Here is a 57,671-nt window from a genome sequence, read left to right as displayed (position 1 = left end):
TTCGGGACAACCAGACTGGCCAGTACGCCAAGAATGACGATGACCACCATGATTTCCAACAGGGTAAAACCTCGCTGACGTTGTTCCATGTTTTCCTTACCTCATTAACGTATCAATTTTCACTACATACTCATCAGGGTATTCAACTGCAGAATCGGCTGGAGGATAGCCAGCACAATAAACAGCACAATGCCAGCCATGCTGACCACCAGCAGTGGCTCGAACAAGCCCAGAGCCAGCGTCATTTGGGCGCTGAATTCGCGGTCCTGGTTATCCGCCGCGCGGGTCAACATGCCATCCAGCTCACCGCTGCGTTCACCGCTGGCGATCATATGGCGCATCATCGGCGGGAACAGCGATGTCTGCTCCAGCGCCTTGTGCAGGCTCACCCCTTCACGCACCGCATCGGTCGCCTGCCCCAGCCGGAAGCGGGCGTAATCGTTGGTCAGCACATCACCGCTGATACGCATCGCCTGCAACAGCGGTACGGCGCTGGAATTAAGAATGCTCAGGGTTCGGGCATAACGGGCGGTATTGAGGCCCCGCGCCACACGCCCGATCACAGGAAGGAACAATAAACGCCGGTGGAAGACAAGACGGTGTTTTTCCTGGCGCAATAACACACGACATCCCATTACCGCCAGCACCAGCGCTAAAACCACCCAGGGTCCGTAGGACCTTACCGCATCGCTGGCGCCCATCAGCAGCCGGGTGGAGAGCGGCAGTGCCTGTTTCATGTGGATAAACTGCTCGACTACTTTGGGGACCACGGCAGACAGCAGGATGGACACCACCGAAATCGCCACCAGCGTCAGCACACAGGGATAAATCATCGCCTGCTGAATACGACTGCGCATCTGCTGGCGCTGTTCGGTGTAATCCGCCAGCCGGTTCAGCACCGCATCCAGATGACCGGATGCTTCGCCCGCCGCCACCATGGCGCAATACAGCCGCTCAAAACTGCCGGGGAAATTGCCCATCGCTTCAGCCAGCGAATGCCCTTCCACCACTTTGGCGCGCACCGCTGCCATCAGCGCGCTCAGCTTCGGCTTTTCGCTCTGCTTAGCCACCGCATCCAGCGCCTCTTCCAGCGGCAATGCCGCCGCCACCAGCGTCGCCAACTGACGGGTCAGCAGCGCCAGATCACTGGCGCTGATACGATGCGAACGGCGTAGCGACAGGGAAAAGCCGCTGCGGGGAGCCGCCTCACCCCGCTGTTCCTCAATTTTGACCGGCACCAGCCCTTTTTCACGCAGCAGTTGACGCGCGTGACGAGCAGAGTCCGCCTCCTGCATTCCCTGACTTTTCTTTCCCTGAGCGTTCAATGCCTGATACTGGAACAGCGCCATGTCATTCCTCTTTCGTTACACGTACCACCTCTTCCCAGGTGGTAACGCCCGCCAGTACCTTGTCCAGCCCATCCTGACGAATCGAGACTCGCGTGTCGCCGAGCATCCGAGCGATAGCCAGTTCACTTTCACCACGATGAATAGCGGTACGCACCGTATCGTCGATCAACAACAGCTCATGAATGCCGGTACGGCCACGATAACCGCTATAACCGCATTGTTCGCAACCGCCGGGATGGTAGAGCGTGGTTCCCACCGCCAGACCGGTCTGTTGCGCCTGTTCGTCGTTGACGCTATAAGGCTGGCGACATGACGGGCACAGTGTGCGCACCAACCGCTGTGCCAGCACCCCCAGCAGTGACGTGGACAGCAGAAACGGCTCAACGCCCATATCCTGCAAGCGGGACAACGCGCCCAGCGCGCTATTGGTATGCAATGTGGATAACACCAAATGGCCGGTCAACGACGCCTGCACCGCGATTTGTGCCGTTTCGCCGTCACGGATTTCCCCTACCAGCACCACGTCCGGGTCCTGACGCAAAATAGCGCGCAAACCACGAGCGAACGTCATGTCTACCTTGGGGTTGACCTGAGTCTGCCCGATACCGTCCAGTTCATATTCAATAGGATCTTCCACCGTCATGATATTGCGTTCGGCGGAATTGAGGCGGCTCAGTGCCGCATACAGGGTGGTGCTTTTCCCCGAACCGGTAGGACCGGTCACCAGAATAATGCCGTGTGGACGGTGGATGAGCGTATCCAACTGGCGGCGATTGTGTTCAGCCATCCCCAGCGTCTCCAAATCCAGCCGGACGCTGTTTTTATCAAGCAGACGCAGCACTACACGCTCGCCATAGTTGGACGGCAGGGTCGAGACACGCACATCAATGGCTCGGCCACCGATGCGCAGCGCCATACGTCCATCCTGCGGAACGCGCTTTTCGGCAATATCCAGCTTCGCCATCACTTTGATACGGGATACCAGCAGCGACGCCAGTTGGCGCTGTGGCCGCAAAATTTCCCGTAGCACGCCATCAATACGAAACCGAATCAACAGGTGGCGCTCAAAGGTTTCGATATGGATATCGGATGCTTTGTGCTTGATAGCTTCGGTGAGCATGGCGTTGATAAGCCGAATTATCGGCGCATCATCGTCGGCATCCAGCAAATCGTCGCTGTCCGGCAGTTCTTCGGCCAGCGTGTAGAAATCGATATCGTTGCCGATGTCTTCCATCAGGCGGCGTGCTTCTTCTGAATCGCGCTGATAACGCATCACCAGTTGCCGCTCAAACTCTTCCGGGCTGACCTGACTGACCACCAACGCTACCCCGGCAACCCGGCGAGCCTCTAGTAACGCCAGTGCCGAGGTGCCGGGTACACAAACCGCCTCTGCAACTGTCGCCGACTCATCTTGCAGCAACAGAATTTGCTGTGCACGGGCAAACGCAAACGGCAATACAGGTCGCAAGTCAGGCGTGTGGGCGGGCTGAGCGCTCATCGCCCCTCCGGTTGATAAAACGCGGCGATGGATGACTGCACCTGTCGGAAGGTGTAGGTGTTGCCACCGGGTAAGCGCACCGTGTTGCTATCCAGCACGCCGCTGCCTTCACCGCGCTGCTGTTGCTGTTCGTTGTTAAAACTGCGGTATTTACTGATCGATGCATCCTGGAATTGTTTCGGGTCGCGGATGATGGTCGGTCGTAAAAACAGCATCAGATTGCGTTTTTTCACACTCTGGCTCTTCGAACGGAACAAATTGCCCAGCACCGGAATATCGCCCAATAAAGGCACTTTGCTGTTATTTTCATCGGTGGTTTTATCAAGCAACCCGCCCACCACGACCGTCTCGCCATTGCTCACCATAACTGCGTTATTCACCGTTCGGGTATTAAAAGTCACACCCAGTGAACTGTTGGCGCTGCTATTGCTGTCTGCCACGCTGGACACTTCCTGCTCAATTTGCAGCAACACCGAATCGCCTTCGTTAATCTGCGGTTTGACGCGCAGTTTGATGCCGACGGTCTTACGTTCGACAGTATTAAAAATGTTGTTTCCTGAACCAACCGTGGTTTGCGAGCCGGTCAAGACTGGCACTTCCTGGCCCACATTGAAGGTCGCTTCCATGTTATCCAGCGTCACAATACTTGGCGTCGCCAGCACATCATTTTTACTGTTGCTGGATAACGCCGTCATCAACATGGCCCAATTGCCACGATAAAATCCGGCTGTAATACCATTGAAATTACTGATCGCATTGGCATAGTCTGTTGTCAGCGAGCCATCTCTGCGGAACTGATCGGTTCCGATCACTGCCGTTGAAACCGGGATACCGGTATTGGTGAATTGGGTCATCCCGGCGCGATTATTGGCCCACTGAATCCCCAGATTCAGGCCATCCGCATCCTGAATTTCAGCAATGATTGCCTCCACCAGCACCTGCGGACGACGAATGTCCAGTTGATTGATCACTTGTTCCAGGTCGCGCATGATATCGGGCGGCGCAGTGATAATCAGCGAATTGGTTTGATCATGGGCGCGAACCGTCACTTCTTTACCCTGAATCATAATCGTGCGGCCACCTGAGCTGCTGGTTGAGCCAAACGCAGACCCAAATCCCATACTGGAACTGGACGACGAGGACGAGCTGCCATAAGCACTGTTAGACGAACTCACGTTACCACTGCTGTTTGAATTGTTGCCCGAACGCGAAGCAGAAGAGGAAGGGGAATGTGATGAATTCGTCGATGATGAATTACGGCTGCCGCTGGTTCCATTACCGGCCAGTACGTCTATCAGATCCAACGCCTTGGCATATTTGAGATAGATAACTTTGGTGCCGCCCTGCACCACTTGCTTGCGATCTAACTGGCGGATCATTTCTACTGCGCGCTGGCGGGCATTTTCTTCACCGCTCACCACCACCGAGTTGGTACGGCTATCCGCCACCACGTTGGCCAGCATAGTGCTGGGCAACGCGTTTTTCTCATCGCTCTTGCTGAGATCGTTCACCAGCTTGGCAACATCTTCTGCCGACGCATAGGTTAACGGGACGGTAATCATTTCACGATCACCGGTTTTATCCACGGTATTGACAATATCCACCAGCCGTTTGATCACTGCAGCACGCCCGGTCATCAACAACACGTTGGACGGTTCATAATGCACGACAGTACCGGCGCCGGCGTTATCGTTGAGTTGCCGCAGCAATGGCGCCAGATCACGTGCCGCCACATTATTGAGCGGCACGACTCTGGTGACCAATTCATCGCCGATGCCAGGCCGTTCGTTATTGGCCAGCGGAATGGAAGACGATTTAGCATCTTTGGAACGGATGACTTTCAATACGCCGTTATCCATCGGCACCACAGAAAAGCCATAGACATCCAGCACGCTAAGGAAGAACTGGTAGTACTGATCTTCGTTCATCATGTCATAGCTGCGTACGCTGATGGTGCCGCGAACCGTCGGATCAATAATCACCGTTTTGTTCAGGTTTTTGCTGACTGTATTGATGAATTCCTGAATATCGGTTCCTTTAAAACTGGCTGAAAACTCAGCGGCCCAGCCACACGGCGAACCAAGCAGGAGAACGGTTAACCCCAGCCACCCCCAGCTTTTTTTTATTCCTTTGCTAAACACGTTACTCGTCTCCACCTAATTCCATATAAATATCCTGACGCTGACCATCGCGTTCCACCGTCAGGGTAAAGTTATGCACATCCGCCATACGCTCCATGGCTTTTTTAGCTTGTTCCTCGTCACGCAAATCCAATCCGTTTAGGGCAACAGCCATATCATTATCCTGAAGCCCGACGCGGTAGAACGAATCGCTTTTCGGTCCCGGACTCAACCGATACCCTTGCAACTTGCTGCCGTTCATAGCCGGGGAGAAAGAGACATAATCGCTCATGGCGGTAGAAGCGCGTTGCTGAAGTTGCTCAGTGACCTGAGCACCGACTACGCCGTCCGGATTGGTTTCTTCCTGACCGTATAATCCCAACACTTCATAACGCCCCTGATACTGCAGCACGACTTTATCTGGCTGGATCGACACAATCCGGGCGTTATAACCGGGAACCTCTTCATTCACGCCACGGCTAAACTGCTCACCACCCTGGCTGATGATGGCAATAGAACGCGAAGCATCACTGCCAGCCATGACACCAGTGAGGGAAAGATTCAGCGTAGAAGGTGGCAAATTGCCCATTTGCGACGCATCCAGCGTACCCGCTTTGCTTTTTTCGGGAGAAACGCCGAATAACGTGAAGTCATTCAGGGTGACTGGTTGCTGCTTAGCCTGCGCCGGGATGATCTGCACACTGGCAACCGGTGTACTGTTCGGTAAACCAATACGCCAGAAAATCATGGCCAATTGCTGACAAAAGAGCAGCATCAGCAGATAAAATAAAATCCGTCTGATAACAGACGGTGATAACGGTGGCAGTTTCGAGATACTCATCTGCAAACATTTCCCTTGTGTTCGCCGATTATCCTTGTCACTTCGTAACGTGGAATAAGGGCCATACGGCACGATTTTTGAAGAAACCCTTGTCTAAAAACCGTACCTTCTGCATTTATGCCGTATTGATGTGGTACCAGCTATATAAATCGCCCAGCAATCGAACTCAGGATAACCTGGGTGAATGGCAAGGTAATTATTCCGGTTTGAAATTATTATTTTTTCCTGTTCTCTGGATAACCGCGCCTATGTAACCGATAACGCTCGTCTGTCGCTGAATCAGGAACAGGCTTATACCCATCATACTTCAAGTCGCAGGTGCGTTGGCTTTATTACCCCGTTGCCGCGTGACAAGGCTCTAATCAGCCTTGCCCTAACGGGCCAACGCGTTGCGTTGTTCAACATGCGAGCGTGTTGTCCTGCAACTCGAATTATTTAGGGTATATATTCTACGCCGCATAAAATCGAACATTATTTACACATTCACGCACTCATTCCATTAAGCAGCTAAATATTACCTAATAACGCAGAAAATAAAATAACCTTGCAACACATTGAATACGTAATATTGCCGACACGCGCATCCCAGGGTGGCGTCATCCTTTTATTTTGACACCCGGTTATCGATGCTGAAGATAAGGACGATAGCAATCTGAGCTGTGGACACATTAACCGTTCATAACCACACAGTAATCAGCAAGTGTTATTAGTTACTTCGCCACGGGTTCATTATCTGCATTGTCTGCGCCACATGTCGTCCATCCGGTGAAATCAACAAAACGAAACAGCGATGACACGATAGTAAAACGCCGTTTCATTAACACATATTGCGGGATTTTTTTTTGCGACCAGCCTCAAACTTTTACTGGTATTAGTGATCATCGTAATAGAACATCGCCGAAATGACATTCAGGTCACATAAATGGGATAATACATTGATTATTCCTTTATCATTCCCTGAAGAATAAGGCATTCGCGCCAGGGTGTGTTCACAAAAAGCGTCAGATTGCATAACGTTTGAGGTAAAACGTGAAAAATACACCGCAAGTGTCATCATCGTCTCAGGCAGGTTACCGTATTCCCGGTCATGTGCTGGCTGTCTACGCACTGTTGCTGTTTTCGCTGGGCTGGCTTGCTCATCAACATTGGGCAGATGTCAGTTCTCCTCCCGCTCCTGTCGATGCGATTGCCGCTTCGCCACCCACTCCTATAACGACGACAGCCGCGGCTCACGAAAAACCCATCAACATGACGTCTCCACCGGCAACTAAGACACTCACGGAAAGCCAGGAAACCGCAGCGGCATCATCAGATATCGCCGTCGCAATAGAACAGTCGCAAAAAGCGCCGTCAGGCTGGCAAAAAGCCAAATCCGGCGAACTACCCTATATCGCCTTTAGCGCACATGTTTATACGTCCGCGCCAGACAAACGCAGCGTCACACTGAACGGGGAGCGCTATCAGGAAGGAGATAGCCCGTATCAGGGGCTGGTGATCGAGCAGATTGAACAGGATATGGTGATCTTCAGCTTCAATGGTGAGCCGTTCATTCTTGATTCATTACAGGATTGGCCAGGTGGAAAACCGGGAACCGGTATCGTGGAAGGGAATATGCCACAAACCTCTGCAAAACCAGAAAAAACCGTCAGAACCACGAAAAAGTAATACAGCAACTGCCAGATATGCAGTTGCTTCCATCTCTCAGTGAACGACCATTCAGTGAATGGCCATCTCAGCGAACGGCGCGCATAGTGTCAAGAAACGGCGTCATGGAGCGGTTGAACGAGGAGCATTGTGAATTCCTGGGCGTGCCATCCTTCAACAACCCCTGATACAGATTCTCACTCAATTGCGGTAACGACTGATAACGCGTCGTGTCCCAGCCTTTTTGCGCAGCCACCTTCACCGCCGTTTTCAGCATGACGCTGTCATCCGGCAAATCGCTGCGCTCACACTGCATCCGAAGATATTTGCTGGCCGCAACTAATGATGCCAACTGGTTGATTTGTTCATTGACCGGCACGCTGGTGGTGCTGCGGGAGGAAGTGGTATTTTTCACCGGCGCTGACGTCTGACAGGCCGCCAGACTCAGGCAACAGACACCCAAAAGAACGACGTTTAATGAAGATAAATGCATGAATCGACTCTTCTTATTGATTAAGTTCCATCTATGGAAGGCCCAACCTGGGCACCCTTTTAGCAAAGCATTATCCCTTTGTCGCCACAAGTAGCGACAAAGGGCAGCGTGATCAAACTATCAGAAAAACATGACCCCCCGTCTACCCGGAGGACTTAGAGCCTATTCTATTAGAACCTATTGGCTATTATTTGCCAGATAACACGCCATCAGCCCGGAACATGGCTTTGATACCGCGTACCGCCTGACGAATACGGTCCTGATTTTCGATCAATGCGAAACGCACATGCGTGTCGCCGTAATCGCCAAAGCCAATACCGGGAGAGACACAGACTTTCGCCTCCGCCAACAGACGCTTTGCGAACTCCAGCGACCCCAGGTGTGCATAGGCATCCGGAATTTTCGCCCACACGTACATTGACGCCTTCGGCTCATCCACCATCCAGCCAGCTTCATGCAGCCCTCGCACCAGGACATTACGGCGCTGGCGATACTGCCCGGCAATATCGCGCACACACTGCTGATCACCTTCCAGTGCCGCAATCGCCGCTACCTGCAACGGCGTGAACGTACCATAGTCGTGATAACTTTTGATGCGCGCCAGTGCGCTCACCAATTCCGGGTTACCCACCATAAAGCCAATACGCCAGCCCGCCATGTTGTAGCTCTTGGACAGCGTAAAGAACTCTACTGCGATCTCTTTAGCACCGGGAACCTGCATGATCGACGGTGCTTTCCAGCCATCGTAGACGATATCGGCATATGCCAGATCATGGACCACCAACACGCCATACTGCTTAGCCAGCGCTACGACGCGCTCGAAAAAATCCAGCTCGACACACTGTGCAGTCGGGTTTGATGGAAAACCCAGAATCATCATCTTCGGTTTTGGAATGCTCTCGCGGATCGCCCGCTCCAGCTCATTGAAGAAATCAACGCCTTCGATCAACGGCACCGAACGCACCTGCGCGCCGGCAATCACCGCACCATAGATGTGGATAGGATAACTGGGATTAGGCACTAACACCGTGTCGCCGTGATCAAGTGTCGCCAGCATCAAATGCGCCAGCCCCTCTTTCGAACCAATGGTGACAATCGCTTCGTTTTCCGGGTCAATCTCTACCTGATATCTATCGGCATACCAACGGGAAATCGCCCGGCGCAATCGGGGAATACCGCGCGATGTGGAATAACCGTGGGTGTCTTCACGCTGGGCTACCGTACACAACTTCTCGACAATGTGCGGCGGTGTGGGACCATCTGGATTGCCCATGCTGAAATCAATAATGTCCTCGCCCCGACGACGGGCAGCCATTTTTAATTCAGCGGTAATATTAAAAACATAAGGAGGGAGACGATCAATGCGCGCAAAACGGCGCGGGGAATTAGAATCAGCCATAATATCCTCAGAATAACGTGAGCGCCCGGACCGTCCGAGCGACGCCTGACCCGCGCAACGGGCCGTTATTCACCCTATCGGAGTTAGCTGGTGCTGTCGATAGTGCACTGATTATTTTTTACCAATCGTTTTGCGCCTTGCCAGTCGGTTTTCAAGGGTAATGACTGTCGGTATCTTCACAGATCGTTTTCCTATGAAAGACCGTAGCAACACGCTTTCACCCACACGGGGAAATCAGTATCTTTATGCGCGATTACGACGTGCGATACGCTTTGCCCCTAATGCCTTTGACTGCTGCCGGCAGAACTGCCCGTCTGATTCCTGAATTTTTTCTCCGCATGTCTGAAGCCGTCGCATCTCATCAATACGGCGCTGTGACATGGTTTTTATGTCCGACATCATTAAGGAGTGTTGTCATGCAGCGAATAGTTTATGTTGATGGCCATTATCTGCCGGAATCCCAGGCCACCATTTCAGTGTTCGACCGCGGGTTTCTGTTTGCCGATGCCGTATATGAAGTGACGTCTGTTATTAACGGCGGCCTGATCGATCTGGATGCCCATCTGGCGCGACTACAGCGCTCCTGCCGCGAACTCTCTTTGTCGCTACCGGTGTCGAACGATGACCTCAAAGCCATCCACCGGCAACTGATTGAACAAAACACCCTGCAGGAAGGCTCGATTTACCTTCAGCTCAGCCGTGGCAACGGTGGTGATCGCGATTTCTACTTTCCATCAGCCGATATCAAACCTACGCTGGTCCTGTTCACTCAGGCTCGCCCGATTATTGCTCATCCCAAAGCAGAAACCGGGTTGTCAGTGGTCACCTGTCCAGATATCCGCTGGCACCGCCGCGATATCAAAACCGTCAGTTTATTGGCAGCCTGTATGGCTAAAGAATACGCACATGCCCATCACGCAGACGATGCCCTGTTAGTCGAAAACGGTTTCATCACCGAAGGCACCTCCTGCAATGGTTACATCGTGCTGGAAAACAATACCGTAGTTACCCGCCCGCTGAGCCACGATATCCTGCACGGCATCACTCGTCAGTCGCTGCTGGCGTTGGCGGAACAACAACAGATTTCAGTAGAAGAGCGCCCCTTCACGCCAGAAGAAGCCTGGCAGGCACGGGAAATATTTATCACTTCAGCCACGTCATTGGTGTTGCCGGTTGTGAAAATCGATGGTCGTCAGGTGGGTGACGGCAAACCAGGACCTATCACTCGCCGTCTGCGTGACATCTACATCGACATGGCTCACGCTCAGACACGCACGCCATTACGATAACGGCCTCACCACGTTGCAGACCGGCTCCCCGATGAACGATAAAAGCCGGTCTGTTTTCTGCATCGCAGCACTTGTTCCACGACAATCGCCACGTATTACTACTATTTGGGTAACGTATCTATTGGTTGGGTAACGCATCTATTGGTTGTAGCGCGGAAATATCGATGTTGCTTTCCAGCACCATTTTTTGCGGCACTGCCAGCGGAATATTTTCTGCTCTCAAGCGCTTGATGATATCGAACAACAGATCGCTCTTAGCCGACGCCACCGCTCGCGGGCTGCTTACATAACCGGTCACGCTAAGCACCATGCCGTTTGGCGTTAGTTGGCTGAACATCACCGACGGTGCTGGCGCTTCCAGAATTTTTTCATGCTCATCGTAGGCATTCAGCAGAATGTTTCTGACCATTTCTGGATCAATATCCAGCGGGAAGGTCAATGCCAGTGTTGCCACCCCTTGTGGGTTACCCATCGTAATATTGCGCACATTCTGTGAAATGAACTGGGAATTAGGCACAATCACAGTAGAGCGGTCTCCTAACTGAATTTCTGTAGCACGCACATTGATACGGCGAATGTCCCCTTCCACCCCACTGATGTTGACCAAGTCGCCCACTTTGACGGGTCTCTCCGTCAGCAAAATCAACCCGGAAATGAAGTTCTTCACGATTTCCTGCAAGCCAAACCCGATCCCAACCGACAGGGCACTGACAATCCACGCCAGTTTGCTCCACTCGATCCCCAACGTCGCCAACGTCAGTAAAATAATCAGGATGTAGCCGATATTGGAATACAAGGTCACCAAAGAGGCTTTAATACCGGCGTCCAGCATCGTTTTCGGGAAGAATTCGTTTTCCAGCCAACGGCGGGAAACGCGCAAACTATAAATACCTACCACCAGCAAGATGACGGCATTGACCAGATGAGCAGGCACAATGCTGATGGATTCCAGACCTTTCCCGCCCCAGATTTCTGCTACTTTCTGCACCAATTCAACCGGCGTGGTGGAACCGAATGTACCATTCAGCAATGCTACAACAGCCATGAAAATCAGCAGGACTTTCAACGCAGCGGACAAAACCGTCGCCACCTGATCCAGATGACGGTCATCTAGATTCAGCGTGTGCTTTATCTGTCGGCCACAGGCGAATTCAGGTGAAAACAGGCTTTCGCACACATCCTCCACAAAGGTGGTCGATAGATACAGCAGGGATAACACCATGCCAACCCACACCAGTTCGTACGTCAGAAAGCTCGCCAGCGAGATATAGCCAATCAGCAGCGCCACCAGTACCGCAAGCGTAGTCAACAGAACGGCCAGATGAATCAACCCCGCCAGTGTTGAACGGGCTTCAGGCGTTTCACCCGCCTCCACCATACGCCGACGAACCTGATCGCTGCGCAGGGCTATTGCCCCGGATGTCAGAGCCAAAAACAGTGACGATAATCCGCTACCTACTATTGTCACCCCCACAGAAATACCGCTGACGGTATTAATCTGTTCAATGACGCCAAAAATGACAATAAAGCTGGTAATCGCTACCGAGAAAGGCTTCATCGCTTTCGCCACCGGGTTCGCAATCGCCGGTAACCGCCACGATGGGCGTTCGTTAGAAAGAAAGGCTCGTCCGACTCCAGAAATCATGGAGCAGAACACAACCAGCCGCACCAGCCCATCCATAAAACCTTCGGCGCGGTCAGTCACATCGCCATGACGGGTGAAGACATAATCCACTAACAGGATCGCACACCCCATCATCAGCACAGTAGAAAACACCACGGCGATAGCCAGGAAGCTGCGTCGCAGACGCCCCTTTGGCAGCAGGTGAATGCCTGCAAGCGCCAGATATTTCTCCAGCAGCTTCCGCCCTGCCGTACCCAGTGCCACTGCCAGCAACAGGAAAAACGCCGAACCATAACGCCATTCAGGTTGCCAGGCTTCAATAAACAACGCCGTAAGGTCGTCTTTCAAATCCGATAACCGCTCAATATCTTCCTGTACCGGCTTGATAATAGGTGACCAAAAATGGCTGCCAAGAATACTGCCGGAGTTAAGCGCCAACTGGTTCTTCAGTAGATTACGACGCAATGCCAGAATCTGCGTAGACAGGTTCTCAGCGCCGGTTTTTATCGCCTGCACCTGGTTGAACTGCGAATCCAGTTTCTGCTTTTGTTGATTGAGCGTGGCACGTTTACGTGTAACTTCTGCGGTTTCGCTTACAGCAGCCTGGGGCTGTGGCGCGGGTCCCAGTACGTCCAGTTGAGCTTGCAACTGCGCACGCATCGGCGTCAGAACACCGACAAGCTTATCCGCACTGGCAACCAGTTCCCGCGTGGTATCATTTAGTGCGTTGAGTTTGGCGTCGGCATTAGCGCCGGAAACCTGCTGTTTGATACCGTCCAGCTGTTTTTGCAGCTTCACCAGTTCGGTATCCACATTCACCTTTTCCGTGGTTTCGCCCTGCCCATCAGGCGCAGGGTCCGTCGCCGCAACACTTACCGAGCTGAAGGCAAACAGCGCCATCAGCAATATACACCCGTACACTCCAACCAGACCTTTACGCATCACTCAATGTGCCCTTGCCCTTGATACGGTAGTCAGCCAACACAGCAATCTCTCTGCGCAGGTTGCCTATTAATAAGCCTACAGGGCTACCTGCAGGCGAGATGGTTAATAACTTACTCAGCAATGGAAGTAAAACTCAAACAGATATCGCCGAAACTGCTCAGATTGCGAATCCGCATCCAATATGCCGGTGTTATTTGCCGTCATAGCAAGGGACAATACGATGGTTGTTCAGGGATTCGCCGACCGGTCCGAATCACGCGCCAATTCATTGACTCATCAGTGATGCCGGGTATAATCCAGCCCACATCGCCAAGCGTTACCCTATTCAAGGCGCCCTTAGCTCAGCTGGATAGAGCAACGGCCTTCTAAGCCGTAGGTCACAGGTTCGAATCCTGTAGGGCGTACCATTTTCAAATAAACAGACATCAACCTATCCCTGCTTCGCGGCAAACATCCTTGACGATATGGCCGGTTTCAACGAACTTGAGAACGGCAATAATCTGATGCTCAGTAAATCGAGCTTTGCGCATAGCGAGCTCCTCAAACGGGCATAATCAGCATGTCGGAATATCTCTAAAAGTGAATGCCTCGGCTCACAGGGATATTTACAATTATAAATAATAAATTACAACTGCGAGCCTTAATTAATTGTTAAAATCGCCTTACTGATTAAATGGACTATCAGTAGTAATTATACGTTCAGACCGTTAGGTTTATGAATTATTATTACATTATTGTTACATGAAAGGAATCTATCATCATGATTATTGTAAGTGATCGTGTTAATAGCATCCGTGATTCACACGTCCGCCTTGGTACACTCGGCCCAGAAGGAACCAGTAGTGAATACGTAGCTAAAAAATTCATAAAAAATCATTTAGACAGCAATAATACGGAATGTGAAATAAAACTATATAACACGTTCGAAGAAGCCAGAGAAAAACTCCTTGATGGTTCAATAAATTATATACTCTGCCCTCATGCTTATAAAAAAATAAACGATTTTTATATGAGTCCTCTCATCTCTCTGATAGAGATATTTCAATGTGATACACCTATGTATGGTGTAGCAGTAAGGCAAGACTATTCATTTGAAAATAAAGATCTTGAAGAACAAGTCATCGTGAGCCATTCAGCACCTCTGGAATTAGTAACTAATTACCTGGGGAAAAAAGCAAATTTCCATATAGTAAACTCAACAAGCAAGGCTGCTGAATTGGTTTCTAATGGCGATTTCAACTTAGCTATCACAAATGAAGAAGCCGTGAAAAAATTTGGTCTGAGATTTGTGTATGAGTTTAAGAGAATTTCAATGAGTTGGTCACTTTTCGGCAGAGTATGAATTCGCCACTATTTATTAACTAATATACTAAAAAGGATTTTGTATATGAAAAAAGAATTTTTTCCGCAAGCAAACCTGATTGAATGGGAAAATGGTGTCCGACAGTATAGTACAAGCCGTGGCGATACCGAAATTTTAATTAGCTATATCCCACCAAAGACTATTGTAAAAGCCCATGGTCATCACCAAGCCCAAATCGGTATGATCCTCAAAGGTGAGCTTTACATGGAGGTTGGCGGCGAATCCAGAGTTATGAGGCCCCTGGAATCCATTTATGTTTCACCACCAAATATATTGCATGGTGGTGAAAACAAGACCGATGAGGAAGTTATTGCGATTGACATTAAAAGATTCAAAAAAGGTGAGGATTACTCTTTAGAAAATCGGTTTTTTAAGACTATACATAAAGAAGAAAAGTTAATGAACGTCATGGATGTTCAATTCTTCCATGCTAATTGGGCAGAGATAATGCTAGTCGACATACCTTGTAACGGTGGGGCGATGCCTAAGCACAGACATAAGCATGAGCAAATAGGGATCTGTATTGGTGGAGAATATGACATGACCATAGAAGACGTTAATACGACCATGAAATTTGGAAAATCATATTTTTGCCTGGAAAATGAGTTTCATAGCGCCATAAATAACAGTGATGAAAATGCCAGGTTAATCAATATCTTCATCCCTCCACGTTATAATAACGCAGCAACTGCGTGAAAAATCTGGCAAGAAAAGCGTGCAGCATACCGACACCCGCCCGGCGGTTGCGACGTCCCCATGCGTACCGGTAGTTCCGCACCGGACGGGCACGCCGCGCGCGGCTCTCAGACGGTGTCGGGCTGTTTCTGCGAAGCGCCCTCCAGTGAATGCGTTAACCGTGAGCGTTGCCAGTCAATGCGCTCAAAGAACATGATAGTCAGCCCCGCCATCAGCAGGTTAGTGATGGGAAATGCCCACCACAAACCGGATACACCAAGCGACGTATAGTGCGATAACCCCCACGCCAGCGGGATTTGCATCAGCCACTGAGAAACCAGCGCCAGCGCCATCGTCGTCATGGTGCGCCCTGTGGCGCGAAACGCGCCGTTTAACGCCATCTGTAAGCCAATTAACCCATAACTGGGGGCAATCAAGTGGAAGAACTGCATTCCGTGAGCAATCACCAGCGGCTGATTAGGGGCAAATGTGCCGATAATATAAGGGCTAAATACCACCCCTAGCAGGCCAATCACAGTCAGTATCAGAAATGAAATCGCGCCACTGAGTCGGCCAATCGCCCGCGCGCGTTCAGATTGTCCGGCACCGACATTTTGCCCCACCAACGTTGCGGTGGCGATTGACATCCCTATCGCTGGCACAATCACCAGCGCATTGATATTAATCACCACACCGTACGCCGCAGTGACATCGGTGCCCAGCCCAGTCACCAGCGTCATCATGCCGCTTGCGCCCAGGGCGTGCGCGCAGAGTTCAATGGATGCAGGCATGCCAAGACGCGCGACGGATTTCACCATGTCTATTTTGGGTTTCATCGCACGAAAAGAGATCTTAAGGCCCACACGACCAAAGCGTAATACCAGTAACCCCGCGACCAGCGCAATGCCCTGATTAATCAGCGTGGCGATCGCCGCCCCGGCTACGCCAAAGGCAGGAATCATGCCATAACCAAAGATAAATAGCGGGTCCATGATGGCGTTAAGAATCAGCGTGCCCAACGTTATCAATAATGGAATACGCACTTCACCCGCGCCTCTCATCAAAGATTGCAGCATGACAAAACCAAAGGTAAACATTTGACCACCGAGGAGCACACGCAAAAAGCCAAGGGCATCAGGAAAGACGTCTTCCGGAGTGCCCAGCACGTGCAACATCCAGGGGGCAAGAAAATACCCCGCCACCGAGATAGGTATTGCAAATAACAATGCCAGCATGAATACCTGGGCTGCAATATCATTTGCCTGCCCATGCTGGCGAGCGCCGATACACTGCGCGACTAATGTTGTTCCCGCTATGCTCAACCCTAACCCGAAAGCAAAAGCAAGAAAAATGATGGGCTGACTTACCGATATCGCCGCCACGGCCTTCTCACCCAAACGCCCCACCCAGAACGCATCAACCATGATGTATCCTGACTGTAAAAGATTGGCCAAAATAACGGGAACACCTATTTTGACCAGTGAGTGTAATATTGAACCTTGCAACAAGGTATTTGATGTTTGATTAGCGAGTTCAGAAGACAAGAATTAATCCCTTAATATAAGTGGTTATATATCCTAAATAATTCGCGTTTCAGAACAAAGCGCATTGCATGTTGAATAATGCAACTCCTTGCTCCTTCAGAGCAAGGCTCATTATGAGCCTTGCAATGCGGCCACTGAGCCATTCCCCGGTAGCTTATTCAAATCAGTCACCGGAGTGAAGCAAAGCAGCCAACGGACATCAGCCTGAAATATGACGGGTATAAAATATGCATAATTGGCTCATTCCACCATGCAACTTGATTACGTCATCATGATCAAGCCCCCCCAGGTAAGTTACTCTCCCGGAAGATAAGTAGCTTGCCGAGCAACTCCTGCCGAATTCTATTATCCTGACCGATAGTGGAAATATGAATACTCATTAGTGCCCTGTCCGGTTTGGCGGGTGAGATATCTATTTCGGTAATCTTTGCTTTTATTCGTAAAACATCACCAGGTCGTGTAGGACGAAGCCAGGTAATCTTCTCAACACCTTTCCCGATGATACCATGTGCCAGAGGTAAGCTTTTCACCAGCAGAGTCATAGTGATACTTACTGTATGCCAGCCACTCGCCGCCAGCCCTCTGAAGAGGGAATCTTTTGCCAGTTTATCGTCCATATGAAAAGGTTGCGGGTCATATTTCATCGAAAATTCGATTATTTCTTCCGCGCTGACATAATACTCTGGGCTATAAAAAACCTGGCCGATTTTAAGGTCATCCAGATATAATTTGGATAGCGTTATGTCCCTTACTTCACTTCCTATAGAGTATTCTTCAGCACTATTCAAATAGCCGATTGAATAATTTTCATCTTGCATATTCACGAGCCTCCCTTTCCAGCATGAACATATCCGCCGGATGCTCACAGTTCACTACTCCAATAGACTGTGTCTTCCATTCGCAACCGTCGGTTAAAATTAGCGACATTACTCGTCTATGAAAAGGCCATCCAACCGGTTTTATTTTGGCCTTGTCTCATCCGAAATTTTGTAAAAATGTCTGCATTATCAAACGATAAATAAACGTTATAACGAAATATCTGCTCAAACATTAAACCGGGCTGATGCACATAACTGTGACCGGGATAAATACGAACCTGTCCAGGTAAAATCGCCTTGAGACGTTCAATACTCGAAAACAAATTTGCAGCAGCTGTATTATTGGCACACAGCCCACATCCCTCTATGAATAGCGTATCGCCAGTAAATAGGTGCTGACCGATCCAATAACACGTACTTCCCGGCGTATGGCCCGGCGTAATTATTGGACGAATCAACATTCCTGCTGTTTCCCAGGAACGCTCTTCAAACGCACGCATAGAGGGAATAGTAAAACCCGAAGACTCCACCTCCTTACGTGATATCCACACCGGGCAATGATGTTTATCTGCCAGACACTCAGCAAGATCAATATGGTCAGGATGAGCATGAGTTATCAGTATTCCCGCCAGATCTGCATTGGCATTCTTCAGCATGGCTTCCAGTGTGTCTATTTCCCATGCCGGATCAATCAACAACGCCTGGCCCAGGCGACGGTTAAGCACCATATAGTTGTTATTAATAAAGCGACCACGACTGACTTTTAACGTCGTCACCGCAATATCGTCTGATGAAGTCGTGCGTATTAACGCCGACGACACCTTCTTATTTTCCAGCCACATCGCACTTACTCCGAACCGTCAATCGTACAGAACCTCATTCCCCAACCGGGAATGAACACCAGGCATCGTTGTGTTCAAGAACCTCCAATACGTCAACTCGAACACCGGAGGTGTTATGCTGATATCACCGAACCTATTTCCGGTTAATGTAATAGTTTTCTCTAACCATTAACGACGGAATTGAACGCGATGGCGTCAAAGGCGCAAAATAAACCGTCATCACAGGAATATCGAATTTCTCACCGATGGATATCGCCAGTGGAACAACCTGATTCACCACGGTGATCAAGCGGCTATTTCTAGCCGCTTCAATTGTCTGTGCCTGTTTGCCCCAAAGAGACATCAATTAACTGACGACTCCCGACATTTTTTTCACACCCTTGCAGGACAAATCCCCATCCATCAATTCTTGTTCAACCGCTCTCGTCTCTGGAAGCGACCGTGATATTTCAGCACGCTTTCCACCTCTAAGACTTACTCTTTAGGAATGATGACTTTCATGCTCTCAAAACCATGTAAAAAGTTAGAGTAAATACGTTCCGGTTCTTCAAGCACCTCGATTTTGGAAAAACGCTTGAGAATTTCTTCCCAGACAATCGCCAGTTGCATTTCGGCAAGCCGACTGCCAAGACAGGTATGGATACCCACACCGAAGGAGAGATGCCGGCGGGCACGCTCACGGTCAATGTTGAAGACTTCAGGCTCTTCAATTGCCGAGGCATCGTGGTTGCCAGACGTATACCACATGACGACACGGTCACCTTCCTTGATGGTTTTACCACGCAGTTCAATATCGCGGTTGGCAACACGGCTCATAAAGTTGACTGGGGGATGAAAACGCAGCGTTTCCGATACCATCGGCATCACCAGTTCAGGATTCGCCTTCAACTTGGCAAATTCCTCAGGGTATTTATCCAGCAAGTACAGGCTGCTTGAAATGGTATTACGTGTCGTATCGTTACCACCGATAATCAGCAGCACGATGGTGCCGCGATACTGCTCCAGGGTCATCTCGCAGGTATCAGGATGATGCGCCAGCATGGAGATAAGGTCATAGCCTGGCGGCGCATTACGACGTTTTTCCCACAGCTCTTCAAACACCTGATAGCATTTGATGGTCTCTTCCGCCTTCTGCTCCCAACTGGTCACCGGGCCATGTCCCGGCTCGAACATCAGCAGGTCAGACCAATACGTCAGCTTACGGCGCTCTTCAAAAGGAAAATCAAGCAGCGTTGCCAGCACCGTTGCCGTCATCTCTTTGGAAACCCGATCCACCCAGTCAAAGGGTTCGCCAATCGGCAAGGCGTCGAGAATAACTCCCGCACGCTCACGCATGATCGGTGCCATTTTCGACAGATTGGAAGGCGCTACCGCCGGTGCTACCGCCTTGCGGTGTTTGGTGTGCTCAGGCGGGTCCATCGTAATGAAACCCACGTTCTTGCGCCGTTCATGGCCGAGCGCCTGCATGGCCTCTTCGAGTCTGTTCTTCTCTTCAATCGATTTCAGATCGATATTTTGAGTAGAGGTGAAATCGCGGTGATTGGTTCCAACCGCACGGATATCGTCCCACAATGTAATTGACCAATAAGGCCCAAACTCGCTTTCCGGTGTGAAATGCACCGGGTCTTCACGTCTGAGACGCTCGAACACCGGCAATTCAGTCGCATTCACGAAACGATCCCGACGCGCAGGGTTCAATTTCTCCAATGGGATAGCATTAACATCTTCAACAACATCCTGTAATTGTTTAGTCATTTTCATCCACTCATTACGTTTTTAAAGCGTACTACCGCACCATCCACATCTGCATCGACAGTGCGATAGCACCGGGTTGCAGAAAGAGCCAACCCTGCCCTTGCTGCAGTACGGGGACAAGCCCTTCTATTCATTCACCTGCTATTCATTCACCTGCTACTCATTCACCTGCTACCTGTCGTTCACCGTAGCGGTTTTGGCGCTATCAGCCTGCACAGACTGCACAAACTGGAGCCACCCTCGCGCCAGTTCAGTCACATGCGGCGCCTTCAACACCGTAAAGTGCTGTGCTGGCCCGGCGATGGTTTCAAGTTTGTCTGCCCAGTAGGCCCATCCTGCCGCATCGTCATATCGACGCTGGCGATCCGCATCAGGCTGTTTCCATGGATCTCGCACCTGAATCAGGTTCACCGGACCGTGGTAGCGCGCGGTCGGTCGATACTGCGTTTGTCTGGCGGCATAAAAGGTTTGCCACGGGCCTTGCAGCAGCCGTGAAGACGAATGGGCCGGAATTTTCCCTGCGCGGTGCAAGTGTTGGTGAACAACAGACAGCATCTGTTCAATGTTGTGGTTGGCGTAAAGCGAGTCATCAATCGCCAGCGCCATCTCTAACGTGAATCCGATGCTCTCAACATACTCGCGCATACAGGTAGCCAGGCTCGGCGTGACGGCGTCTTCCTTGCGGCCAAGAGGCGCTTCGGAATCAATCAACGTCAAAGACGCCACCACACCTCCCTGAGCCGCCAGTCGGCTCGCCATTTCAAAGGCAACCTGCCCACCAAAGGAGTGACCAAGCAGGTGAACAGGCGTCTTCTCATTGATACCCGCCTGACGAAGCGCCGCGAGGTTACGTTCAGCCACCGCTTCAACCGACAGATCAGGCTCGCCGACACCGTCGATCCCTTTCGGCAGCAGGCCATAAACCGGCTGATCGTCAGGCAGTGCCTGTACGAACGGCAGAAAATCCGTCACGCTTGCGCCAGCCCCTGGCACACAAAACAGCGGCGTGACGGCGGCTGTACCTTTTTGCAAGGTGATAAGCGGCTTGAAATCCGCTGTTGATGCAGGCGCTGAACGTGTCGCAGGGCGTTGCACCACATCCAGCTCCGGCCCCTGATGACTGGCCTCATTAAGCGTGCTTATCGGCGCATCCGGGCTGGCGACCATCGCTTCCAATGTAGCGAGATAACCGGCGGCCATACGCTCGGCGGTTTCACGACGGAATAGATCGAGGGCATACTCCAGAATGCCCTCCAGCCCCTGCGGTTCCCCCGTCTCATCGTATTTTTCATACAGCGTGAAATAGAGATCCCACTTGGCATGTCCGCTGTGTACGGGATAAAGCTGCGCGTTCAACCCAGGAACATTGAGGGCTTCCGATGGGGCGTTTTGCAGGATCATCATGGTCTGGTACAGCGGGTAGTGAGACAATGGACGCTCCGGCAGTAACTCACTGACCAGTTTCAGGTAAGGAATATCCTGATGCCCATACGAACTGAGTGCCTGTGCGCGCACCCTTGCGAGTACCTCATTCACGGTGGGTTCGCCGGAGGTATCAACACGCATCACCCACTGCGTCAGGAAGCACCCCACCAGATTATGTAGCGCTTCATCGCTGCGACCGGCTGAAATCGCGCCCAGCGGAATATCGGTGCCTGCGCCAAGCTGGGTGTAATAGATGCCGAGTGCCGCCTGCAATACCATCGACAGCGTCATGTTGCGCTCACGAGCCAACTCACTCAGCCGCTGGTGCAAATCGACATTGATCTGCAACGGCACCAGTTCGCCACGATAGCTGGGTTTAGCCGGACGTGGGTAGTCTTGCGGCAGCGCCAGCGTTTGCGGTACTCCTGCAAGGGTGGTTTTCCAATACGCCAGTTGTTCCGCATACAGGCTGTTCGCATCGTCAGGGGAGCCGAGCAGCTCGCGGTGCCATACCGCATAATCGGCATACTGAACAGGCAGCGGCGTAAACTGCGGTGCATGACCGGCAAGACGCGCCTTGTAGGCCAGAGTGAGATCTCGCGTCAGCGGTGCCAGTGAAAAGGCGTCACAGGCAATATGGTGAAATAGCATCACCAGAATATGTGTTTGTGGCCCTACCCGCAGTATTGACGGACGGAACGGCAAATCTTTCGACAGGTCGAATAATGAGGTAATCGCCGTAAACACCGCCTGTGATACCTGCCCGGCTTCCACTTGCGTGTACGGGACATCGATATGCACCTTAGCAAAGGGTTCGATGACCTGAACCGACTGGCCATCTACCACCGCAAACCGGGTGCGCAGCGGTTCATGTCGTTCCACCAGATCGTACAACGCAGCCGTTAACGCGACCACATCCAGTTCGCCTTCAAGCGAGACCACAATCGGCGTATTAAGTGACGCACCACCACGGACAGTATGCCCCACCCACATCAACTGTTGGCTGTAAGAGATGGGCAGCAGATCCGGTCGCGGTTCCACGCGGGTCAACGGTTTGCGCACTTTGACCTGCTCATCAAGCTGTTTCGCCAGTTTCGCTACCGTCGGGTTTTCAAACAGTAACCGAACCGGCAGTTCAATCCCCAATCGACCACGGATACGAGCGATTAATCCGGTAGCCAGAATGGAATGCCCACCCATTGCAAAGAAGTCATCGTCAATGCCGATTTGCGGCTGCTGGAGTAATTCGGCATACAACTCGCACAGCACCGCTTCGCGCGTATTACGCGGTGCCCGATAGACCGCGGTATCGCTAAATTCCACCGCAGGCAGTGCTTTGCGGTCCACTTTTCCGTTTGCGTTAAGCGGGAATTGCGCCAGCGCAACGATACGTGCCGGCACCATATAGTCGGGCAGGCGTGTACTGAGGTAGTCCTGCAATTCTGCCTCAGAGAACGCCGTCTCAGAGGCCTGCAAACCTGCGCCAACCACGTATGCCACCAGACGCTTGCCGCTGCCGTTATCCACCGCCATCACCAGCGCATTCTCAACCAGCGGATGTTCCGTCAGACGCGTTTCTATCTCACCCAGTTCAATACGAAAACCGCGCAACTTGACCTGTTGATCGTTACGCCCGATAAACAGCACATTGCCGTCGTCCTGATAACGCACCAGATCGCCGGTACGATACAGGCGGGCGTGCGGGTCATCGACAAACGGGTCGGCGACGAAACGCTCGGCGGTCAACTCATCCCGGTTCAGATAGCCAAGCGCAACGCCATCCCCACCGATATACAGCTCGCCGACCGCACCGACGGGCACCGGATGCTGGTGTTTATCCAGCACATAGAGCCGGGTATTGCCGATAGGCCGCCCGATAGGAATGCTGGAGGTGTTATCCACCACATCGTGGATCGGATAAACGGTGGCGAACGTGGTGGTTTCCGTCGGGCCGTAACAATTCACTAATTTCGCCATGGGTGCCGCGCGCAGCACATGGGCGATGATATTGGGATCGACAACATCCCCACCGAAAAACACCGCCTTGAAGCGAGGAAATACCGGTATCAATTCGTTGCAAAGCTGGCTGAACAACCCGATGGTCAACCACACCAGATTGACCTCATGGCGCTCCAGAGTCCGAACCAGTGCAGCCGGATTAAGCAAGGTATCCTGATCGATCACCACGCAGGCACCGCCATTGAGTAACGGTCCCCACATCTCCAGCGTGCTGGCGTCAAAGGCGGTATTGGCATCCAGAGTCATACGCGCGCCAGGCCCAAAGTCGCTAATACCGCTATTGATGACCAGCCGATTGATGGCATAGTGCGGCGTGACGACACCTTTCGGTACTCCGGTGGAGCCGGAGGTGTAAATGATATAGGCTGGGGCACTGGCAGAAATGTGCACCTCAACCGCGTCCGCACTCGCCTTTGCCACCTCCGCGCTATGCACATCGATTACCGGCAGGTTGATATCTGCCGCCAGCACCTGATGCGCATCGCTTATCAGCAAGCGGGCAGAGCAATCTTCAATAATCCATCTCAAGCGTTGTTGCGGCGCCAGTGGGTCCAGCGGCACGTAAGCCGCCCCCGCCTTGAGTATGGCAAGCGTCGCCGCCAGCAAGGCGCTGCCACGCGGCAGCAGCAACGCAACAAAGTCCCCCGGCTGCACCCCTCGCGCAACCAGCACCTGTGCCAGACGGTTGGCACGCTGATCCAGGCTGCTGTAGCTTACCTGCTCGTCCCCCTCGATGACTGCTACCGCGTGCGGGGTCCGTGATGCCTGCTGCTCGAACAGACGGTGAACTGGCGTATCCGCCGGATACGGTACCGTCGTGGCGTTCCAGTCAACCAGCAGTTGGGTACGTTCGCTGGGCGGAAGAATCTCCAGCTCATGCATCGGTGTTGCCGGAGCGTTATCCAGCGCATCAGCCAGGCTTTTCATGGTCTGCTGGAGATAACCCGCAATCCGTTGTGCAGACAACGGCGCTGCCGCAAGCACGTTCAAACGCAACGTCTCACCGAAGTCATCCACTGACACGCTCAACGGGTAATCGGTGCGCTCCTCAAAGCCGTGCCATTCCACCTCATCTCGCTCGCCAGTGGTATCCACGCTTTCGTCTTCAGACTGCTGGTTATGACGGTAGTTGAATAACACATTGAACAACGGGGTTGGCGGTGCAATCCCACTACAGCGTTGAGCCAGACTGAGCGAGGCGTGTTCATGGTCCAGCAATGCCGCCAGACGCTTATGCGTTAAACGCACACTTTCTTCCACGCCAACATGCCCCAAATCAAGGCGGATCGGCAGCGTATTAATGAACGGTCCCATGATCTGGTCGGCCCCTTCCCCGGCCTGTAAACGGCCAAGCAGGATGGTGCCGAACACCACGGTATCGTTGTCGCTGGCGCGCGCCATCACCTGTCCCCACACCAGATGACAGAGGCTACCCATGCTGACGCCGAGACGGCGCGCCTGCGCACGCAAACGTGCGACAACGCCCGGCTCGACATTCTGGCGTAACTCCTTCACCCCAGTGTTATCCGCCGTACCGGCTGACATGCCGAATGCCAGCGTCGGTTCATCAATATCACCCAGCATCTGCCGGAAGAACGTCTCATGCTCCTCCTGCGTCGTCCCGGTGCGCACCTTAGCGATCAGACGGCGGAAGGGTTGCGGCGCAGGCAATATCTGACCACGTCCCATCAGAAAGGCGGTAATGTCCCGGATCATGATCTGCAACGATGTAATATCGTCGATCAGATGATGCAGCAGCATCAGCATCTCAAAACGCCCGGTTTGCGGGTCACGCGCAGTATACAGACTCAGCAGCGGCGCCTGAGTCAGGTCAATACGGTAATGCGATGGGTTATAACGCTCGACCAACTGCGCCATGATCGGGCCATTGGCCGGGTCCAGCTCAACTTCCGTCACCTGCACCGGCGCATTACGCAGCACCACCTGCGCGGTACGCGATACCCCGTGCGAGAAAAATGCCGTGCGCAAAATGTCATGCCGATCCACGGTCTGTTGAACCGCCTCGACATAGCGCGTCATCACCTCACGGTTAGCCAGTGAAATTCGGGCAAACTGTAGGTACGGGTCCCCTTTTTCGCTCAGTTGGTGCAAAAAGAGAATCCCTTCCTGTAACGGCGTCAAGGCATAGATATCCTGCACATTCGCCACGCCACCCGGCACATTGGCAACAATATGCGCAATATCCGCCTGGGTTAGCTCGATCAACGGCAACATATCCGGCGTCAGGTGGGTCGTCTGCGGCGTGATCAGGTTCACCGGCACCCTTGAGCCACCACTCCCGTCTTGCGAGGAGAGCGCTCTTCCCTGGCGCAGGGCGTCAACAAGAGCCGCTTTGTGCTCCCGCAACGCCGCTTTGATATCAGGGGTCAATGACCCCTTTGCTGCCTTGATGACCAGTGCATCACCATCAAGCGATAAGGCGATGTTGGCCTGATCCAGTATCTGCAAAATGTCATCAAAATCAGTCATAATCTCATCTCATCGAGTTCAATGGTACGAGCGGACAGCTCAGCTAACGTCGGGCTATCGAACAGGGCGCGGATCTCCGTGCTCAAATCGCGCTGGCGCAAATGCTCCATCAGTTGCACCGCTAACAGCGAATGCCCACCCAACTCAAAGAAGTTGTCGTGACGTCCGATGCGTTCAACGCCCAGCAGTTCCTGCCACAACTCCGCCATCGCAATTTCAATGTCGCCCTGCGGGGCTTCATAAGCACGACGGGAGAAGGAGGAATCATCAGGCTGCGGCAGCGCCTTACGGTCCAACTTGCCATTAGCAGTCAGCGGCAGTTGATCCAGTTTGACGAATGCCGCAGGCACCATGTATTCCGGCAACTGGGCGGCCAGGCTGCTGCGCCACTGCGCGATATGATCAGAGATACTCACCTCTTCGGCCTGTGCTTGCGCACTGAGCACCACATAGGCCACCAGACGCAAGTCGCCTTGCGCATCAGCGCGCGCCACGACCACCGCTTCGCTGATCGACGGCTGTTTGAGTAACTCAGCGTCAATTTCGCCCAATTCGATACGGAACCCACGAATCTTGACCTGATTATCGTTACGTCCGAGGTACTCGATATCGCCGTTCGCCAGATAACGCGCCACGTCGCCAGTCCGGTACATCCGGGCGTCGGCATCGGCGGCAAACGGGTCGTGAACGAAGCGTTCCGCCGTCAGATCCGGGCGATTGAGGTAGCCACGCGCCACGCCGACACCGCCGATATACAACTCGCCCACGACGCCGCGCGGGACCGGACGCAAATACTGGTCCAGCAAATAGATACGCAGGTTGGCGATAGGACGGCCAATCGGCACTATCGCCGTTTCGGGCAAATCTTTCGGGCAGGTCCAGGCAGTCACGTCGATGGCCGCTTCAGTCGGTCCATACAGGTTGTGTACCGCGGTGTTCGGCAGCAGCTTGTAGCAGCGTGCCACACTGGCGGAACTCAACGCCTCGCCGCTGCACACAATGCGACGCAGCGAACGGCAGGCCGCCACGCTGTCGTTTGCCAGGAACAGGTTCAGCATCGACGGTACAAAGTGCATGGTGGTGATGTTGTTGGCCTGAATCACCTCGGCAAGCGCCTGAGTATCTTTATGTGCACCCGGAGGAGCCATCACCAGCGTTGCGCCGACCGAGAGCGGCCAGAAGAATTCCCACACCGACACGTCAAAGCTGAAGGTGGTTTTTTGCAATACGGCATCACTGCTGTCGAGCTGATACGCATCCTGCATCCACTGCAAACGGTTGATCAGGCCACGGTGTTCGTTTTCCACGCCTTTGGGCTTACCGGTCGAACCGGAGGTGTAGATAACATAGGCAAGATTGCGTGACGTCAGCCCCAGTTCAGCAGGCGACAAGGACTCCTTCGACAACGCAGAATCAGCCAGAGACGCCGCATCCAGCTCCAGCTTAACGATACCGGTGGTATCAAGTTCAGCAGTCACTTCACGGCCACGTTTGTCGAGCAGCAACAGCTTCGGCGCCGAGTCTTGCAGAATGTAGGCTAAGCGCTCCTGCGGATAATCAGGGTCGAGCGGCACATAGGCCCCGCCCGCCTTGATGATACCCATCAACCCCACCACCATCTCGATGCTGCGATCCAGACAGATAGCCACGCGATCATCCGGTTTCACGCCCTGTTGGTGCAGATGATGCGCCAGCTGGTTAGACAGGGCATTCAGCTCTGCGTAGCTCAGTTTACGATCACCAAAGCGCAGTGCCGTGGCTGATGGCGTCCGTTTCACCTGCTCTTCGAACATCTGATGCGTATAGGCAACATCAGGATAAACCTTGTCGGTGTTATTCCATTCGTTCAACAGCAAGTGACGTTCTGAATCAGGCAAAATCGAGATCTGCTGGATCGGCGTATTAGGCGCTTCATTCAGTGCAGTAGAAATATTCTCAAGCGCCTGCTGCGTATAGGCGAACAGCAGTTCAGGGTCCAGAGAGTCCACCACCTGAATATTCAGACCCAGCGCATTGCCGTAGTCATCCACCGACAGGGTAATCGGATACGTGGTGCGTTCTTCAAAACCATCCCACTGATCAGCATCTGGCACCACCACATCCAGCGAACCGCTTTCTGATTCGCGGTTATGACGATAGTTAAACAGGGTGTTAAACAACGGCATCGAACCGCTAATGCCGCTGCAACGCAGCGCCAATGCCAACGACGCATGTTCATGGCTCAGCAATTCCGCCAGGCGTTTGTGCGTGGTGCGCACGCTTTCTTCCACACTGTCGCCATGCATATCAAGGCGGATCGGCAACGTATTAATGAATGGACCCATGATCTGGTCGGCGCCGTCGCCGGCGTGCATACGGCCAAACAAAATCGTACCGAACACCACCGAATCCTGCCCACTGATGCAGGACAGAACTTGTCCCCATGCCAGATGGCAGATACTACCGAGGCTCACCCCCAGCCGACGCGCATGTGCACGCAGGGAATCGTTCAAACGCTGGGGAACCTTACGGTTAACTTCGACTATCTCGAAATCATCCAGCATATTCACCAGGCCGTAAGGCGCAGTGGGTTCATCGATATCGCCCAGCGTTGAGCGGAAATACTGTTCATGTTCCTGCGGACTTTTGCCAAGACGAACCTGCGCAATCAGGCGGCGGAACGGCTGTGCAGGAGGCAGGGTGTGACCACGACCCGCCAGGAAGGTATGAATCTCGGAGGACAGGATCAGCACCGAGGTAATATCATCGATCAGGTGATGCAGCACACGGAACATCTCCCAGCGATCACTGCGCTTGTCATAAGCGACAAAGGCGTGCAGCAACGGCGGTTTAGCCAGATCGATGCTGTAATGTGACGGGTCAAAACGCTCGGCCAGTTGTTCGGCGATAGGGCCATCCGCCGGGTCTAACTCAACGTCCAGCACATGCAGTTTTGCCTGACGCTGCACCACCTGGCACGGGGTCGATACCCCTTCCCAGTAGAAACCGGTACGCATGATATCGTGGCGATCAATCACCTTTTGCACCGCAGCAAGGTAGTTATCTACCTTTTCGCGGCTATCAAACGTCATCTGCCCGGTTTGCAGGTACGGGTCGCCTTTGCTGGCCAGCATATGGTGGAACAAGATCCCTTCCTGCAGCGGTGCCAGCGAGTAGATATCCTGAATATTGCTTACGCCGCCTTCCACCTGTTCGACCACATGGTCGATATCTTTCTGGGTAAAATCGATAAGCGGCAACAGCTCTGGCGTAATGGCTGTTGTCTCAGGCGTAATCTTGTTCGCCGGGACCACTACCTCAAACGCGTTTGACAAGCGTTTCCCATTACGCAGCGCATTCACCATAGTCGCTTTGTGCTCGCGTAACGCGCTTTTAATCTCGCTGGTGAGCGCACCTTTGGCTGAGGTAATAACCAAATCATCGTTATCCAGCGATATCGAGATTTTTGCCTCTTCCAGTGTCACCAGTAATTGTTCGAAATCGCTCATTTTTTATCCTCCGTGATAATAACCTGTAATCGATGGTGATTGACGTCATGCAATGCGACGAAACGGGCAGAGCCGTTTAGCCAAAATGTGGGGAACCGCGTCTTCATCACAGCCGAGTCTCCGCAAGTTCGATGGTTCTGGCTGCAAGGTCTGCCAAAACCGGGGTTTCAAACAGCGTGCGTATCTCGATACTTAGCCCTCTTCGGCGCAACTGCTCAATCAGACGCACGGCTAGCAGCGAATAGCCGCCGAGTTCAAAGAAGTGATCCTGACGCCCGACGCGCTCGATACCCAGTAATTCTTCCCAGATAGACGCCATCGTGACTTCCATATCACCTTGTGGTGGTACATAAGCAGACCGGGCAAAGGACAGCTCATCCGGCGGCACCAGGGCGTTACGGTCTATCTTGCCGTTCGGGGTCAACGGTAACGCTTTGAGGGTGACGAAAGCGGCTGGCACCATGTAATCCGGCAATGCATCCTGCAGATGTGTACGCAATGCCTTACGACTGAAGTGGCTCTGAACCCTCCCTTTAAGCGTTGCGACATGTTCCAGCGCCGCTAACGGGTTTTCAGGCACGAACCAGTCGATCAGACACGCGGCCTCATTCACCCCGGCTTCCTGTAGATTTTCCGCTACCGACATCGCCGATTCCGGCGTACCAATGAATGACAGCTCGCGGGTATAACGCCTGAAAGCGAACTCCAGGATGTTGCGTTTATCGGCATTGGGGAGATTCTCGATGTCAATGTCCTGCTCTTTGAGCCACCCCGACAGCAAGCTGAGGTGTCCTTCCAGATAATCAAGGAACGGCCCTTTCGCCTGATGCAATACCTCGTCCAGATTCTCCCCCAGGTAGGTATGAATCATCACCGTCACGATGCCGGTGCTGGGGTCGAAGCCCGCTTTTTCACGCGCGGCGCGGTATATGGCGATGTTTTGCGTCAGCTTTTCGATATTCTGCGTGAGCAGGTGGGTCAGCAAATGCGCGCCACTGCGGCCTGCATACTCAAAGGTTTCTGGCGCACCAGCAGCCGTTACCCAAATCGGCAGCTCTTTTTGCACCGGCAGGGGATAAATCCGTACCGGGATGTCATTCCCATGGTGATCGCGGCGAGAAACGCTGCCGCCTTGCCACAGCGTTCTCAGCTCCTCAATGCCCTTATTCATCAATTCCCGGCGCTCATCGTAGTTCTGCGGCGCCAGCGCAAAATCCCGTTGATTCCAGCCAGACGCGACGCCGACACCAACACGACCATTCGACAGGTTGTCCACTATCGCCCAGTCTTCGGCCACGCAGAGCGTGTCGTGCAATGGCAACACCACGCTGCCGGAGCGCAGTTGGATGTGGCGTGTTCTGGCCGCCAGCGAGGCGCTTAACAGCGCCGGATTGGCAAACAGCGCCCCAACACTGTGGAAGTGACGTTCCGGCGTCCACACGGCGGTGAAACCGTGTTGGTCGCCAAATTCCGTCACCTCGATGCAATGGTGATACCCTTGCAGGGCATCAGTATGGGCGCCGAAGAAGAACAGGCTAAAATCAAGGCTGCCACGTTGAAGCGATACCTCTTCTTTCGCGTCGTCGGTCGTTCCAGGCACCACATACGCCACCAGGCGCGCCGCGCCGGACATATCTTCTCTGGCAACCACGACCGCTTCACGAACCGAAGGATGGCTCAACAACCGCGCTTCAATTTCCCCCAGCTCGATACGGTGACCGCGTAATTTCAATTGATGGTCGGTACGCCCAAGGAATACCAGGCGGCCATCATCCATAAATTGCGCAAAATCGCCGGTACGATAGAGACGCGCCGCCGGATCGGTTGAGAACGGATCAGGAATAAAACGCTCGGCGGTCAGCTCAGGGCGCTGATGATAACCACGAGCCACCCCGTCCCCCCCGATATACAACTCTCCGATAGCGCCCATCGGCACCGGTTTGCCGTGCTTGTCCAGCAGATAGACTTGCGTGTTGGCAATCGGGTGACCAATCGACTGGTTGTATTGCGTGACATCCCCGGCACCAACGCGATTGCAGGTTGACCACACGGTGGTTTCCGTCGGCCCGTAGAGGTTCCACAACGACTCACCGAATGCATGGAGACGTCGGGCCAAATCACTTGGCAGGGCTTCGCCGCCGCAAAGGATCTTCAGCTGTTGGTGCGGTGTTGAATTGGCATCTACCAGCAAGCGCCAGGTGGTGGGGGTCGCCTGCATAATGGTGATGTTCAGGGTTTGCAACAGCGTCAACAGTGCGTGAGGGTCCATCGCCTGCGTGCGACTCGCCAGTACAATCGACGCGCCCGTCATCAGCGGTAAGTACAGCTCAAGCCCGGCAATATCAAATGAGATACTGGTGACGGAGAGCAAACAATCCTCAACGCCAAGGTTGAACAATGCCTGCATCCCGGTCAGGAAATTCACCACCTGACGGTGTTCAACCATCACGCCTTTCGGCTTACCGGTAGAACCAGAGGTGTAGATCACGTAGGCCAGATGTCTGGCGTTGAGCGTCGCCACATCAGGGTTGCTGTCAGGCCGTGCTGCCCATTGCGCGCCATCATGCTCCAGGTCAACGACCGTGACATCGCTGTTCAGCGCGGAACCAAAGACTTCGCGCCCACGCCGGTCAACCACCAGCACTTTAGGTTTGGCATCGTCGAGAATATAGGCCAGCCGCGTCGCGGGATATTCCGGGTCGAGCGGAATGTAAGCCCCGCCGGCTTTGAGGATCGCCAGCAAGGCGATAAGCATCGTTTCCGTGCGTTCCGTACACAGCGCCACGCAGGTATCCGGCGTAATACCGCAAGCGATCAGATGATGCGCAAGACGGTTGGCGTGCTGATTAAGCTCGGCATAGCTGAGACGAACATCGCCCATTTGCAACGCCAGCGCCTGCGGACGTTGAGCGACCTGCTGCTCGAACAACTGGTGAATCGTCGCCGTTGCCGGGAAAGGCTGCGCCGTATCATTCCAGGTTTTCAACAGTTGCTGACGCTCCTCTGGCGGCAGAATCGCCAGTTCATTCAACCGCATTGGCGCAGCACAAGACGCCGCCTCGGCTTCAAGCGCCTCCACAAGGCTAAGCATACTCTGCTGGAAGTAGCCCATAATGCGCGCACCAGACAGCGATTCAATTACCTGAATGCCGATATCAAATCCATCGTCGGCATCATCAACAGAGACGGCGATAGGATAGTTGGTGCGTTCTTCAAAGCCATGCCACGCCATGCCATCAAATTCAATACTCCCTAACACGTCCATGTCGGTTGGGCGGTTACGGCGGTAGTTGAACACCGCGCTGAACATCGGCGTCGGTGCCACAATCCCGCTGCCTTGTTGTGCGAGCGACAAGGTAGCCTGTTCATGTTTTATCAAGGCGGTAAGACGCTGATGCGCCTGACGCACGGCATCGGTGGCATTAACATCGCCCACATCAAGACGCAGCGGCAGCGTATTGATACAAGGTCCCATGATTTTATCGCTGCTTTCACCGTGCATACGCCCAGACATGACTGTACCGAACACCACGGTATCGCTGCCGCAGGCAGCGCTCAGCACGCGTGCCCAGCTCAAATGACACAAGCTACTCACGCCGACGCCAAGACGGCGGGCCTGAGCACGCAGCCGTTGAGCAAGCGACGCCTCAAGCGGACGCCGTGTTTCAGTGATGCGCTGGCCGTTGAGATGGCCGCTTTTGAGATTAAACGGCACCGATGGTTCAGTGATATCCGCCAGCATCCCGCTGAAAAAAGCCAGTTGCTGCTGGTTATCGCTATAGTGTTGCAAACGCGCCACATGGTGGCGGAACGGCACTGGCGCAGGCAAACCGTCACCCTGGCCGGTGAGGAATGCCTGAATGTCGGAGAGCAAAATCTGCAGTGAGGCAATGTCATCCACCAAATGATGGATATACATCAAGGCTTCCCAGCGTGCCTGCTCGTCGTCATAAGCCACCACCATGTGGACTAACGGCGGTTGGGTAAGATCGATGCGGTGGACAAGCGGATCAAAGCGCGCTTTCATCTGCTCTACCACCGGGCCTTGCCGGGCATCCAGGGTGAGCGTCGTCACGTGCAGACGCGCCTTGCGCAGCACGACCTGTACCGGCGTCTCTACCCCTTCCCAGATAAACGCGGTGCGCAAGATATCATGACGTTCAATCACGCGTTGAACGGCGTCAAGGTATTTATCCAGCGTCTGCTGGTGTGCAAACGACAGATGACCGCACTGTAGGTAAGGATCTCCGGCTTCATCGAACAAATGGTGGAACAGGATGCCTTCCTGCAACGGCGCCAGCGCATAGATATCCTGAATATTGGCAACGCCTCCAGGTATGCGAGCGACGATCTGGTCTATCTGCTGTTCAGACAACGACACCAGCGGGAAATGCGCCGGATGCAGCTCAGTGGTTTCAGGCGTCACCCGATTAGCCGGAACAACGAACGCCTGCGGAGCATCCTCCTCATGGGCCACCTGTAGCGCCAGGTCAGCCAGCACCGGATGTGTGAAAATGGTTGGCACGTCGGTGTAGAGCTTCTGTTCACGCAGCATCGCCTGCAATTGCATCGCCAGCAGAGAATGACCGCCCAGCTCGAAGAAATTGTCCTGCCGACCAACCTGATGCACACCCAAAATCGTCTGCCATAGCTGCGCCAGCACCGTTTCCGTACCCGTGTTGGGGGCTTCAAAATCACGCTGCACGTAAGCACTGTTGTCCGGTAACGGCAAGGCTTTACGATCAATCTTGCCATTGGCGGTCAGCGGCAGTGATTCCATCACCACAAACGCCGCCGGGATCATATAGCTCGGCAGTTGCGTGGCCAGCACCTCGCGCCATTGTGCAATCGCCGCGCTGCCGCCCTCGCCCTCTGGCACCACATAGGCCACCAGACGGGCCTCGCCGCCATCCGGCGTGATACCGATAACCGTCGCGTCTTTGATATGTTCCAGCGCCGCAATACGCGATTCGATTTCGCCAAGCTCGATGCGGTATCCGCTCAGCTTAATTTGGTGATCGCGCCGACCGAGGAACTCGATGCGCCCATCGTCAAACCAGCGTCCGATATCGCCAGTGCGGTAAACCCGGCCTCCGGCAACCCAGGGGTCAGCGATAAACTGCTGAGCCGTCAGCTCAGGACGGTTCATGTACCCGACCGCCACGCCTTCGCCGCCGATCCAGATTTCACCGGCCATACCGGGCGCGCAAAGTTGTCCCAGATTATCGACAACATACATCCGGGTATTGGCAATTGGCCGACCGATGCTCAGGCGAGTGTCCTGCGCTTTCTCAAAGCCACGCATCCAGGCCGACGACATAATGGTGGTTTCTGTCGGGCCGTAGCCATTGATGTAACGGCAGCGCTCGCTCCAGCGCTCAATCAGCCCAAGCGTCGGGGCTGAACCCGCTGTCAGAATGGTCATCCCTTCCGGCACACCGGCGGGATCTAAGTGCGTGAGATACGGCGGCGGAAACGCGGAAAAACGGATTTCGTTTTCAGTCATGTACGCCATCAACGCAGGCGGATTCTGAATCAACGCATTCGACAACAAGTGCAACTCACAGCCGCGTGTCAGGGTGCCGAAAATCTCACCGGCTGACGCATCAAAGGTATAAGGCGCGAACTGGGTAATAGGTTGTCCGACGCTAAAAATACCGATGTGTTCACACCAGGCGCAGAAGTTGATCAGGCTGCGGTGTGCTATCTCCACCCCTTTCGGCGTACCGGTTGTGCCAGAGGTATAGATAATGTAGGCAATGGTGTGCGAATCGACGATGTCGGCGGAGTTATCCTCACGCAACCCGCTATCAGTTTGCGCCTGATCCAGATAATCCTCCACGAACAACAAGGTGCAGCTTTCGTCCTCGCTAAAGTTCGACTGATCAGCCCGGCTGGTCAGCGTCCAACGCACCTTCGCATCGTTGATGATGAACGCGCGGCGCTCAACCGGCGCATCCAGACCGACAGGCACATAAGCGGCACCCAGTTTGATGATACCCAGCATGGCCGCGATCAGGTTCGGCGTTTTATCCATGCTCAGCACGATACGATCACCCTGCGTCACGCCGACACGGCGCAACCCCGCAGCAATCTGTTCCGCACGTCCGGCAAGCTGGCGATAGCTTAACCGCACATCGCCTGCCACCAGCGCGGTGGCATCGTTTCTGGCCGCGACTTGCTCTGCAAACAGCGCATAGAGTGAACGATCCAACGTCACATCGAGTTGCGTCGCATTCCATTCATGAATAACGCGCTCAACTTCCGCGCTATTGAGCAGTGACTGTTCGCCCAGCGTTCGTTCACTGCCCTGCACAAAGCTCGACAGCAACTGCTGCAAGCGATTGAGAATGTTCTGCGCATCGGCATCGCTGATGTCGCCGCTGCGATAATGCAGCGCGAATGACAAGGTCGCCCCGGTCTGCACCATAAGCTGCAACGGTACCTGCACAGTGTGTTTCTTCTCTACGTCTTGCTCGTCATGCACACTGATCAGTGACTCGAAAAGCGCCGGGGTTGATGAAGCACCGGCACTGTGCGAAAGCGCATCCGGCATCAGGTCGGCATGACGCTGGTGCTGCTCAAACATGGATGCAAGATCGTTAAACCAGTCGCGCAACGCCAGACCCGCATCAAGATGCAGGCGCAGCGGCAAGTCGTGACTTTTCCCCGCATCATGGGCATTAAACCGCTTGCCAAACAGCACCTCATCTTCACCGCTGTATTTGCTCAACAACAGGCTCCACGCCGCCGTAATCAGCACATCCCAGGTGGTGGACTCACGCTGCACCAGCGCCAGCAATGCGTTACTCAGCGCCGGTTCAACGCGGGAGATGAGCACACGCGCTTCCTGCGCAGCAGAAGATGGCGTCTCGCTCTCAGTGGCATTAGCCAGACTGGCATTTGCCGTTTTTTGTGCCCCGGCAAGATATTGCTGCCAATAGGTCGCGGCAGATTCCTTACGCGACAACAACATCGTGTCCTGCATGATAGTCATTAGTCATGCTCCTTCTGTCACAACGTGCCGGGAATGGTTTTTTAAAACACTCAGCAAGTTGGATACACTTTCGGCGTTCCTGCCGAATTGATTGATAATCGCAGCGTGCTGAAAGCGCGTTGCAAAGCCATATTTGATAAACGTTGACAGCGTGCCTGTTGGGCTGAGATCAACAAAAAATGTCTGATTTTTCTCACCGAACGCCTGCATCAAACCGTAGAAATCAACGGGTTCACGCAATACTCGCCAGAAGTACTCGTTATCCCATCGTTCAACCGTTGTCCCTGACATGGCGGAATACACCGGCATCCTGGGGGCGCTTTTCGGCAAGGTGTCGACTAATGCACGGAAATCCTGCTCAATAACCGCGATCCCTGACGAGTGAAACGGTTGCTCGACAGGCAACAGCATTGAGTTAATATCCTGTTGAGCCAGACGTGTTTTCAGCGCCGACAGGCTTGCCATATCACCACTCACCACGAAGTTATTCTGGAAATTAATGCTGGCTAATTCGGTTCCCTGATACAGCCCGGCATGGGACTGGAAGTGCGCCACCGGAGCCAGCACACTCATCATCCCGCCGCCTGCGGTTTTCTCACCCAGCAAGTTCGCCTGAGACACCACCAGTTTCATGGCATCATCAAGCGTCAGTACACCGGCAACCACCGCGGCGATGCACTCGCCGAGGCTATACCCCAGCACGGCATCAGGTTCGATCCCCTCGGCTTTGAGCATACCGGTCAGACTGACGCCAACACTGAGCAACGCCACATTGGATAGCGCCACATCAGAGAGTTGCAGATGACGATGAGCATCGTCATACAGCGTCTCCAGCAGGCTGTAGCCGGTGTGTTTACGACACAGAGCATCACAGATGTCCATCTGGCTGCGAAACGTGCTGTTACGGCGATACAGCTCATGACCCATGCCGTAATACTGCGCACCTTGCCCACCAAACATAAACACCACAGCAGGGTTGGAAACCGCTACGGCGGGGGCGCCGGCAACGTTGTTGACCGCAGGCTCATGCGAAAGCGTCATCGGCTGCGCTTTTATTTTCGCAAACAGGCTGGTGAGTACCTGCCCTGGCCCAATTTCGTGCAGTTTGACGTCGCCAGACAGCAGCAGCCGGGAGATACTTTCGTACCAGCGGACTGGATGACTTATCTGGCTCGTCAACAGTTCAAGGTAATCAGATGTTGGATAATCGAGCGCTGTGTAGTTAGAAATCACCCGCGCATTGAGCGGGTTAAATGTAAAACGACGAGCAAATTCAGCAAACTGCGCTTCGATATCACGCATATAACGGGAGTGAAACGCCGCACTCACGTTCAGCTTGATATAACGCGCACCCGCCTCGGTAAACAGTGATTCACAGGCAACAATGTCGTCATAAAGTCCCGAAATGACGATTTGTTGCGCACAGTTGATGTTGGCGATATCAATGCCGCTAAACGGTGACGAAGCAAGCAGTTCCGTCACCCGATTGAGATCGATGCCCAGGATAGCGGCCATCGCACCGCGCGGCGCTTTCGACATCAGCAGACCGCGCTCTCTCACCAGTGCGACGCCCGTGGCAAAATCAAACGCCCCCGCCGCAAACAGCGCGGCAAACTCCCCCAGGCTATGACCGGCGTAGCAATCCGGCGCTTCCACGCCGTCTTGTCGATTGGCGAGAACACCGAGCGCTGAGACAACAAACAAAGCTGGCTGGGTGAACTCCGTTTCACCAAGTACACCTTGAGGATCGTTAAGGCACAACTCGCGTATGGAGAAACCGAGCACCTCATCGGCTTCGTTGACGAGTTCGGGGAAACGCTCGAACAGCGCTTTCCCCATCCCTTTCTGCTGCGATCCCTGACCAGGAAATACCCAAATTGAAGAAGACATAAATCCCCTATTACTGTTCCCTAGGATTGTCACGTAACGTTGCTTGTCTATCCCACCAACGGCTTGCCGATTCAGGATTTGATCGCTTCTGCCGGCAGATGAGCTTCAATCGTGCTGATCAGGTCGCCAAGCGTGTAAATACCGCGCTTATCGCCGTCATTCACCTTGATGTTGAGCCGCTTCTCAATCTCGTACCAGGATTCGAGCATTTCGACCGAATCCACACCGAGTTCACCACCGATAAATGCCTCCAGATCCACGACATCAGGCGTAAACCCGGTATTCTTGATGCCATTGATAATGTCGAGGACAACAGCGAGAGTGTCTTTCTGGGCGTCCATTTTTAATCTCCTTCATCTAATCCATTAGAGCGCATCAAACTCGCGCGCAATCTCAGTGAGAATCTCAACGACGTGATCGATCTCTTCTCTGGTATGAGAAGACATCACAGAGAAACGCAGGCGTTCTTTATCAGGCGGAACCATCGGGTATTCCATGATATTGGCGAACACGCCGCGTTCAAAAAGACAGCGGTTGATGTTGCCCACCACAAAGGGTTTCTTGAAGAAAACCGGGATAATCCCTGATTCTCCGCGCAGGATGTTAAAGCCTTGGGTTTCCAATTGATCCTGCATGTAACGTACATTTTCATGCAGACGTTCAATACGCTCCGGCTCGCGTTCCATCACGTCCATTGCTGCGGAAATCGCCGCAATCGTCGGTTGTGCCAAACCAGAGGTAAACAGATAAGGGTAAGAGAAGTTGCGCAGCATAAAGATATGCTCACGGCTGCCGGAAATGAAAGCGCCCTGCGCACCTAGTGATTTGCTGCAGGTGGACATACGCAAATCAACCTGACCTATCAGATCCAAATGCTCAAGCGTCCCTTTACCGGTGCGCCCTAAGGTGCCCAGACCATGCGCGTCATCGAGAATGGTGACGATATCGTTCGCCCGGCAAATCTCAATGTAACGTTTGAGATCGATGATCGAACCATCGGTAGAACGCACCCCTTCAACCGTGGAAAAAATTTGTGTCTGAGGTTTCAAACGCGCCCGAATTTTCGGCAGCATGGCTTCAAACTCATCCAGACGTTCCGGGTCAAAGGTAAAGAACGGCACGTTAGTCATTTTGATGGCGTTGATCACGCTGGCATGACTGTTCTGGTCATAGATGATGACGTCATTACGATTCATCAGCCCGTTAACCCAGCACAGGTTTGCCATATAGCCACTCGGCAGCAGTACCGCATCTTCATGGCCGGCTAATGCCGCCAGACGCAACTCAAGATCACGATGTTGCTTGGTATAACCAGAAAACGCCGGTGAACCGCCAGTGCCAATACCGTATTTTTCTACCGCTTCAACCACCTTGCTTTTGACGTAAGGATGGTTAGCCAGACCAAGATAACTGTTCGAGCCGAACACCAGAACATTTCGGAACTCATCGCTATGCAGGTCTTTGTATTCCATACGCGCATCGACCGGTCCCATGCCTTGACGGCTGAACATGAAACCTTTCTCTAATTCTTTGAGATAAGTGTCATAACGTAATTTTACGCGTTCTTTGAAAGGCTTACGCTCAAGTTCGACCAGATCATGAAAATCCATTATAAAAACCTCCTTGGTTAGTTATTCTCTCTAGGAGAATGATTCCTATTGACTGCTAAGAACTCATGATGACTAAGGCGCAATAAAGCCATTGGCCCTATACCAGGACACACACTCCTCCACCATCTGGCTTAAGGAAGAAGGCTGATAACCCAGCTCCCGTTCAGCCCTGGCACTGCTAAAGTAATAAACGCCGCCAAAGACACGCAGGCGATACGCATCCAGTACCGGCTCACCGCGTACCAGCCACGGCAGCTTTTCCTGAAGCAACGTTTTCAGATAGAACGATGAATAATGGATGTTGGGTCTGTCGGCCTTGCACGGTACAACCGCTTCAATCGTGCTGATAAGCTCGCTATAGCGCGTATTAGCCCCTGCAATGAGGTAGCGCTCGCCTGACTTTCCTTTGGTTAAGGCGCTGACGTGCGCTTCGCCAACATCGCTTGCGCCGCAAAAGCTGGCGCCGCCGGGGGGCAGGAACGGCAACTGGTTATGCGCCACCGCCAGCACCATGCGGCCCCACTGCATTGAGTAGTCATAACCGCCCAGCACTTCGGCAGGATTGAGGATCACCGCCGACAAGCCGCGATCACAGGCGCGGTACACCAGTTCTTCCGCCTGTAATTTGCTCCTGGCATAGGGGTTTTTGGCACGAAACCCCGCCAGCACAGTCTCTTCCGTCGCCTCGACGGCAGGGTCGTTATACGCCCCTATCGTCGAGCTGGTACTGGTATACACCAGACGCGATACCCCGCACGCCAGCGCCGCCTCCACCACTGAACGCGTCCCTTCAATATTGACCGCCGCCAGCAACGGCCAGTCGCGGGGGTTGCTGCTGGTATTGCCCGCGGTATGAATCACGCCATCGTGCCCGGCCATTGCTGCGCGCAGGCGCTGGTCATCATGCAATTCGCCACGCACCAGGGTGACGCCGAAAGGCTCCAGAAAACTGACGTTGGATGATGCCCGTACATACGCCGTTACCTGATGATTGGCAGCGACCAGGGCTTTTACAACGTTAAGCCCAACAAATCCATTTGCTCCGGTGATCAGTATTTTCATGGTGTTTGATCTTGCTGGTTAAGTTTTTCAAGCGTTTTCAGGAAGGCTTTACGCCCCTCCCCTTTACTGCGCATCGGCAGCGCCGCCGGATTTTTATCCGGATGGCTGGCTACCCCTTCAAGCAGCATCATGAATTGCTCAAGCAGTTGAGTGAGCTGCGCGGCCTGAACCTCCATGCCGCGACACGCCAGGCGCAACTGCACGCTGTTCTCCTCTATGCGGGCAAAAAGCGCCAGATGCAGTTGCGGTTGCGCCGCAAACAGCGCGGGAACAGCCTGATTCACATCAACCTCGTTGTCGTCAGTCAGGAGTACCGCACTATCAAACAACGCGGCATCCCCCGCCCAGTGTGTTATCTGCTCAAGCGTAGCTCCGGCATGGTTAAGGCATTTTTCCAGCTGTTTCTCAACGCCTTTGAGCCAGGCCGCGGTTTTGTGCCGTCCCACCACCTGAATACGCGCAGGAGTTATCTGCATCGTTCCATCATTCACATGTCGGATCAGGCCGAACTGGGAATGCCTGGTCCGCGCATGACGATTAACGAGCAGCGCCCAGCCGGCGGCCACCACCGTCTCGACAGCAATCTCATGGCGTTGGGTACAGAGCTGCACTGCCGTTACCGTGTCCTGATCGATGTGCTTTTCCACATACAGGTTATTCTGCTGAGCCGCCCCGGCATCCTGCACGGCTGCGCCGCCGAGCAACACAGACGCCACCTGCGCGCCGACGTCCTCTTTGGCGTGAAGCTGCTCATTCCAGAACGCCCGCAATGCCGCCTTGTTCAGCGCTTCGGGGTTGCCGGTACGCAGTGTGCGGGCAAACCATGCCTGCGGCAGATTTACCGCTGCCGTCTCCGGGGCATCCTGCACGGCAGGCTCACTGTGAGGCGTTGGCGGACGCGGAGCATCCAGGCGCAACGTCGCATAGAGATCACAGGGTTGCTGCGCAAACGGATAACCGGGGAAAGACACGCGACGACGAGGCTCTCCGTGGTGTAACAGGCTCCAGTCGATATCGCAGCCACGGCTCCACAATGTGGCCACTTTGGCAAGCTGCTGCGTTTGTACCAACACACGGATAAAGCTTTGACCCGCCTCACCGGTAATCAACTGCGGAACATCTTTGGTGTCGCGCACATTACCGCTATATACATCCTGCCTGCTGTGTTCAGAGGCTGGCTGAGCAATAAAGCATTCCAGTTTCGCCAGCAGGTCATCCATGCTGGTCGCCACAATAGCCAGGCGATGATCCAGCGTGATACGCCCAATCTGGCTGGTGTAGGCGAGGTCAGCGAGCGCAACGGCGCTGCCTTGCCGCTGAATAAAGTCACGCATCCCGGCTGCATAAGCCGCCAGCCGCTCAGCATGGTGGGCGGACAACACCACTATCTGCGCACTATGTATCTGTGCACTATGTATTTGCGCACTATGCTGTGCGTTCTCGCTACCCATACCGCCTTGGCGAGCGTGCTGCATCAGTACCTGTTCGGGCGATTCAACCACAACAAATGCGGTAGAACCGCCCATGCCGTAGGCATTAATCCCCGCCAGACGCGTGCCTCTGGCATTGGTGTGCCATTCCTGCGCTTCGCGTGGGAACAGGAACGCAGAAGTCTCATGCTCAAACGAGGTGTTGATACGATGCAGGTTGACGCAAGGCGACAGACGCCCGTGCTGCATACTCAACAGCACCTTAATCAACGAACAGATGCCTGATGCCGCCTCCATGTGACCCAGGTTGGCCTTGGTGCCCAACGCGCAGAAATGCTGTGCGTTAGTCTGACGACGCAGCGCATTGGACAACGCTTTCAGTTCAATCGGGTCGCCCAGTTCCGTCGCCGCACCGTGGCTTTCGATATAGGTCAGCTCGTTGACATCGATGCGCGCCTCGTTGATAGCGCGAACGGCAGTGTCTTCCATCACAGACAGATTCGGCAGATATTGCCCCGCCCCGGTGCCGGCATGACCGATGCTGGAACCACGCAGCACGCCATAAATATGGTCACCGTCGGCCAGCGCCCGGCTCAGACGTTTGAGCACCACCATGCCGCTGCCTTCGCTCGGAATCAGGCCATTGGCGCGCTCATCGAAGGTGTACTCTTTGCCGTCTGAGGACAGCACGTTCATCTCCTGCAACAGCATATATTTGCTGGGATGCAGGCTCAGATTAATGCCGCCTGCCAGCGCCATATCACATTCACCACCGAGAATGGCCTTACGCGCGATATGCACGCTTGTCAGCGATGACGCACAGGTTGTGGCAACGCAGAAGCTTGGGCCGCGCAGGTTCATCAAAAACGAAATGCGGTTAGCCAGTTCACTGACAACGGAACCCGCGCCCGGATAACGGCCCGTACGGGCGTAAATCTCGGCCATTACCCAGGTGAAGTCTTCGTTCATCGCGCCGACATACACACCGACCTGCTGCGCGTTAAGCGCAGCCGGGGTGTAACCGGCATCCTCCAGCGCGTGCCAGGCGCTACGCAGCAAGACACGTACCTGAGGATCAAGGCGGCTGGCTTCCTCGCTGCTCATGCGGAACATAACGGGATCAAACACATCCACGTTGTTGAGGAAACCGCCGCGATTCACGTAACGCGGATTACCGTCATCCCCCGACGAAGCCACCCAACGCGCATCCGGAATCGTGGTCAGGTTTTCTTTACCCGCCTGAATAGCTGCCCAGAAATCCGCCAGATTCTCAGCACCGGGGAACTCGCCCGCCACACCGATAATCGCCACCGCGTCATTTTCTGCATTCCCTGCATTAACACTGACCACCGGCGACAACGATGCACGCCTCACACGTGAACTGAGGGTGTTCGTCGCAGCAGCTGGCATCGTCCGTTTGATAGCAGGCGCAACCGGCGCAGTAACAGGATGGCTGTCTGCCGTTTCTGTCGCACGGCGTGGCGGCGCTGCTGCCAACACCTCATGGTTCGCCTGCGTTGCGCCATAACGCTCGCACAGGTACCCAGCCAGTTTGGCGGTGGTATTAAACTCAAACGGTGCAGTCTTCGGCAGTCCGTCATACTCCTTCTCAAGCACCGCACGCAGCTCCATCAGCATGATGGAATCCATCCCCAACTGCTCAAAGGTGGCATCCACCGCGATATCGGCGGCAGGCAGTTTGATGATGGTTGAGATCCGCTCTTTAAGTGCGTTTTCGCGGAGCAGATAAGCGCTGTCAGCGTGCCGTGTCGGCTCCGCCTGCGCTGGCTGGTGACGCGGTGCGTCTGCTACGACATTCACCTGCGCCTGCGGCGCAGCGGGCACTGCCGCATCAGCCTGAATGCGCAGCGCACGGGCAACCTTGTTACGCTCGCCAACCGCAACCAGCAGTTCAGAACGCTGCGCCAGCAGAGCGCGCTCAAGGGCGATAATCCCCGCCTCCTGACCTAAGGCGCTCATACCGGAGAACTCAAACAGGCTGGCATCCTCTTGTTCGATGTTCATCTGGCCGCTGGCCCACAACGGCCAGTTCACAGAGAGCGTCTGGCCGGTGCGCAGCCCTTTTTGTACCATGTGGTTGCGCCATACCGCGTGGCTATCCATAAAGCGATTACCGGCGGCATACGCGCCTGAACCCAAATCACCAAGCACCGCGGAAACGGATGAGAAGTTGATAAACACCGAGATCGGCTCGTGTGCCGTGGCGCGGTCAAGTGCAACCAGACCATCGACCTTCGGCCCAATCAGCGCGTAAAACTCCGTATCCTGCAACGTGGTGATGGGCGTTGCGCTGGCGACGCCTGCGCAGTGCAGCACGCCATCCAATGCGCCGAACACCGCTTTGGCTTGTGCAACCAGGGCATCGGCCTGCCCTTCCTGCGCTACATCGGCGGCGATGTAGCACACTTCGGCGCCGTGCTCACGCATCGCAACCATCTGCTGCTGCACCGTCTCATCTGGCTGGGCTGAACGGCCACTCAACACAATGCGGGCCTGATAACGGGATGCCAGATAGTTCGCCATCAGCAGCCCCAGCTTGCCGGCACCGCCGGTTATCACATAATGACCGCGATGGACGAAATGCAGGTGCGGCTGATTCCCCAAACCGTCGGCGTCGGGAGGAACAATTTCGCCAGGCTGACGCTGATAACGTGTTCCATTCCGGTAGGCCAGTTCTAATCCAGCCAGCGGGGTCGGACGCCGTACGAACTCCTGATAAATCTCACTCGCCAGCGCAGCGGCGTTATCCGCATTGCTACGCAAAGTGAACAGCTCGAAACGGTGGTTAATCGTCAGCAGTGAACGGGCATAACCACTTGCCGCATCATGCTGCGGCTCCACCTGATCGTCTTGTGCGGTATAGACGTTCACACAGCGTAGCGCCTGCCCCGGTTTTACCGTTTCCAGCGCCACAAACAGGTGCCGCAACGACTGCAATCTCTTATGCAAGAGCGGTGCGGCACCCACCAGCGGCAAGTCATCAAAGTGCGTATCCACGCCTGGCGCATGGACAATGTGGGTAGGCCACATCTGTTTTGCGTCCAACTGCTCACACAATGCCTGCATACTGGCCTGAGACTGGGTATCGACGCTGAAACGATGGTCGCCAAGCTCGGCAAACGCACTGGCGGACGTCACAGCAATCACGCTGGCGGCGTCGCCGTAATGCGCGCGCAGCGCCCCGGCGAGAACCTCATCATCACTGAGCACCAGCACCGCGGCAGAAGCCGCCTCGGAATCCGGTGCAACCTCCGGCAGCGGCGACGCCAGCCACTCGTAGGCATAGTACTGCACGTCCTGTGGCTTCGAGGGGTGAGACGTCAGAGGCTGCGCCGCGCTGGCGTCACTCTCCAGCCGACGTGCGGCAAAATCGTTCAAACGCGCCAGTACACGGCCCTGGGTATCCACCAGCGTAATGTCGTGTTTTTGAATCGAACTGCCCAGACTCTGGTCAGACCGATGCGATTGCGCCGGCGTCACATAGGCATAGCACTCATTGCCGAGCGGGTGGCGGAATTCCAGCTCGCCCAGAGAGAACGGCACGATAGGCGTGGCATATTCCACCGGCTCCAGCCCTACTGCCAGACAAGTACGTAACGCCCCGTCTAACAGTGACGGATGCAGATAAAACGCATCAGCAGCGTGCGCCGCTTCCGGCAGACACAAATGACTCAGTGCTCCGTCTGCAAAGCGGTAACGTTCACGCGTTACCTGATAGCTTGGGCCATAGGCAAAACCCATTCTGGCAAAATCAGCGTAGATAGCGGCCTGATCACCTTCGTATTTGCCGCTATTCCGCAGCGCATCAAGATCGATCCATTCATCGGCAAGCGCTGTGGTACCGTGGCGATAAACCAGCTCGGCTTCCAGCGAGAGCGCATCCGTGTGGCGATTACGCACAGCCACCTGCACGCTGTCGCCGTCTGCATGGGCCAGCGCGATTTCCACGTCCACCGGCTCATCGTCTACTTCAATGGCATTCATCCACATCAGATTACGGATAGCAGCCACAGCCCACTCGTTCTCCATCGCCAGTTGGCCCGCTGCATGGATCATTTCGAGGTAGGCCGAGCCGGGCAAAATCACCCGTGCGTCCCGGCTTCCCACCACATGGTCACGCAGATAACGCTCTTGCCCGGTCAGCTGCTTGATAAATTTCTGCTGCGACAAGGTTGAGATATTTGCGTCGATCAACGGGTGCAGCGAGGTCGCACGGTGTGAAGCCTCTTGCTCTGAAGGCAGCGCCAGCCAATGGCTGCGCATCATCAGCGGCAAAGGCGGGAATGAAACCCGGCGCACCGTACCCGCCGCCTCGTTACCAGCAAAGAGTAACGGCGCGACCTGCTGCCAGTTCACATCCAGCAGGGTGCTCCACAAGCGGCCCAGACGCAGTAGTTGACGCTCCTGTACCAGGCTCGTGACCAGGTCATCAAGCTGCTTACCGTCCAGAATGGTATCCAGACGTTCGTTGCCGCCGGCAATACGCCCGCGGAAGAGCTGTTTCGCCGAGCCGTCATGGCGGTATTGCTCAAGCTGGCTGAGCAAATCGCCCAGACTGCTCGCCACCACGGCGAGGCGTTCCGTCATCGCATCGCGCCCAACCAGTGAAGAAAAGGCCAGCGAGTCAAAATCAGGCGCCGTCTGCGGTTCACGCACCGCCTCGCTGAGGAAGCTCACCATCCGGTCCACATACAGCGATAAACGCGCGTCGCTATCCGCCGAGAGCACAAACAGACGCGGTTCCCCAGCCTGCACGCTGGCCGATACCAACGCCGGCGCTTCTTCTATCAGCACATGCGCGTTTGACCCACCGGCACCAAAGGCGCTCAGGCCCGCACGACGCGGATGATCAGCCGCCGGTTCCCACGCTTCAAGGGCCTGTACCACGCGGAACGGCGAGGCAGCGAAGTTAATTTTCGTATTCAGCGTTTGCGAATGCAGCGACGGCACAATCTTACGGTGGCGCATCTGTAGCAGGATCTTGGTCAACCCGGCGATACCCGCGGCGGACTCAAGATGCCCGATATTGCTTTTCACCGAACCGATGCGGCAGTGACCCGGCAGCAGATCATGACTGATCCCACGTTGCGCGTTGATTTGTGAGAAGGCTTTAGAAAGCCCGGAGATCTCAATAGGATCGCCCAACATCGTGCCGGTGCCATGCGTCTCAATGTAATCGACAGAAGCAGGTGCCCAGCCCGCACGCGCTAACGCAGTGCTGATGACGTTGCTTTGCGCCGCCTGATTAGGAACCGTAAAGCCGCTGGTTTTGCCACCGTGGTTGATAGCCGTGGCTTTGATAACGCCGTAAATCTGGTCGCCATCCGCTATCGCCTGTTGCAACGGTTTCAGCAACACTGCGCCCATCCCTTCGCCGGGGACATAGCCATCGCCACCTTCACCGAATGCGCGGCAACGCCCATCACTGGAGAGGAACTGGTTTTGCCCCAGTTGGTAGTACTTCATCGGGTGCACAATCAGATTGATGCCACCGGCTATCGCCATGTTGCAGTCACCGCTTTGGATCGCCTGACACGCCATATGGAGCGCAGTGAGCGACGACGAGCACATGGTGTCCAGCGCTACGCTTGGGCCGTTGAGGTTAAAGTAGAAAGAAACCCGGTTGGCGACCGATGAATGCAACGACATGGCCCAGCCAGATTCATGCTGTTTTTCCGTCGTTTCGATACATTGATACTGTCCCCACATCACCCCGACATACACGCCAACGCGTGATTTGCTTAACGCCTGACGGGAATAGCTGGCATCCGACATACATTCCCATGCGGTTTGCAAAAACAGTCGCTCTTGCGGGTCCAACAGCTCGGCTTCACGGGGCGAAATATTGAAATACTGGCTATCGAACTTATCAATATCATCGATAAACCCGCCCCATTTGCTATAGACCTTGTTCTTCGGTCCCCGCACGGGTGAATAATGGGGGTGGTAGTCCCAGCGCGACAGCGGGATTTCGGTGATGCTGTCTACGCCACCGGTGAGATTAGCCCAGAACGCCTCCACGTTGCTGGCCCCCGGATAGCGGCCACTCAGACCGATAACGGCAATGTCGTCTTGCATACCAGCCACAGCCGCCTCACCCGACGCACTGCGTTTGAGAACATCAATACGGGAGTGATTCAACAGACTGGCCAGTGTCGGGCGCTCAACCGGCACAGGCGCATCAGCAGCCTGGCGCTGCGGCGCAGCCGCAGGGTGCTGCCCGGCCAGCATGGCTTCAGCCCACTCAGTCAGGGTTTGATAATGGTAAACAGCCGTGGCATTGACGCCGGTGAAACGTGCATCCAGCTCATACTGCAGGCGAATTTGATTAATGGTATCCAGCGGCCACTGATACAGCGGCGTGAGCGGCGAATAACTTGCCGTTGCTGAACCGACAGCCGCCGTCAAACAATCAAACAACGCATCACAGGCCGCTGATACCGGGTTTGCCGGCTCTGCTTCAGCCACAGGCGCGGCGGCGACATGTGGCGCTGACAACGCCGCCGGTGCTGACGCCACGCTCGCTGTCGCAGGCTGCAAGGCGGCAACCTGATCCGGATAGCTCTCACAGAAGAAATCAGCCAGCGAGTCAATGTCCTGATATTCATAGAACAGGGTTTGCGACACCTCGCCAAAAGTGGCGGCCAGCTTCCCGTTCAAGGCCAAAATCATCATGGAATCCAGGCCGTAATCCGACAACTGGGTAGCCGGGCGCACCTCGCCCGCATCAAGCCTGGTGACGTCAATAATGCTGGCTATCAGGTAATCCAGCACGGCATCTCGTGCTGAACGGGTATTCACTGCCGCCGCCGGTGCCTCCACGCTGCTCGCAGCAGGCGCAACGCCACCGAACGCCACCACCTGCTCAGGGTAGTTTTCCAACAGATAATCCGCCAGTGAAGCGAGATCTTCGTACTCATAGAACAGTGTCTGAGGCAGACCGTCAAAGGCCGCCGCCAGTTTTTCGTTCAATGCAAGAATCATCATCGAATCAAGGCCATAATTCGATAACGGCCCGGTGGCAGTGACTTCACCCGTCTCCAGTTTGGTCACGTCAATGACATGCGCAATCAGCGTATTGACGATGGCCTCACGCGAAGAGGTGGCACCAGCAGCAACCGGCACCGCTTTGACAGGCGCAGGCGCACTGGCGTTGTCTGCGCGCATTGGCACAGCGGCAGGTTTCGCAACGCGTGCAGATTTCATACCCAGATGCGGCACGGCTTGCGTCTGCAATTGGGTGAGCCTGACCACGACATGACCGATGCTATCGAGCAAATCAATGTGGTAGTTTGCTGTCGCCGCTGCCAGGCCGGGGGCGTTATCACGGCGGGCATAGGCATAGCAAATCCCGTCGATGGGCTGGAATATCTGCACTTTCGCCAGCGCAACCGGAACATCGAGCGTATGAGTTGTAGCGCTAAAGCCACCGATACCCAGCGCGGTACGCAATGCGCCATCCAGCAGTGACGGTGGCAGGATAAAAGACTGCACCACAGAGGTTATCTGTAAGCCTGCGGGGAACTTCAGCACCGACAGCGCTTCTTCGGCATGAGCATATAAGCACTCAATGACCTGAAACGTTGGGCCAAGCGTAAAACCGCGTTGCCGGAACGCTGCATCGATGTCGTTACGTTGATAGACCTGAGCATTAGTCAGCAACCTTTGCAGGTTAACCGCATCTGGCTGAGGCGAGGTTTCCTCACACAAACGGCCACTGCCATAGACATGACGTTTCTCGCCATCCGCCCGGTAAATCTCAAAATCAAGCCCACCCTGCGACGGCACCAGCGCGATTTCTACCTCCATGTCATCACTGGCAACCATAATCGGCTGACGCCATTGAATATTTTGCAGTTGTGACAGGAGCGGTCTGTCGCCAGCAGGCGGTAGCGCACGGCCTTGCAACGCCAGCTCGCTGGCGCTTAACGCCATCTCGATATAGGCGGCGCCCGGCAGAATGCGGTTATCGCCAAGGCGGTGATCATTCAGGAAAAATTCATCTGCACGCAGCCGTTTGCGGAATGCCTGCGAGGCCAGCGTAGAAATATTGGCATCAATCAGCGGGTGCAGCGCAGCAGCGCCTGATACCGCTGCGCCCAGCAACGCCGCCGGTAAAGACGGTGCCCAGCAGTCCTGACGCTGGAACGCATAACCGGGCAGCGAAACACGCCGACGGGTGCGCGGCGCATGTAACTGGCTCCACTCCACCTCATGACCATTGGCCCATGCCTCACCCAATGCGCCAAGACGCCCTTGTTTTATCCACTCAGCGAGCGGCGGCGTCGAAGTTGCCTGACGCGCATTGTCACGATGCCCGGTGATCAATCCAGACAATTGCTGTTGGGTATAGGCTCGCAGCATGTTGACCGCATCCGCCGCCGATTCTGCGACAAACGCCAGGCGATATTCATGCGCCACGCGCCCAACCTGTAGCGTATAAGCCATATCCTGTAGCGACAGCTCAGAATGCTGTTCGATAAAGGCGGCCAGTTGCCCGGCCATCGCCTGTAACGCCGGTTCACGACGGGCAGACAACAGGATTAACGCCGGTTTGTTCTTATCAGCCTCACCCGCCGCAGGCGGCGCAATATACTCTTCAACGATCAGATGTGCGTTACTGCCACCCGCCCCGAACGAACTGATGCCGGCGATACGCGGAATTTCCCGACTGACGCGCTGACCATCTGCCTCTATCACCTCAAGTACCGGGCGCTGCCAGTGTTCCAGTGTGTGTTGAACACGGAATGGTCCACCCTGAAAGTCGATAAACGGGTTGATCGCTTTTGACTGGATGGATGGCACCAGCGTTTGGTGTTGCATCTGCAACAGCACTTTGGTCAGTGCCGACATCCCCGCAGCCGCTTCCAGATGACCAATATTGGCCTTCACCGAGCCAATAGCGCAGTATTTGCTGTTGTCCCCGGCCACCGAAAAGGCTTTATTCAACCCGCTGATTTCAATCGGATCGCCCAGTTTGGTGCCGGTGCCATGCGCTTCGACATAACTGATATGCCGTGGATTAACCCTGGCCGTCTCCAGCGCATCCGAGATCAATTCGGCCTGACGTTTCGCGTTAGGCACCGTAAAGCCGGAGGTTTTACCACCGTGGTTAACCGCCGTACCGCGGATGATGCCATAGATATGGTCGCCCTCTTCCAGCGCACGAGACAGCGGCTTAAGAATCACCGCCCCAACCCCTTCTCCCGGCACATACCCCGTACCGCCTTCACCAAAACTGCGGCAACGGCCATCCGACGAGAGGAAGTGCATATTGGATAACAGATGATACTTATAAGGATGCAGCGACAGGTTGACGCCACCGGCAATCGCCACCGGAACATCGCCGCTGCGAAGGGCATTGCACGCCACGTGAATCGCCGTCAATGACGATGAGCAGGCGGTATCCAGCGCCATGCTTGGGCCGGAGAAGTTAAAGAAATGCGACACACGGTTTGCCACCGACCAGTAAGACGAGTGAGAAGTGGTCCACTCGTTCTCCGGACTGGTGACGGCATGGAGCTGGTAATCGCCCCACATCATACCGACATAGACGCCAACGCGGTTTTCGCGCCCCGCCTGCAACGGTGCCAGCCTGTCTGCGGTGTATCCCGCATCTTCAATGGCGTGAGTGACTGTCTCAAGGAACAACCACTCGTTCGGGTCCATGATTTCCGTTTCTTTCGGGGAAATATTGAAATAACGTAAATCGAAGCGTCTGACGTCAGCAAGGAACCCGCCCCAACGACTATAACTTTTCCCTGGTGTTGCCGCCCCTTCCTGGAACCAGCGATCATCCCAGCGATCAGACGGAATATCGATGATGCAATCACGCCCTTGTGCAAGGTTGTGCCAGAACTGTTCAAGATTCTCCGCTTCCGGGTAACGCCCGGCGATGCCGATAATGGCAATATCGTCATCGTTTACAGCAGGCTGCGCGGCGCGGCGCGGTTGTGCTGTCACGGCGACCCGTTCCAGCGCAGGCGATGCGGCGTTGGCAGCAGGCTTCACGACAGCGTTTACCGACGCTGTCCCATTTACCGACGCCGTTCCCTGCAAGCCACGACAGGCGTCATGACAGTTTTCCAGCAGGAAACGGCTCAGCTCTTCCATGGTTTGATATTCAAAGAACAGCGTCATCGGCAACGCACTGCCGAATGTCTTTTTCAGCTCATTGACCAGTTCAATCACCACCACCGAATCAAAGCCATAATCACGAAAGAAACCATGACGTTCGAAATACGGCGGGATCTGTAATTTTCTGCCAAACAGGTCGGACAAATAGCGGATCACCACGTCCTGTAACGAATGGCTGTCGTCAGCATCAGAGGAAGTTGAATCAGTCGAAACCAGCGGATGATGCTGCTGTACCGGCTCCACGACGCCCAGCACCTCTTCAATGCGCGCACGTTCGCCCGGCACGCCGGGCATCACCACTATCTGCGAAGCCTGGCTTTGTAAGGCATAGTCAAAAATGGCGATACCGTCTTCGGTCAGCAGCGGCACAATCCCGAACTGGCTCTTAAGGAAGCCCTCTTCTTTCTCGGTAAGGCGCATCCCGCCGTCTTTCCAATAGGGCCAGTTCAGAGAGAGCGTTTTACCGCTGCGTTCTCCCTGCCGCTGCAGCGTATTGCGTTGATAAGCAAAATAATCTTCGAAGGCATTACCAAAGGCATAATCGCATTGCCCCATATTGCCCAACACGCCGGTAACCGAAGAAAACAGCACAAAAAAGTCGAGCGGCGCGTCACGCGTGGCGTCATCAAGCAGCCAGGTGCCAACGGCTTTCGGGGTGATGACGCGCCCAAATGCATCAGGGCTTTTACGCAGAATAAAGTTATCTTCGATGACGCCAGCCGAGTGGATGATGCCGTTCAGCGTGCGGCCCGATGCGCGGATCGCCTCGATCAACCCCTGAACGCTGTCAGGATCGCTCATGTCACATGCCAGATAAATGGCATTGCCGCCAAGCGCATTAACGGCATCAAGTTGTTGCTGCCGCGTTTCATCCAGTGCAGAACGCCCGCTCAAATAAACGGTTGCGTTGTAACGCGAACACAGGAAACGGGCAAAAATCAACCCTAACGCCCCTAACCCGCCCGTAATCAGATACGTTCCCTGCTGGCGCAATGTTGCCGGCACGGATACCGGTTGGTTAATCGCATCCGTTGTTTTCGGGCTTAACGGTGCACGCGCATGTGCGGATAACGGCGCATCCGCGACAAAACGGCGCACCAGACGCACGCCCTGCACATAACGCACATCGGCATCTTTGGAGGCGTCACTAAACTCGGTTTTGATTAACGCCGGGATAGCCTTGCCCGTCTCTTTGTCGCCGTCAATAACCTGACTGTAATGCACCACACGGCCAATATAAGCGGGCTTCTCAACACGCAGCGTACGGTAAAAACCACTGATGGCAGAGATATCCGGCAGGCTCTCGCCGCCAGAATGGAAATGGACAAAGCGCGCCTTCTTAACCTTACGCATCATGGCTTTCGTTAAGGCAAAAAGGCTATGCGGACCATGATTCAAACGCGTGACAATATCATCGCTACCCTGTTGCGGGTTGACCCACAGCACGCGCTCAAACGTTGCGCCCTGCGACAACAATGCCTCTACCGCCGTGATAAAATCGTCATGATTGCCGGGACGAACCCATGCGCTATCCGCCGCTTTAGCGACATCCAGCGTTGATGCCAACAGAATCCGCTGCATCTGCGGCGGATTTTCTGACTGTGCTATCAGGTTTGCCAGCCAGTCAACATCCTGCTCATGGCCGACCAGCACCACCTGATCCATCGGCTCATCAGCGTCTGACACCGCTTTCTCAATCCAGTACGGCTGATACAGGTTGACGGCTTCAGACAATGCAGGTGATGAAGGCTCAGCGTTAGTCCGCTCTGTTGCGGTAAGGCTGTCATCAAGAACACGCAAACTTAAACCGCGGAAGATCAGCGCCACGCGCTCAGGGTTGTTCGCCTCGCTGACATGAATATCAACCTTGAAGACCCCGTCACGCATAGCGTGCTCGTCAGACAAGGTAATGGTCGCGCTCATGGCTGAACTGCAAGGATGCAATAACTCCAGCCCTTCCAGCGCAAAGGGAATGACCAGCGAACCCGGCTGATTCTCCTGCCGTGATGCACGCCGTTTTTCAGTTGCCCAGACCACCGCCGCCTGCAAGGCGCCATCGGCCAGAGAGGGATGAATAACAAAGTCAGTGCCATGCGCATTCGGCAGCGCCAGATGTGCAACACAGGTGCGTTGATCGAAGGTAAGCTGGCGAATTGATCTCAATCCTTCGCCGTAGCACATCGCCAGACTATCAAGCAGTTGGTAGCAGGTGGTTGCATCGCTGGTGTGCGCATCATCAGCCATCGGCGTGGTCGGTACAACAGGGCGCTCTGAATGGGAAAATCCAATCATGCCCTGGCAGTAAAGCGTTTGATCGTTGTCGAGAACCTGAAATAACCACGATTTGCCAGGCTCATGCGGATCAAGCTGAATGTATATGTCCGATGCCGCATCGTGAAACTCAAGCGGTCTTAACCAACTCACCTGGGTGAAATGTAAGGTGTTGGCGTCTTTGACATCAATCGCATCCGTGAAAGCGGCGCGAACCAGCTCCAGACAGGCGACTCCCGGCAGTATCGTTTGACCGCCGATCCGATGCCCAGCAATAAAAAACTCATTCCCCTGCAGCAAAGCCTGATAACGAGAACTTCCGATATTCACCACACGGTGACGCTGTGCACGCAAAGCCGCGCATGGTGAACTGGCCTGATGACTATCGCTAAGCCAAAAAGAGGTATGAATAAACGGGTAGCCAGGCAGTGCGATGCGCTGTGGATGGGCACCATCAAATAACCGGCTCCAGTCAAGTTGTACACCACGCTGATAATACTCACCCAGTTGCTGCAACATCTGGCTTGCCGCCTGAACATCAGCGTCACGCATCGCTTCAAGCAGTGCAGCCCCTTCAACACCGGCCTTTTCCACCTGTTGCGCGTCATCTGCGGTCTGCTCTTTTAGCTCCAGCGGACCTTGTTCAACCGCGTTGGCTAACGCCTGAATCGTCGTCTCAACATCACTGCCCACGACGCTATAACGATAAGCAAAGTGATCACGGCAGGTTAATAATGTCGCGCTCACGTCACGCAACGATACGTCCGGATGCTCGCTCAGCCAGTCGATCAATTCTTTTTGGCGTTGCAACAGCGCCGCCGGGTTTTTGGCAGACAGCGCAATTAAATAAGGGGCATCGGTTGCAGGCTGGCTCGTCTGATGCGGATAGCTCGCCGACTCCGGGGCTTCTTCCAGCACAATATGAGCGTTAGTCCCGCCAAATCCAAACGAACTCACTCCCGCCCGACGCGGCGTGTTGGCATCGACACGCGGCCAGTCACGGGCTTCATCAACGAAGAAGAACGGTGTTGCGGTGGTGTCAATTTTAGGGTTGATCGCAGAAAAACTGCGTAATGGCGGCAGTTTACGGTGTTTAAAAGCCTGCAATACCTTGATGATGCCAGCGACGCCAGCCGCCGCTTCGAGGTGGCCAATATTGCTCTTAACCGAGGTTACACCGCAGAAAGCCTCGTCCAGCGTCGCTCCCTGTTGCCGGGCGAGCGTGCGGAATGCGTTGGTCAGCCCGGCAAACTCGATGGGGTCGCCCTTCGGTGTTCCTGTGCCATGCGCCTCAACGAGACCAATGGAACCCACAGGCACCCCCGCGTGGGTGTTCGCAGCAACGATCACATCAGCCTGTGCTTCGGCGCTCGGATAGGTGAGAGTATAGGTCGTGCCGCAATGATTAACCGCACTCCCTTTGATGACGCCATGAATAACGTCACCGTCAGCCAGCGCGTTATCTAATGGCTTGAGTAATAGCACCCCAGCCCCTTCGCCACGGACATAACCATCAGCCTGGCTATCAAAAGAGTGACAGGCGCCAGTCGGCGACAACATCCCCATTTTGGCAAAAGACTGATGCCGGGTGGAGGTTAAAATAAGATTAATACCCCCACTAATAGCAACCTCACAGTCTCCGCCAGCAATGGCTTGAATGGCATTGTGAATGGCATTTAATGAGCCAGAACAGGCGGTATCAATGGCGACACTTGGGCCATGAAAGCCAAAGAAATGTGAAATACGGTTGGCAATAATAGATGTCGCAGTACCCGTGGAATGATGCGCCTCTATTGGCGCATGGGTATTTTCTTGCAGTTCTTTATAATCGTTATTGAAGACACCAATAATAACGCCGACTTTCTGACCCCGCAGCGCTGACGGAGGAATACCTGCATCCTCCAGACAAGACCAGGTAAGTTCCAGCATGATCCGCTGTTGCGGATCCATGGTTTCTGCAACTTTAGGAATAATCCCGAAGAACTGATTGTCAAAACCATCTACGTTATTAACAAGGGCAGCCCACCGAGCTTCATTGTCATCCGGCCACGTTAAGGATTTTCGGCCATTAGGCAACGCAACGTTATTAGGGTCTGAAATTTTAGAAACCGAATTGCGGTGATGTACGATATTTTCCCAAAACTCATTGTAGTTGTTTGCATCAGGAAACCGACAAGAAATCCCTATAATTGCAATATCCATATCCATTATCCATATCCATATGTTTATTATTTCTCGCAAGAAATGATGTAGCCAGCGCTATCCAATACTCTAATTGGATTTCCGGCCCACCAGAGCCTAATAATAAGCAACCTTATTAAAGGTAAAACATTACAAAATAAAAAGGATGCGTCTTACCCCTTTGAAACCACTTTAAAAACCCCCCATTGGATGTCGTGCCAAAATCACAACAACGGGTTATTTTCCTTTCCTTTTCAAGCGCGTAACAAATTCAAGGGCATACTCTGGCAGATCAAATAACTTGATATTCCATTACCATTAAACAAACAACATTGAGGAATATTGCATTAAAAACATTCACCCACCTAATACAATTTTATTCCTCTTTTTTTCAAAATGTTACCAAAAAATACAAACAAGGCTTTTGGCATAAATTAAAAAGATAACCACA

25 protein-coding genes, 1 tRNA gene and 1 pseudogene (1 of these 27 running past the window's edge) are annotated in these 57,671 nt (G+C 54.2%); 5 read left to right on the top strand and 22 right to left on the bottom strand.

The window, feature by feature from the left end; all coding sequences use genetic code 11:
* The 5 genes in view from gspG to gspC are tightly spaced (at most 33 nt apart) and all read right to left on the bottom strand, a layout consistent with a single transcriptional unit that may run on beyond the window.
* On the bottom strand, nt 1–89 hold the 5' end (the start) of the coding sequence (gene gspG, locus Dpoa2040_RS01485; RefSeq protein WP_168640042.1) for a type II secretion system major pseudopilin GspG. The gene continues 373 nt to the left of window position 1, outside the view; the window shows 89 of its 462 coding nt (coding positions 1–89); the start codon lies at nt 87–89; its stop codon lies off the left edge, out of view.
* Between the two features lie 33 nt (nt 90–122).
* Nucleotides 123–1,349, bottom strand: coding sequence for a type II secretion system inner membrane protein GspF (gspF, locus tag Dpoa2040_RS01480; RefSeq protein WP_168640041.1), 1,227 nt, complete (start codon nt 1,347–1,349; stop codon nt 123–125).
* Between the two features lies 1 nt (nt 1,350).
* Entirely contained in the window at nt 1,351–2,847 is a 1,497-nt protein-coding gene (gene gspE / locus Dpoa2040_RS01475; RefSeq protein ID WP_168640040.1) for a type II secretion system ATPase GspE, read from the bottom strand.
* On the bottom strand, nt 2,844–4,988 hold the full coding sequence (gspD, locus tag Dpoa2040_RS01470; protein ID WP_168640039.1) for a type II secretion system secretin GspD: 2,145 nt from the start codon (nt 4,986–4,988) through the stop codon (nt 2,844–2,846). The genes gspE and gspD overlap by 4 nt, the downstream gene beginning before the upstream one ends.
* Nucleotide 4,989: 1 nt before the next feature.
* A complete protein-coding gene (gene gspC / locus Dpoa2040_RS01465) occupies nt 4,990–5,808 on the bottom strand; it encodes a type II secretion system protein GspC (RefSeq protein ID WP_146411125.1) in 819 nt (272 codons plus the stop codon).
* 1,029 nt (nt 5,809–6,837) lie between these two features.
* Between gspC and gspB the strand changes: the two genes are divergently transcribed.
* Nucleotides 6,838–7,473 carry a type II secretion system assembly factor GspB gene (gspB, locus tag Dpoa2040_RS01460; protein ID WP_168640038.1) on the top strand — a complete coding sequence of 212 codons (636 nt, stop codon included), beginning with the start codon at nt 6,838–6,840 and terminating at the stop codon, nt 7,471–7,473.
* A 67-nt stretch (nt 7,474–7,540) separates the two neighbouring features.
* Here gspB and outS read toward each other — a convergent pair whose 3' ends face one another.
* Complete coding sequence (gene outS / locus Dpoa2040_RS01455) at nt 7,541–7,945, bottom strand: GspS family T2SS pilot lipoprotein variant OutS (protein WP_168640037.1); 405 nt, start codon at nt 7,943–7,945, stop codon at nt 7,541–7,543.
* A gap of 187 nt (nt 7,946–8,132) precedes the next feature.
* Entirely contained in the window at nt 8,133–9,344 is a 1,212-nt protein-coding gene (gene alaC / locus Dpoa2040_RS01450) for an alanine transaminase (protein ID WP_168640036.1), read from the bottom strand.
* A 416-nt stretch (nt 9,345–9,760) separates the two neighbouring features.
* Here alaC and Dpoa2040_RS01445 point away from each other — a divergent pair, with 416 nt between their 5' ends.
* Entirely contained in the window at nt 9,761–10,633 is an 873-nt protein-coding gene (locus tag Dpoa2040_RS01445) for a D-amino-acid transaminase (protein WP_168640035.1), read from the top strand.
* Between the two features lie 118 nt (nt 10,634–10,751).
* Here Dpoa2040_RS01445 and Dpoa2040_RS01440 read toward each other — a convergent pair whose 3' ends face one another.
* Entirely contained in the window at nt 10,752–13,199 is a 2,448-nt protein-coding gene (locus Dpoa2040_RS01440) for a DUF3772 domain-containing protein (RefSeq protein ID WP_168640034.1), read from the bottom strand.
* Between the two features lie 333 nt (nt 13,200–13,532).
* Here Dpoa2040_RS01440 and Dpoa2040_RS01435 point away from each other — a divergent pair.
* Nucleotides 13,533–13,609: transfer RNA gene (locus Dpoa2040_RS01435), tRNA-Arg, on the top strand.
* 24 nt (nt 13,610–13,633) lie between these two features.
* Here the strand turns inward: Dpoa2040_RS01435 and Dpoa2040_RS01430 are convergent.
* A pseudogene (locus Dpoa2040_RS01430) lies at nt 13,634–13,732 on the bottom strand (transposase); the annotation flags it as partial.
* A 230-nt stretch (nt 13,733–13,962) separates the two neighbouring features.
* Here Dpoa2040_RS01430 and Dpoa2040_RS01425 point away from each other — a divergent pair.
* Together Dpoa2040_RS01425 and Dpoa2040_RS01420 are read left to right on the top strand one after the other, a co-directional pair.
* On the top strand, nt 13,963–14,544 hold the full coding sequence (locus Dpoa2040_RS01425) for a bacilysin biosynthesis protein BacA (protein ID WP_168640033.1): 582 nt from the start codon (nt 13,963–13,965) through the stop codon (nt 14,542–14,544).
* Between the two features lie 45 nt (nt 14,545–14,589).
* A complete protein-coding gene (locus tag Dpoa2040_RS01420; protein ID WP_168640032.1) occupies nt 14,590–15,261 on the top strand; it encodes a cupin domain-containing protein in 672 nt (223 codons plus the stop codon).
* A gap of 107 nt (nt 15,262–15,368) precedes the next feature.
* On the opposite strand, the gene solL is transcribed toward Dpoa2040_RS01420, so the two are convergent.
* The 13 genes from solL to Dpoa2040_RS01355 all read right to left on the bottom strand — a co-directional run bounded on the left by solL (nt 15,369) and on the right by Dpoa2040_RS01355 (nt 57,247).
* The gene (gene solL / locus Dpoa2040_RS01415) at nt 15,369–16,784 is read right to left on the bottom strand and encodes a solanimycin export family MATE transporter SolL (RefSeq protein ID WP_168640031.1); all 1,416 of its coding nucleotides are present in this window, start codon (nt 16,782–16,784) and stop codon (nt 15,369–15,371) included.
* Between the two features lie 275 nt (nt 16,785–17,059).
* The gene (locus Dpoa2040_RS01410) at nt 17,060–17,602 is read right to left on the bottom strand and encodes a MaoC family dehydratase (protein ID WP_168640030.1); all 543 of its coding nucleotides are present in this window, start codon (nt 17,600–17,602) and stop codon (nt 17,060–17,062) included.
* Between the two features lie 116 nt (nt 17,603–17,718).
* On the bottom strand, nt 17,719–18,444 hold the full coding sequence (gene solJ, locus Dpoa2040_RS01405) for a solanimycin biosynthesis MBL-fold hydrolase SolJ (protein ID WP_168640029.1): 726 nt from the start codon (nt 18,442–18,444) through the stop codon (nt 17,719–17,721).
* A 133-nt stretch (nt 18,445–18,577) separates the two neighbouring features.
* Nucleotides 18,578–18,790 (bottom strand): hypothetical protein, encoded by a 213-nt coding sequence (locus tag Dpoa2040_RS01400; RefSeq protein ID WP_246867219.1) that lies wholly within the window; start codon nt 18,788–18,790, stop codon nt 18,578–18,580.
* A 128-nt stretch (nt 18,791–18,918) separates the two neighbouring features.
* Complete coding sequence (gene solI, locus Dpoa2040_RS01395; protein ID WP_246867218.1) at nt 18,919–20,199, bottom strand: solanimycin biosynthesis cytochrome P450 SolI; 1,281 nt, start codon at nt 20,197–20,199, stop codon at nt 18,919–18,921.
* Between the two features lie 171 nt (nt 20,200–20,370).
* On the bottom strand, nt 20,371–26,133 hold the full coding sequence (locus Dpoa2040_RS01390) for a non-ribosomal peptide synthetase (protein ID WP_168640027.1): 5,763 nt from the start codon (nt 26,131–26,133) through the stop codon (nt 20,371–20,373).
* Complete coding sequence (gene solG, locus Dpoa2040_RS01385; RefSeq protein ID WP_168640026.1) at nt 26,130–29,621, bottom strand: solanimycin non-ribosomal peptide synthetase SolG; 3,492 nt, start codon at nt 29,619–29,621, stop codon at nt 26,130–26,132. The genes Dpoa2040_RS01390 and solG overlap by 4 nt, the downstream gene beginning before the upstream one ends.
* Before the next feature lie 106 nt (nt 29,622–29,727).
* Nucleotides 29,728–36,618 carry a non-ribosomal peptide synthetase gene (locus Dpoa2040_RS01380; protein WP_168640025.1) on the bottom strand — a complete coding sequence of 2,297 codons (6,891 nt, stop codon included), beginning with the start codon at nt 36,616–36,618 and terminating at the stop codon, nt 29,728–29,730.
* A 3-nt stretch (nt 36,619–36,621) separates the two neighbouring features.
* On the bottom strand, nt 36,622–38,508 hold the full coding sequence (gene fabD, locus Dpoa2040_RS01375; RefSeq protein ID WP_071604331.1) for an ACP S-malonyltransferase: 1,887 nt from the start codon (nt 38,506–38,508) through the stop codon (nt 36,622–36,624).
* A 71-nt stretch (nt 38,509–38,579) separates the two neighbouring features.
* A complete protein-coding gene (locus Dpoa2040_RS01370; protein ID WP_042871932.1) occupies nt 38,580–38,849 on the bottom strand; it encodes an acyl carrier protein in 270 nt (89 codons plus the stop codon).
* Nucleotides 38,850–38,873: 24 nt separating this feature from the next.
* Nucleotides 38,874–40,118: an aminotransferase class I/II-fold pyridoxal phosphate-dependent enzyme gene (locus Dpoa2040_RS01365; RefSeq protein ID WP_042871934.1), complete on the bottom strand. Its 1,245-nt coding sequence runs from the start codon at nt 40,116–40,118 to the stop codon at nt 38,874–38,876.
* A gap of 72 nt (nt 40,119–40,190) precedes the next feature.
* Complete coding sequence (locus tag Dpoa2040_RS01360; protein WP_168640024.1) at nt 40,191–41,180, bottom strand: NAD-dependent epimerase/dehydratase family protein; 990 nt, start codon at nt 41,178–41,180, stop codon at nt 40,191–40,193.
* A complete protein-coding gene (locus Dpoa2040_RS01355) occupies nt 41,177–57,247 on the bottom strand; it encodes an SDR family NAD(P)-dependent oxidoreductase (protein ID WP_168640023.1) in 16,071 nt (5,356 codons plus the stop codon). The genes Dpoa2040_RS01360 and Dpoa2040_RS01355 overlap by 4 nt, the downstream gene beginning before the upstream one ends.
* Between the last annotated feature and the right edge of the window lie 424 nt (nt 57,248–57,671).

This window comes from Dickeya sp. CFBP 2040 (assembly GCF_012273755.1).
Lineage (GTDB): Bacteria > Pseudomonadota > Gammaproteobacteria > Enterobacterales > Enterobacteriaceae > Dickeya > Dickeya poaceiphila.
This window is presented reverse-complemented; position numbering and strand designations above follow the sequence as displayed.

What these genes read in the sequence shown, in the direction of transcription:
- Dpoa2040_RS01360 (WP_168640024.1), bottom strand. Translation starts at nt 41,180, where the DNA reads ATGAAAATACTGATCACCGGAGCAAATGGATTTGTTGGGCTTAACGTT.
- Dpoa2040_RS01440 (WP_168640034.1), bottom strand. Translation starts at nt 13,199, where the DNA reads ATGCGTAAAGGTCTGGTTGGAGTGTACGGGTGTATATTGCTGATGGCG.
- Dpoa2040_RS01370 (WP_042871932.1), bottom strand. Translation starts at nt 38,849, where the DNA reads ATGGACGCCCAGAAAGACACTCTCGCTGTTGTCCTCGACATTATCAAT.
- Dpoa2040_RS01365 (WP_042871934.1), bottom strand. Translation starts at nt 40,118, where the DNA reads ATGGATTTTCATGATCTGGTCGAACTTGAGCGTAAGCCTTTCAAAGAA.
- Dpoa2040_RS01410 (WP_168640030.1), bottom strand. Translation starts at nt 17,602, where the DNA reads ATGCAAGATGAAAATTATTCAATCGGCTATTTGAATAGTGCTGAAGAA.
- Dpoa2040_RS01425 (WP_168640033.1), top strand. Translation starts at nt 13,963, where the DNA reads ATGATTATTGTAAGTGATCGTGTTAATAGCATCCGTGATTCACACGTC.
- gspC (WP_146411125.1), bottom strand. Translation starts at nt 5,808, where the DNA reads ATGAGTATCTCGAAACTGCCACCGTTATCACCGTCTGTTATCAGACGG.
- gspF (WP_168640041.1), bottom strand. Translation starts at nt 1,349, where the DNA reads ATGGCGCTGTTCCAGTATCAGGCATTGAACGCTCAGGGAAAGAAAAGT.
- solI (WP_246867218.1), bottom strand. Translation starts at nt 20,199, where the DNA reads ATGACTAAACAATTACAGGATGTTGTTGAAGATGTTAATGCTATCCCA.
- gspE (WP_168640040.1), bottom strand. Translation starts at nt 2,847, where the DNA reads ATGAGCGCTCAGCCCGCCCACACGCCTGACTTGCGACCTGTATTGCCG.
- Dpoa2040_RS01355 (WP_168640023.1), bottom strand. Translation starts at nt 57,247, where the DNA reads ATGGATATGGATATTGCAATTATAGGGATTTCTTGTCGGTTTCCTGAT.
- Dpoa2040_RS01390 (WP_168640027.1), bottom strand. Translation starts at nt 26,133, where the DNA reads ATGACTGATTTTGATGACATTTTGCAGATACTGGATCAGGCCAACATC.
- fabD (WP_071604331.1), bottom strand. Translation starts at nt 38,508, where the DNA reads ATGTCTTCTTCAATTTGGGTATTTCCTGGTCAGGGATCGCAGCAGAAA.
- alaC (WP_168640036.1), bottom strand. Translation starts at nt 9,344, where the DNA reads ATGGCTGATTCTAATTCCCCGCGCCGTTTTGCGCGCATTGATCGTCTC.
- solG (WP_168640026.1), bottom strand. Translation starts at nt 29,621, where the DNA reads ATGAGCGATTTCGAACAATTACTGGTGACACTGGAAGAGGCAAAAATC.
- Dpoa2040_RS01420 (WP_168640032.1), top strand. Translation starts at nt 14,590, where the DNA reads ATGAAAAAAGAATTTTTTCCGCAAGCAAACCTGATTGAATGGGAAAAT.
- solJ (WP_168640029.1), bottom strand. Translation starts at nt 18,444, where the DNA reads ATGTGGCTGGAAAATAAGAAGGTGTCGTCGGCGTTAATACGCACGACT.
- outS (WP_168640037.1), bottom strand. Translation starts at nt 7,945, where the DNA reads ATGCATTTATCTTCATTAAACGTCGTTCTTTTGGGTGTCTGTTGCCTG.
- Dpoa2040_RS01445 (WP_168640035.1), top strand. Translation starts at nt 9,761, where the DNA reads ATGCAGCGAATAGTTTATGTTGATGGCCATTATCTGCCGGAATCCCAG.
- Dpoa2040_RS01380 (WP_168640025.1), bottom strand. Translation starts at nt 36,618, where the DNA reads ATGACTATCATGCAGGACACGATGTTGTTGTCGCGTAAGGAATCTGCC.